This is a genomic window from Halomonas sp. 18071143 (genome assembly GCF_019211725.1).
Taxonomy (GTDB): Bacteria; Pseudomonadota; Gammaproteobacteria; order Pseudomonadales; family Halomonadaceae; genus Vreelandella; species Vreelandella stevensii.
Window position 1 is genome coordinate 57,672 of sequence record NZ_CP078120.1, and the last position, 56,805, is coordinate 114,476.

The 56,805-nt window shown below is 59.8% G+C and carries 50 protein-coding genes, 3 rRNA genes and 1 other RNA gene (2 of these 54 running past the window's edge); 29 read left to right on the forward strand and 25 right to left on the reverse strand.

What is annotated here, in order from left to right; all coding sequences use genetic code 11:
* The 3 genes from dnaN to gyrB all read left to right on the forward strand — a co-directional run.
* Window positions 1-63 carry the final stretch of a DNA polymerase III subunit beta gene (gene dnaN, locus KVY02_RS00280; protein WP_218314097.1) on the forward strand. Its footprint begins 1,041 nt before the window's first position, so only the last 63 of its 1,104 coding nucleotides appear in the window; the start codon falls outside the window, past its left edge; it ends in the stop codon at window positions 61-63.
* A 102-nt stretch (window positions 64-165) separates the two neighbouring features.
* The gene (gene recF, locus KVY02_RS00285) at window positions 166-1,269 is read left to right on the forward strand and encodes a DNA replication/repair protein RecF (RefSeq protein WP_081193805.1); all 1,104 of its coding nucleotides are present in this window, start codon (window positions 166-168) and stop codon (window positions 1,267-1,269) included.
* A 39-nt stretch (window positions 1,270-1,308) separates the two neighbouring features.
* Window positions 1,309-3,729, forward strand: a complete 2,421-nt coding sequence (gene gyrB / locus KVY02_RS00290) for a DNA topoisomerase (ATP-hydrolyzing) subunit B (protein WP_218314098.1) — start codon at window positions 1,309-1,311, stop codon at window positions 3,727-3,729.
* Window positions 3,730-3,882: 153 nt separating this feature from the next.
* On the opposite strand, the gene gmhB is transcribed toward gyrB, so the two are convergent.
* From gmhB to glyQ, 4 genes are all read right to left on the reverse strand, one after another.
* Window positions 3,883-4,476, reverse strand: a complete 594-nt coding sequence (gene gmhB, locus KVY02_RS00295; RefSeq protein ID WP_256357541.1) for a D-glycero-beta-D-manno-heptose 1,7-bisphosphate 7-phosphatase — start codon at window positions 4,474-4,476, stop codon at window positions 3,883-3,885.
* Window positions 4,477-4,483: 7 nt separating this feature from the next.
* Window positions 4,484-5,281, reverse strand: coding sequence for a hypothetical protein (locus KVY02_RS00300; protein ID WP_137094144.1), 798 nt, complete (start codon window positions 5,279-5,281; stop codon window positions 4,484-4,486).
* A 176-nt stretch (window positions 5,282-5,457) separates the two neighbouring features.
* The gene (glyS, locus tag KVY02_RS00305) at window positions 5,458-7,524 is read right to left on the reverse strand and encodes a glycine--tRNA ligase subunit beta (protein WP_218314099.1); all 2,067 of its coding nucleotides are present in this window, start codon (window positions 7,522-7,524) and stop codon (window positions 5,458-5,460) included.
* Window positions 7,524-8,483, reverse strand: a complete 960-nt coding sequence (glyQ, locus tag KVY02_RS00310) for a glycine--tRNA ligase subunit alpha (RefSeq protein ID WP_026001915.1) — start codon at window positions 8,481-8,483, stop codon at window positions 7,524-7,526. Before glyQ ends, glyS begins: the two co-directional genes overlap by 1 nt.
* A gap of 109 nt (window positions 8,484-8,592) precedes the next feature.
* Here glyQ and rfaD point away from each other — a divergent pair, with 109 nt between their 5' ends.
* Complete coding sequence (gene rfaD / locus KVY02_RS00315) at window positions 8,593-9,549, forward strand: ADP-glyceromanno-heptose 6-epimerase (protein ID WP_081138451.1); 957 nt, start codon at window positions 8,593-8,595, stop codon at window positions 9,547-9,549.
* A complete protein-coding gene (gene waaF / locus KVY02_RS00320) occupies window positions 9,542-10,561 on the forward strand; it encodes a lipopolysaccharide heptosyltransferase II (protein ID WP_081138450.1) in 1,020 nt (339 codons plus the stop codon). The genes rfaD and waaF overlap by 8 nt, the downstream gene beginning before the upstream one ends.
* A 20-nt stretch (window positions 10,562-10,581) precedes the next feature.
* Here the strand turns inward: waaF and KVY02_RS00325 are convergent, their stop codons facing one another.
* Window positions 10,582-12,234, reverse strand: a complete 1,653-nt coding sequence (locus KVY02_RS00325; protein WP_081138448.1) for a sulfatase-like hydrolase/transferase — start codon at window positions 12,232-12,234, stop codon at window positions 10,582-10,584.
* 181 nt (window positions 12,235-12,415) lie between these two features.
* Here KVY02_RS00325 and KVY02_RS00330 point away from each other — a divergent pair, with 181 nt between their 5' ends.
* Window positions 12,416-13,177, forward strand: a complete 762-nt coding sequence (locus tag KVY02_RS00330) for a glycosyltransferase family 2 protein (protein WP_193462049.1) — start codon at window positions 12,416-12,418, stop codon at window positions 13,175-13,177.
* Here KVY02_RS00330 and KVY02_RS00335 read toward each other — a convergent pair.
* Window positions 13,139-14,194, reverse strand: coding sequence for a glycosyltransferase family 9 protein (locus KVY02_RS00335; protein WP_218314100.1), 1,056 nt, complete (start codon window positions 14,192-14,194; stop codon window positions 13,139-13,141). The genes KVY02_RS00330 and KVY02_RS00335 overlap by 39 nt on opposite strands.
* 108 nt (window positions 14,195-14,302) lie before the next feature.
* On the opposite strand from KVY02_RS00335, the gene KVY02_RS00340 reads away from it, so the two are divergent.
* The 3 genes from KVY02_RS00340 (at window position 14,303) to KVY02_RS00350 (ending at window position 18,268) form a co-directional block, all read left to right on the forward strand.
* Entirely contained in the window at window positions 14,303-15,469 is a 1,167-nt protein-coding gene (locus KVY02_RS00340; protein WP_016915621.1) for a glycosyltransferase family 4 protein, read from the forward strand.
* A gap of 142 nt (window positions 15,470-15,611) precedes the next feature.
* Window positions 15,612-16,973, forward strand: coding sequence for an IS1380 family transposase (locus tag KVY02_RS00345; RefSeq protein WP_218314101.1), 1,362 nt, complete (start codon window positions 15,612-15,614; stop codon window positions 16,971-16,973).
* A 272-nt stretch (window positions 16,974-17,245) separates the two neighbouring features.
* Window positions 17,246-18,268: a glycosyltransferase family 9 protein gene (locus KVY02_RS00350; protein WP_026001919.1), complete on the forward strand. Its 1,023-nt coding sequence runs from the start codon at window positions 17,246-17,248 to the stop codon at window positions 18,266-18,268.
* Window positions 18,269-18,278: 10 nt separating this feature from the next.
* Here the strand turns inward: KVY02_RS00350 and KVY02_RS00355 are convergent, their stop codons facing one another.
* The gene (locus KVY02_RS00355; protein WP_218314102.1) at window positions 18,279-19,010 is read right to left on the reverse strand and encodes a 3-deoxy-D-manno-octulosonic acid kinase; all 732 of its coding nucleotides are present in this window, start codon (window positions 19,008-19,010) and stop codon (window positions 18,279-18,281) included.
* Here KVY02_RS00355 and KVY02_RS00360 point away from each other — a divergent pair.
* The 3 genes from KVY02_RS00360 to waaA are packed head-to-tail and all read left to right on the forward strand — an operon-like array spanning window position 19,009 to window position 22,827.
* On the forward strand, window positions 19,009-20,106 hold the full coding sequence (locus KVY02_RS00360) for a glycosyltransferase family 9 protein (protein ID WP_218314103.1): 1,098 nt from the start codon (window positions 19,009-19,011) through the stop codon (window positions 20,104-20,106). The genes KVY02_RS00355 and KVY02_RS00360 overlap by 2 nt on opposite strands.
* Window positions 20,096-21,526, forward strand: a complete 1,431-nt coding sequence (gene hldE / locus KVY02_RS00365) for a bifunctional D-glycero-beta-D-manno-heptose-7-phosphate kinase/D-glycero-beta-D-manno-heptose 1-phosphate adenylyltransferase HldE (RefSeq protein WP_016915625.1) — start codon at window positions 20,096-20,098, stop codon at window positions 21,524-21,526. The genes KVY02_RS00360 and hldE overlap by 11 nt, the downstream gene beginning before the upstream one ends.
* Entirely contained in the window at window positions 21,526-22,827 is a 1,302-nt protein-coding gene (gene waaA / locus KVY02_RS00370) for a lipid IV(A) 3-deoxy-D-manno-octulosonic acid transferase (RefSeq protein ID WP_218315021.1), read from the forward strand. Before hldE ends, waaA begins: the two co-directional genes overlap by 1 nt.
* A gap of 30 nt (window positions 22,828-22,857) precedes the next feature.
* Here the strand turns inward: waaA and rpiA are convergent, their stop codons facing one another.
* Window positions 22,858-23,532, reverse strand: coding sequence for a ribose-5-phosphate isomerase RpiA (gene rpiA / locus KVY02_RS00375; RefSeq protein WP_081138437.1), 675 nt, complete (start codon window positions 23,530-23,532; stop codon window positions 22,858-22,860).
* A 157-nt stretch (window positions 23,533-23,689) separates the two neighbouring features.
* Here rpiA and ilvA point away from each other — a divergent pair, with 157 nt between their 5' ends.
* A complete protein-coding gene (gene ilvA / locus KVY02_RS00380; RefSeq protein ID WP_218314104.1) occupies window positions 23,690-25,204 on the forward strand; it encodes a threonine ammonia-lyase, biosynthetic in 1,515 nt (504 codons plus the stop codon).
* Window positions 25,205-25,596: 392 nt separating this feature from the next.
* Here ilvA and KVY02_RS00385 read toward each other — a convergent pair whose 3' ends face one another.
* The 3 genes from KVY02_RS00385 to KVY02_RS00395 form a co-directional block, all read right to left on the reverse strand.
* On the reverse strand, window positions 25,597-26,223 hold the full coding sequence (locus tag KVY02_RS00385; protein WP_081138434.1) for a 5-formyltetrahydrofolate cyclo-ligase: 627 nt from the start codon (window positions 26,221-26,223) through the stop codon (window positions 25,597-25,599).
* Between the two features lie 20 nt (window positions 26,224-26,243).
* Window positions 26,244-26,425, reverse strand: a non-coding RNA gene (gene ssrS, locus KVY02_RS00390) — 6S RNA.
* Window positions 26,426-26,484: 59 nt separating this feature from the next.
* A complete protein-coding gene (locus KVY02_RS00395; protein WP_016915630.1) occupies window positions 26,485-26,793 on the reverse strand; it encodes a cell division protein ZapA in 309 nt (102 codons plus the stop codon).
* A gap of 168 nt (window positions 26,794-26,961) precedes the next feature.
* Between KVY02_RS00395 and KVY02_RS00400 the strand changes: the two genes are divergently transcribed.
* The 4 genes from KVY02_RS00400 to KVY02_RS00415 all read left to right on the forward strand — a co-directional run bounded on the left by KVY02_RS00400 (window position 26,962) and on the right by KVY02_RS00415 (window position 31,557).
* Window positions 26,962-27,540: a UPF0149 family protein gene (locus KVY02_RS00400; protein WP_016915631.1), complete on the forward strand. Its 579-nt coding sequence runs from the start codon at window positions 26,962-26,964 to the stop codon at window positions 27,538-27,540.
* A gap of 36 nt (window positions 27,541-27,576) precedes the next feature.
* Window positions 27,577-28,914 carry a Xaa-Pro aminopeptidase gene (pepP, locus tag KVY02_RS00405; protein WP_081193775.1) on the forward strand — a complete coding sequence of 446 codons (1,338 nt, stop codon included), beginning with the start codon at window positions 27,577-27,579 and terminating at the stop codon, window positions 28,912-28,914.
* A gap of 94 nt (window positions 28,915-29,008) precedes the next feature.
* Window positions 29,009-30,253, forward strand: coding sequence for a 2-octaprenyl-6-methoxyphenyl hydroxylase (ubiH, locus tag KVY02_RS00410; RefSeq protein ID WP_218314105.1), 1,245 nt, complete (start codon window positions 29,009-29,011; stop codon window positions 30,251-30,253).
* Between the two features lie 50 nt (window positions 30,254-30,303).
* Window positions 30,304-31,557 carry a UbiH/UbiF/VisC/COQ6 family ubiquinone biosynthesis hydroxylase gene (locus tag KVY02_RS00415; RefSeq protein ID WP_218314106.1) on the forward strand — a complete coding sequence of 418 codons (1,254 nt, stop codon included), beginning with the start codon at window positions 30,304-30,306 and terminating at the stop codon, window positions 31,555-31,557.
* On the opposite strand, the gene KVY02_RS00420 is transcribed toward KVY02_RS00415, so the two are convergent.
* The 3 genes from KVY02_RS00420 to gpmI form a co-directional block, all read right to left on the reverse strand.
* On the reverse strand, window positions 31,554-32,849 hold the full coding sequence (locus KVY02_RS00420) for a S41 family peptidase (RefSeq protein ID WP_218314107.1): 1,296 nt from the start codon (window positions 32,847-32,849) through the stop codon (window positions 31,554-31,556). The genes KVY02_RS00415 and KVY02_RS00420 overlap by 4 nt on opposite strands.
* A 99-nt stretch (window positions 32,850-32,948) precedes the next feature.
* Window positions 32,949-34,085 (reverse strand): murein hydrolase activator EnvC family protein, encoded by a 1,137-nt coding sequence (locus tag KVY02_RS00425; protein ID WP_100731095.1) that lies wholly within the window; start codon window positions 34,083-34,085, stop codon window positions 32,949-32,951.
* Entirely contained in the window at window positions 34,085-35,647 is a 1,563-nt protein-coding gene (gpmI, locus tag KVY02_RS00430) for a 2,3-bisphosphoglycerate-independent phosphoglycerate mutase (RefSeq protein ID WP_218314108.1), read from the reverse strand. Before gpmI ends, KVY02_RS00425 begins: the two co-directional genes overlap by 1 nt.
* A gap of 252 nt (window positions 35,648-35,899) precedes the next feature.
* On the opposite strand from gpmI, the gene KVY02_RS00435 reads away from it, so the two are divergent.
* The 7 genes from KVY02_RS00435 to ruvX all read left to right on the forward strand — a co-directional run bounded on the left by KVY02_RS00435 (window position 35,900) and on the right by ruvX (window position 40,614).
* Window positions 35,900-36,322, forward strand: coding sequence for a rhodanese-like domain-containing protein (locus KVY02_RS00435; RefSeq protein WP_016915639.1), 423 nt, complete (start codon window positions 35,900-35,902; stop codon window positions 36,320-36,322).
* Between the two features lie 61 nt (window positions 36,323-36,383).
* Window positions 36,384-36,893 (forward strand): protein-export chaperone SecB, encoded by a 510-nt coding sequence (gene secB, locus KVY02_RS00440; RefSeq protein WP_016915640.1) that lies wholly within the window; start codon window positions 36,384-36,386, stop codon window positions 36,891-36,893.
* A 3-nt stretch (window positions 36,894-36,896) separates the two neighbouring features.
* Window positions 36,897-37,664: a 16S rRNA (uracil(1498)-N(3))-methyltransferase gene (locus tag KVY02_RS00445; RefSeq protein WP_218314109.1), complete on the forward strand. Its 768-nt coding sequence runs from the start codon at window positions 36,897-36,899 to the stop codon at window positions 37,662-37,664.
* Between the two features lie 138 nt (window positions 37,665-37,802).
* A complete protein-coding gene (locus KVY02_RS00450; RefSeq protein ID WP_081138422.1) occupies window positions 37,803-38,507 on the forward strand; it encodes a CvfB family protein in 705 nt (234 codons plus the stop codon).
* 69 nt (window positions 38,508-38,576) lie between these two features.
* Window positions 38,577-39,542, forward strand: a complete 966-nt coding sequence (gshB, locus tag KVY02_RS00455; protein ID WP_026001921.1) for a glutathione synthase — start codon at window positions 38,577-38,579, stop codon at window positions 39,540-39,542.
* Between the two features lie 40 nt (window positions 39,543-39,582).
* Window positions 39,583-40,140 carry a YqgE/AlgH family protein gene (locus KVY02_RS00460; RefSeq protein ID WP_039179223.1) on the forward strand — a complete coding sequence of 186 codons (558 nt, stop codon included), beginning with the start codon at window positions 39,583-39,585 and terminating at the stop codon, window positions 40,138-40,140.
* Between the two features lie 18 nt (window positions 40,141-40,158).
* Complete coding sequence (ruvX, locus tag KVY02_RS00465) at window positions 40,159-40,614, forward strand: Holliday junction resolvase RuvX (protein WP_016915645.1); 456 nt, start codon at window positions 40,159-40,161, stop codon at window positions 40,612-40,614.
* 27 nt (window positions 40,615-40,641) lie between these two features.
* Here the strand turns inward: ruvX and KVY02_RS00470 are convergent, their stop codons facing one another.
* On the reverse strand, window positions 40,642-41,667 hold the full coding sequence (locus tag KVY02_RS00470) for an aspartate carbamoyltransferase (RefSeq protein ID WP_218314110.1): 1,026 nt from the start codon (window positions 41,665-41,667) through the stop codon (window positions 40,642-40,644).
* Window positions 41,668-42,263: 596 nt separating this feature from the next.
* Between KVY02_RS00470 and KVY02_RS00475 the strand changes: the two genes are divergently transcribed.
* From KVY02_RS00475 to KVY02_RS00490, 4 genes are all read left to right on the forward strand, one after another.
* Window positions 42,264-43,795: ribosomal RNA gene (locus KVY02_RS00475) — 16S ribosomal RNA — on the forward strand.
* A 294-nt stretch (window positions 43,796-44,089) separates the two neighbouring features.
* Window positions 44,090-46,983: ribosomal RNA gene (locus KVY02_RS00480) — 23S ribosomal RNA — on the forward strand.
* Window positions 46,984-47,148: 165 nt separating this feature from the next.
* Window positions 47,149-47,264: ribosomal RNA gene (gene rrf, locus KVY02_RS00485) — 5S ribosomal RNA — on the forward strand.
* The 16S, 23S and 5S rRNA genes sit together here, the layout of an rRNA operon.
* 114 nt (window positions 47,265-47,378) lie before the next feature.
* A complete protein-coding gene (locus KVY02_RS00490; protein ID WP_016915647.1) occupies window positions 47,379-48,710 on the forward strand; it encodes a deoxyguanosinetriphosphate triphosphohydrolase in 1,332 nt (443 codons plus the stop codon).
* On the opposite strand, the gene KVY02_RS00495 is transcribed toward KVY02_RS00490, so the two are convergent.
* The 3 genes from KVY02_RS00495 to KVY02_RS00505 all read right to left on the reverse strand — a co-directional run bounded on the left by KVY02_RS00495 (window position 48,707) and on the right by KVY02_RS00505 (window position 50,769).
* On the reverse strand, window positions 48,707-49,615 hold the full coding sequence (locus tag KVY02_RS00495; protein ID WP_081194866.1) for a nuclease-related domain-containing protein: 909 nt from the start codon (window positions 49,613-49,615) through the stop codon (window positions 48,707-48,709). The two genes, KVY02_RS00490 and KVY02_RS00495, sit on opposite strands and share 4 nt — an antisense overlap.
* 61 nt (window positions 49,616-49,676) lie before the next feature.
* Complete coding sequence (locus KVY02_RS00500) at window positions 49,677-50,051, reverse strand: translation initiation factor Sui1 (protein ID WP_016915649.1); 375 nt, start codon at window positions 50,049-50,051, stop codon at window positions 49,677-49,679.
* Window positions 50,052-50,070: 19 nt separating this feature from the next.
* Entirely contained in the window at window positions 50,071-50,769 is a 699-nt protein-coding gene (locus tag KVY02_RS00505) for an HAD family hydrolase (protein ID WP_218314111.1), read from the reverse strand.
* Between the two features lie 225 nt (window positions 50,770-50,994).
* On the opposite strand from KVY02_RS00505, the gene KVY02_RS00510 reads away from it, so the two are divergent.
* Window positions 50,995-51,312: a hypothetical protein gene (locus KVY02_RS00510; protein ID WP_016915651.1), complete on the forward strand. Its 318-nt coding sequence runs from the start codon at window positions 50,995-50,997 to the stop codon at window positions 51,310-51,312.
* 11 nt (window positions 51,313-51,323) lie between these two features.
* Here KVY02_RS00510 and KVY02_RS00515 read toward each other — a convergent pair whose 3' ends face one another.
* From KVY02_RS00515 to tkt, 7 genes are all read right to left on the reverse strand, one after another.
* Window positions 51,324-51,668: a hypothetical protein gene (locus KVY02_RS00515; RefSeq protein WP_016915652.1), complete on the reverse strand. Its 345-nt coding sequence runs from the start codon at window positions 51,666-51,668 to the stop codon at window positions 51,324-51,326.
* Window positions 51,669-51,784: 116 nt separating this feature from the next.
* The gene (gene fba, locus KVY02_RS00520; RefSeq protein ID WP_016915653.1) at window positions 51,785-52,849 is read right to left on the reverse strand and encodes a class II fructose-bisphosphate aldolase; all 1,065 of its coding nucleotides are present in this window, start codon (window positions 52,847-52,849) and stop codon (window positions 51,785-51,787) included.
* Window positions 52,850-52,889: 40 nt separating this feature from the next.
* Window positions 52,890-54,056, reverse strand: coding sequence for a phosphoglycerate kinase (locus KVY02_RS00525; RefSeq protein WP_218314112.1), 1,167 nt, complete (start codon window positions 54,054-54,056; stop codon window positions 52,890-52,892).
* Between the two features lie 44 nt (window positions 54,057-54,100).
* On the reverse strand, window positions 54,101-55,138 hold the full coding sequence (locus tag KVY02_RS00530; RefSeq protein ID WP_218314113.1) for a type I glyceraldehyde-3-phosphate dehydrogenase: 1,038 nt from the start codon (window positions 55,136-55,138) through the stop codon (window positions 54,101-54,103).
* A gap of 58 nt (window positions 55,139-55,196) precedes the next feature.
* The gene (locus KVY02_RS00535; RefSeq protein WP_218314114.1) at window positions 55,197-55,916 is read right to left on the reverse strand and encodes an LrgB family protein; all 720 of its coding nucleotides are present in this window, start codon (window positions 55,914-55,916) and stop codon (window positions 55,197-55,199) included.
* Window positions 55,906-56,259, reverse strand: a complete 354-nt coding sequence (locus KVY02_RS00540; RefSeq protein WP_218314115.1) for a CidA/LrgA family protein — start codon at window positions 56,257-56,259, stop codon at window positions 55,906-55,908. Before KVY02_RS00540 ends, KVY02_RS00535 begins: the two co-directional genes overlap by 11 nt.
* 51 nt (window positions 56,260-56,310) lie before the next feature.
* Window positions 56,311-56,805: the 3' portion of a transketolase gene (gene tkt / locus KVY02_RS00545; RefSeq protein WP_081137897.1), read on the reverse strand. 1,497 nt of this gene lie beyond the right edge of the window; only the last 495 of its 1,992 coding nucleotides appear in the window; its start codon lies off the right edge, out of view; it ends in the stop codon at window positions 56,311-56,313.

Below are 56,805 nucleotides of genomic sequence, written 5' to 3' on the forward strand. Positions count from 1 at the left end.
GCGCTGCTGGAAGAGCCAGGTGGCGGTGATGCGCTGTACGTCGTCATGCCCATGCGTCTATAAACGGCAGCAGGACGTTATCTATGACGGCGCTTCTGGTTTCAGAAGCGCCGTTTTCACGTGTGCTGGACGGCAGTCAATGGTCTTGAAGAGTGACATCGACGCATGAGTATCAAGGAGCTTACTTTCCACGGCCTGCGTAACCTGGCCCCCACCACCGTGCAGCCATCGCCGCGCATCAATGTGCTGCACGGCGATAATGGCAGTGGCAAGACCAGCGTTCTGGAAGGTATTCATGTGCTGGGTATGGGGCGCTCCTTTCGAACCCGTCAGCTCAAGCATGCCATCCAGACGGAAGCCCCATATATGACCCTGTATGGCCGTTTGGCGGGTGACCCTGAGGTTACCCTAGGGGTCAGGCGATTACGCACTCAGCGCGAGCTGGAGCTGCGTTTGAGGGGGGAGAAGGGGGTGCGCTTGGCCGAGCTCGTGGAGGCGATGCCCCTACAGCTCATCAATCCCGATGCCTTCAGGTTGCTGGAGGGCTCTCCTGCCGGGCGTAGAGAGTTTCTCGACTGGGGTGTGTTTCACGTGAAACATCATTTTCTGGATGCCTGGCGAAGAACGCGCCGAGCAGTGAAACATCGGAATGCCCTTCTCAGGCGTGGTAGAATGGTGGCCAGTGAGCTGGTTGTTTGGGAGCAAGAGCTTGCACAGTGGGGCGAAGAGATGGATCGGCTTCGCCTTGAGTGGTTTAGCCAGTTCTTGCCCATGTTCGAAGAAACGCTGCATAAATTGCTGCCACTACCTGGCCTGACGCTTCGCTATGCCCGAGGGTGGGATAAGCAACGCTCTCTGGCGGAAGTGCTGAGAGATAGCCGCGAGACGGATCAGCAGATGGGGTTTACCCAGCAGGGCCCCCAGAGAGCAGACCTGCGTATTCGATTGAACAAGCAGCCCGCCGTTGAGGTGCTTTCCAGAGGCCAGCAGAAGTTGGTCGTCAGTGCGCTGAAGCTAGCCCAAGGGCGGCTTCTGGAAAGTACCACGCAGCGGCACTGTATCTATCTGATTGATGATTTACCTGCGGAGCTGGATGACAGGCACCGCCATCAATTTTGCCATTTACTGGAAGAAATGCAGTGTCAGGCTTTTATTACCAGCGTTGAAGCCACGGCTCTAAGGAATAGTTGGCAAGCCAGTACGGACATAAAAATGTTTCACGTGAAACATTCCCCGGCTGGATGGAGTCAATTGGAGACGGATGGCTAAACGACACGGAACGAGACAGACTTCACGACGGAGTGGTCAATGAGCGAGCAGGCTTACGATTCATCAAGCATCAAGGTGCTCAAAGGACTGGACGCAGTACGCAAGCGTCCGGGCATGTACATCGGTGATACCGACGATGGCACCGGGCTGCACCACATGGTTTTCGAGCTGGTGGATAACTCCATCGATGAAGCTCTGGCAGGCCACTGCAGTGAAATTCGCGTCGTCATCCACCCGGATGAGTCGATCACCGTGAGTGATAACGGCCGCGGTATTCCGACTGAACTGCATGAAGGCGAAGGCGTTTCGGCAGCTGAGGTCATCATGACCGTGCTGCACGCAGGCGGCAAGTTCGATGACAACTCCTACAAGGTGTCTGGCGGGCTGCACGGGGTAGGTGTCTCGGTGGTTAACGCGCTTTCAGAAGAGCTGCGTCTCACCATCTGGCGGCAAGGCGAAGTATTCGAGCAGATCTATCACCACGGCGTGCCGCAGGCTCCGCTTGGTGTGGTGGGCAAAACTGAAAAAAGCGGTACACGTGTACATTTTCGTCCGTCTCCTGCCACGTTCGCCAATATCGAGTTTCACTACGATATTCTGGCCAAGCGGCTACGTGAACTCTCTTTCCTGAACTCCGGCGTTGCAATTCGCCTGATGGATGAGCGTAGTGGCAAGGAGGAGCTTTTCCATTACGAGGGCGGCTTGAAAGCCTTTGTTGATCACCTCAACAAGAACAAGACCGTTCTCAACCCGGTTTTCCACTTCAATGCGGAGCGCGAAGACGGAGTGGAAGTCGAAGTGGCCATGCAGTGGAGTGATGCGTTTACAGAAAACATCTTCTGCTACACCAACAACATTCCCCAGCGGGATGGTGGTACTCACCTGGCAGGGTTTCGGGCAGCGCTCACGCGGACATTGAACCATTACATCGAAGCCGAAAATCTGCTCAAGAAATCGAAGGTCAATACCTCCGGTGATGACGCTCGTGAAGGTTTGACGGCCATCATTTCGGTGAAGGTACCGGACCCTAAATTCTCCTCGCAGACCAAGGACAAGCTGGTTTCTTCCGAAGTGAAAACGGCGGTAGAGCAGGAGATGGGGCGTCTGTTCGCAGAATACCTGATCGAAAAGCCCAATGAAGCCAAGTCGATCGTCAACAAGATGATCGACGCGGCGCGCGCCCGTGAAGCCGCCCGTAAAGCGCGTGACATGACGCGTCGTAAGGGGGCTCTGGACATTGCTGGCTTGCCCGGCAAGCTGGCTGATTGTCAGGAGAAAGACCCCAGCCAGTCAGAACTTTACCTGGTGGAGGGTGACTCGGCCGGCGGCAGTGCCAAGCAGGGTCGTGACCGTCGTACCCAGGCCATCCTGCCGTTGAAGGGTAAAATCCTTAACGTCGAAAAAGCGCGTTTTGACAAGATGCTCTCTTCCGCTGAGGTAGGGACGCTGATCACGGCGTTGGGGTGTGGTATTGGTCGCGAAGAGTTCAACCCTGACAAGCTGCGTTACCATTCGGTCATCATCATGACGGACGCCGACGTGGATGGTTCGCATATTCGTACGCTGCTGCTGACGTTCTTCTTCCGCCAGATGCCCGAGCTGATCGAGCGGGGCCATATCTTTATCGCGCAGCCACCGTTGTACAAGATCAAGCGTGGCAAGCAGGAGCTCTACCTGAAAGACGAGCAGGCCATGGTGGACTACCTGACCACGACGGCACTGGATGGTGCAGGGCTCCATGTGAATGCCGATGCACCGGGCATCGCAGGCTCGCAGCTCGAGGCCCTGGTGAATCAGTACCGCAATGTCATGAAGCGGATTGATCGCCTGGCACGTGTTTACCCCATTGAGGTATTGAAGCAGGCAGTACATGCCACTGCACTGCAAGGGGAAGCCAGCCTCAAAGATCGCGGTACCATGCAGAACTGGATTGCCGAGCTTCAGAAAGCCATGGATGACAAAGTGGCGTATGAGGGCGGCCCGCGTTATCAGTTCCATCTTCAGGAAGACACCGAGCGTGGCCTGCACCTTCCCGCAGTATCACTGATTGCTCATGGCGTGACGACCGATTATGTGTGGGGGCTGGATTTCTTCGAGAGTGCCGACTATCGCGCGATTTCAGGGCTTGGGCAAACGCTTAACGGGTTGTTGGAAGAGGGCGCCTATATTGCCCGTGGCGAGCGTCAAAAGCCGGTTAGTCACTTCTCTGATGTGCTGGCCTGGTTGATGCAGGAAGGCCAGCGTGGCCTGTCAGTGCAGCGCTATAAAGGGCTGGGGGAAATGAACCCGGATCAGCTCTGGGAAACCACCATGGACCCCGATAGTCGCCGCATGCTGCGCGTGACCATTGAAGACGCCGTTGCCGCCGATATGATGTTCAACACCTTGATGGGCGATGAAGTAGAGCCACGCCGTGACTTTATCGAAACCAACGCTCTGGTGGCGAATCTTGACGTATAGCGCTGTACTCCATCAGCTAGCGGTCGTTAATGAAAGATGTTTCACGTGAAACATTGAATAAGAAAAGCCGCAGTGGGCATCGCCCTCTGCGGCTTTTTTGTATGAGACTGCTGTAAGAGCCTGGAGTGTGCAGGTTTGGCGCTTAACTCACCTTCAGCCACGCCGTGGGTGAGTATCCAGTGCACCGGCTAACAACTGGTCAACGAATTCAGCAAGGTCATTGACGACCAGCGTGTGTTCCAGGCCCACACTTTTGGCTAGCGTTCTCTCACCTTTGCCTGTCTTTACCAGCACACTTTGGCAACCTACCGCCTCTCCGGCCTGCAGATCTCGCAGGCTGTCACCTACCATCCAGCTACCTCCCAGGTGATCCAGGCCAAGTGCCTGCTGTATTTGCGTCAGTAGGCCGGGCAACGGTTTTCGGCAGGTGCAGGCATCTTGCGGGCCATGGGGGCAATATGCGATGTGCGCAATCTGGCCACCTTCGGCTTCTACCAAGGTGCTCATGTGATGGTGCATGGCGGCCAGGGTGGTTTCATCGTAATAGCCCCGTGCAATGCCTGATTGGTTGGTGGCCACGGCTACCGTAAAACCGGCCTGTGAAAGCCGCGCGATGGCCGTAATGGAAGCAGGGTAGGGCACCCACTCCGCCAGGGACTTGATGTAGTCATCCGAGTCGTGATTGATGACGCCATCCCGGTCAAGAATCACGAGCCGTTCTGGCATCAGAGAAGTCATCGAAGGCATGAAAGTCCTATTTACTGCGTAGGTGCTGATTCAGTAGCGCCAAGGCATGCAGGGTATGGGCAATTTTCTTACCATCGCTGCCAAAGCGTTGGAAAGGAATTTTCTGGAGACGCTGCAGGCGCGGCAAGGTCGCCAGAAAGCGTTCGCGTACATCGTCGCGGGTGGCCTGCAGGCCGTCCATCAGGGCTGCGGTCAGGCGTTCACGATGAAGTGGTCGTTTGCTCAGCTTGCCATAGAGAGAAAATATGAAACAGTGCCAGTCGCGCACCATGCAGTCGGTGAGTTCGTGTACCTGGCCTGGGTCCGTTTCGAAATCGATGAACACGACCCCATCCTTGTTGACCAGTATGTTGCGTGCAAAGGCCTCGCTAAGATAGCAGCTGCGCTCATGCACATCATTGAGCGCTGAAATACCAAGGTTTAACAATTGGTCGATTTCGTCTGGTGTTTGCGCCTGGGTCAATTTCTCCAGCAGCGTGGCTGCGGGCTCATCCTCACTGCCCACATCGGCCAGCAACAGGGCATCGGGGGTTTCTGCCAGAATAGTCGGTACGGCGATGCCTGCGGCAGACAGCGCTTTAATACGGCTGGCTTCCAGCGCCACGCTCTCTTGGCCGCCCAGGTTGGGCACCGGCTTGAGTGCTTCGATGTTCAGCCACCGCGCCATCAAGGTCAGCGGCAGGTAAGCCAGCCGTGAGTTACGTTTGGCGGCTTTTTTCAGCCAGACCTTTCGCCCTGCCAGCTCATAGGATGCCATGTTGGACTGCTGCTGAGGCAAGGTGTCGAAAAGAAACATATCGTACATGGCCAACTCCCTTGACGGCGTAAGTGCGTGGCCGCCCGGTATATCAGACGCAGCGGCAATTGAAATGTTTCATTAATTTTATCTTGATGTTTCACGTGAAACAAAAGCTTCGTTGAACACAGTCAACAAAAAACCCGGCCACCAGGGCCGGGTTGCATGCGCTTACGAGTAGAGGCTTACTGGGGTAGCTGAGAAATATCCGCGACTTCGAGGAAAAGCGCCTGCAGGCTGGCGAGTAGAGCAAGGCGGTTGCGACGCACGGCCTCGTCATCGGCCATGACCATGACCTGATCGAAGAACGTATCGACCGGCTCACGCAGCGTTGCCAGTGTGTCCAAAGCCTGCTGGTACTCACCGGCGGCAAATAGCGGAGCTACCTGCTGCTGACAGTGGATGACGGCCTCCGCCAGTGTCTGCTCGGGGCTCTCCTGAAGCAGTGTGGTATCGACTTGTGTGCTGCCATCGTGCGCCTGCTTACTCAGGATATTGGAGACACGCTTGTTGGCAGCCGCCAGAGCGGTGGCTTCCTCACGCTGGGCAAAGGCTTTGACGGCACGTAACCGACGCGCAAAATCCAGCGGCTTGCTGACGGGACGCGCACGCACGGCCAGGTACATCTCGGCGGTAATGCCTTCGTCCTGCCCCCAGGCGCGGAAGCGGTCGAGCATGTAGGTCAGCACTTCCTCTACCAGTCCTTCGGCTTTGGGCAGTTGCTGGTGCTGGTCGACGGCGACCTGCAGCAGTTCACGCAAGTCGAGGTTCAGCTCGCCTTTTACCAGGATATTCAGCACACCAATGGACGCGCGGCGCAGGGCAAAGGGGTCCTTGGCGCCCGTGGGGCGCTGGCCGATGCCGAAGATGCCCACCAGCGTATCCAGGCGGTCTGCCAGGGCCAGTGCCTGGCCAGTCAGGCTGGCGGGGATGGCGTCGCTGGCAAAGCGCGGCAGGTACTGCTCTTCCAGTGCCTGGGCTACTTCGGCAGGCTCGCCATCCTGCTCGGCGTAGTAGCGGCCCATGATGCCTTGCAGCTCGGGGAACTCGAGTACCATCTCAGTGACCAGGTCGCATTTGGCCAGTGCCACGGCACGCTGAGCGTGGGCGACATCCCCCTGGATGCGCTCGGCGATGAAGGTAGCAATGGCCGTGCTGCGGCGTGCCTTGTCTGCCAGCGTGCCGAGCTGCTGCTGAAACACGACGCTTTCCAGCTGAGGAATGCGCGATGCCAGCGTTTTTTTGCGGTCGGTATCGTAGAAGAACGCAGCATCCGCGAGGCGAGGACGGATGACCTTCTCATTGCCGGCAATGACCTGATCAGGGTCCTGGCTTTCGATGTTGGAAATGGTGATGAACAGCGGCTTGAGCTTGCCGTGGTCATCCAGCAGGTGGAAGTATTTCTGGTTAGCCTTCATGGAGGAGATCAGGCACTCGGCGGGCACATCCAAAAAGCGCTCATCGAAGCTGCCGGTCAATGCCACGGGCCACTCGACCAAACCGCTGACCTCGACCAGCAGGTCTTCATCGATGACCGCGTTGGCTTCCTGAACTTCTGCCTCGGCCAGCACCTGTTCACGAATACGCTCGCGGCGCTGCTGACGGTCGGCCAGCACGTAGGCGTTTTCCAGTGCTGCCAGATAATCGTCGGCGTGTTCGAGCTGGATCGCATCCGGGGCGTGGAAACGATGACCGTAGGTGGTGCGGCTGGCCTGCAGGCCTAGTGCTTCTGCGGCAATCACTTCCTTGCCATACAGGGCGACCAGCCAGTGTACCGGGCGGGAGAACTCCACTCGAGACGCGCCCCAGCGCATGTTCTTGGGCACCGGCAGCGATTGAAGCGTCTTGCGAATCATCTCTGGCAGTAGCGCCTGGACACGCTCACCTTGCTGCTGCTCCTGGAAGCCCAGCCAGGTGCCTTTATCGGTTTCCAGGTGAATCAGCTCATCCACGCTGACGCCACAGGAGCGCGCAAAGCCTTCGGCGGCCTTGGTGGGCACGCCATCCTTGAACGCGGCAGCCAGCGCGGGACCGCGGCGCTCCACTTCACGATCCGGCTGCTTGTCGGCCAACCCCGATACCTGGACGGCCAGGCGACGCGGTGTTGCATAGGCAGTGACGGACTGAAACGGAACTTCTGCTTCCTGCAGACCTTTTTCAATACCCGCAGCAAACGCATCAGAGAGCGCGTCCAGGGCGGTAGGCGGCAGCTCCTCGGCACCCAGTTCCAGTAAAAGCGTATCAGCGGCCATTATGCGTCTCCCTGGTCGGCTAGCAGTTCGCGGCGCAGGGCTTCGGGCGCCATGGGGAACCCTGCTGCTTTGCGTGATTCGAAGTAGGCGGTCGCCACGTCACGGGCCATGGTGCGCACGCGCAGGATGAAGCGTTGACGTTCGGTGACCGAAATGGCATGGCGCGCATCCAACAGGTTGAAGGTGTGCGACGCCTTGAGCACTTGCTCGTAGGCGGGTAGCGGCAGACTGGCGGCCAGCAGTTTGCTGCACTCTTTCTCCTGATGGTCGAAGGCAGCAAAGAGCTGGTCGACGTCGGCGTGCTCGAAGTTGTAGGCGGACTGCTCCCGCTCGTTTTGCAGGTAAACATCGCCGTAGCTGACCTTGCTGCCGTCCGGCGCAATGGCCCAGACCAGATCGTAAACGCTATCGACGTTTTGCAGGTACATGGCGATACGCTCGAGGCCGTAGGTCAGCTCGCCGGTAACGGGGTAGCATTCGATGCCGCCCGCCTGCTGGAAGTAGGTGAACTGGGTGACTTCCATGCCGTTTAGCCATACTTCCCAGCCCAGGCCCCAGGCCCCGAGCGTGGGGGATTCCCAGTTGTCTTCCACGAAGCGAACGTCGTGAACCAGCGGGTCGAGGCCCAGGCGCTTCAATGACCCCAGGTACAGGTCCTGCAGATTGCTGGGGGAGGGCTTCATCACCACCTGAAACTGGTAGTAGTGCTGCAGGCGATTGGGATTTTCGCCGTAGCGGCCGTCGGTGGGGCGGCGGGAAGGCTGCACATAGGCAGCGTTCCAGGTTTCGGGGCCAATCGCTCGCAGGAAGGTGGCGGGGTGAAAGGTGCCCGCGCCGACTTCCATATCGAGGGGCTGGAGAATCACACAGCCCTGTTCTGCCCAGTACTGTTGCAGAGCAAGGATCAAGCCTTGAAAGGTCGACACATCGGGTGTCGATTGGTTTGTCGAGACACTCATCGCGGAAAGCACCGTTGGCCATGAATTCATAAGCCGTCAAGTATACAATTACAGGCAGATGGGTTATAGGCACGTTAGCAAAACAGCCGCTTTTGATAAGGAGAACGAGATGATCGTGGTAACAGGCGGCGCCGGGTTTATCGGCGCCAATATTGTCAAAGCGCTAAATGCTCGTGGCCGTGACGATGTGATGGTGGTCGACGACCTGCGCGATGGCACCAAATTCGTCAACCTGGCGGACTGCACGCTCGCCGACTACCTGGACAAGGATGATTTCATTGCCCGGGTGAAAGCCGCGCTGCGCGGTGAAACGGTGGACCTGCCGACCATCGATGCGATTTTCCATGAGGGTGCCTGCTCGGATACCACGGAGTGGGACGGCCACTACATGATGGAGAACAACTTCGAGTACTCCAAGGTGCTGCTCAACTACTGCGAGAAGCTGGGCATTCCGTTTCTGTACGCTTCGTCAGCGGCCACCTACGGCGGCAGCGAAGTGTTCAAGGAAGCCCCTGAGCACGAGAAACCGCTCAACGTCTATGGCTACTCCAAGCTGCTGTTCGATCAGCACGTGCGTTCGCGCTGGAACGAGCTGACTACCCAGGTAGTAGGTTTCCGCTACTTCAACGTCTACGGCCCTCGAGAGCAACACAAGGGCAAGATGGCGAGCGTGGCATACCACAACCATCTCCAGATCCGTAACGGCGAAACGCTGAAACTGTTCGGTGCCTACGGCGGCTATGAGGCGGGCATGCAGAGTCGCGACTTTGTCTACGTCGGCGATGTGGTCGACGTGAACCTTTGGTTCCTGGACAACCCCAGCGCGTCGGGCATCTTCAACCTGGGTACGGGCCGTGCCGAACCTTTCAAGGCGATTGGTGAAGCGGTGATCGATTTCTATGGTCAGGGCGAAATCGACTATATCCCGTTCCCCCAGGAGCTGAAGGGGCGCTACCAGAGCTATACCCGTGCGGACATCGGCCACCTGCGTGCAGCGGGATGTGATGTCGAGTTCAAGACGGTGGCTCAGGGGGTCAAGGCTTATCTGGAGTGGCTGAATGGCTGACTCTGCCAAGCGGCTTCTGGTGGTCGGCCCCTCCTGGGTCGGCGATATGGTCATGGCGCAAAGCCTGTTCATGACTTTGAAGGCGCGCACCCCGGGGGCCACGCTGGGCGTGGTGGCCCCGGCCTGGTCGCAGCCGATTCTCGAGCGCATGCCCGAAGTCGATGAGGTGTTGCCACTGGAGGTCGGCCATGGTGAATTTGGCCTGGCGAGTCGGCGGGAGCTGGCCGCTCGGTTGCGGGGCCGCTTTGACCGCGCCATTGTGCTGCCGCGCTCCTGGAAGGCGGCGCTGGTGCCTTTCATGGCACGGATCCCTGAGCGGGTAGGGTTCCTGGGGGAGCATCGTTACGGGCTGCTGAAAGAGCGCCGCAAGCTGGATAAACAGGTGCTGGATCAGACCGTCAAGCGCTTTGTCTCGCTGGGGCTTCCTGCCTCTGAAGCGCAAACTGGCCAGTTTGCCATTCCCAAGCCCAGGCTCACCATTGACCGTGACAACCTGGTGAATCTGCGGTTGAGCCTCGCGCTCTCTTCCCGCCCAGCAATCGGCATGATGCCAGGCGCTGAGTATGGGCCGGCCAAGCAGTGGCCGCTGGCCTACTTTCACCAGTTGGCGGCGAAGCTCACCCAGGACGGTTTCGAGGTGCGCGTGCTGGGCGGAGCAAAGGACCATGAGGCAGGGCAGGCGATCGTGAAGGGGTTGTCGCATGCGCACAATCTGTGCGGGAAAACCCAGCTGGCCGACGCCGTCGATCTGCTGGCCGATTGCTGCCAGGTAGTGACCAATGATTCTGGCCTGATGCACGTAGCGGCAGCAGTTGGGGTACGTATTCAGGCGCTGTATGGATCGTCGTCTCCTGCCTATACGCCGCCCCTCACCGAACAGGCGTCCATTCACTACCTGGGGCTCTCCTGCTCGCCATGCTTCGAACGGGTTTGCCCGTTGGGTCATACCAACTGTCTCAATGACTTGTCCGTCGAGCGCGTCTATCAGTCGATCTGCGTCGGCCTGCCGTGAGGGGGCTGCCAAGGCAGCTGTCAGTGAAGGATCTCGACTTCTTCGGCTTGATCGGCCGGGGTCTCCATGACCTGCGCCGAGGAACTCTCCTCGGTCTCTCTGCGCTGAGGAGCGAGTCCTTCCCATAGCCGGTGCTGGAGGGCCGTTTCTTCGCGCAGGCGAGCATTGAGCGTACTCAGCCCGTGGGTTTCCGCCAGGGTCGCGCGGCGGCCCAGCAGGGAGGTGCCAAGGCCTGCACGACCCTCGTGTAGCGGCAATCCCATGGCGTCCAGTATGGTGGGAAACACGTCCAGCATGGTGGCTTCGCGGCGTATCCGCTGGGGCACCACCCTGTCGCCTAGCATGATAAAGGTATTGTCGCGATCCAGCGCCGTCAGTTGGTCCCATACCGACACGCGCATGGTCAGGTGGTCGCTGAGCACCACCACCAGCGTATTCTCCAGCAGGTTTTCTGCTTCCAGGCGTTCGATCAGATCGCGGGCCAGCCAGGCCGAACACTCCACGGAGTAAAGAATGTCCTGGCCATCGAAGGCCCCTTGGCGGTCCCGGCAGCGCTGGGCGGGAAAGCCGTTGGGTGCATGGCCCGCGATGCTCAGGTTGACCACTGCCCAGGGGCCATCGTCTTCACGGTTCAAGCGACGTATTTCGTCGACGGTGAAGTCGTAGAGGGTATCGTCATAGAGGCCCCAGCTATTGAGATACTCGGGGTCGTCCATGTCCGTGATGAAATCCTCCTTGCCCTTGACCGTGTCGAACTGATGCCCTCTGTAAAAGAGACCTTTACCCGCAAACTGCGTACTGGCGCCACCCAGATAGCTGAGCCGGTAACCTTGACCCGCAAGAATATCGCCCAGGCAGTCTACGCCAGGCACGACCTGAGAAAGGGGTTCGAACTGGCTGTCATGCAACAGGCCAGCGGGCATCAGGGGCACGCCGCACTGGCTGGCGATCATCCCGGCCATGGTCCAGCCGGTGTTGTCCATTTGCTGCACGCCTTCGAAAACGACGCCACGCGCCCCCAGTGCGTCAAGGTCATCATAGGCATTGCCGAATATGTCGTGACGATAGGTACGCTCGATGCTTTCCAGGTAGAGGAGCAGCAAGTTAGGAGCACCGGGCTGGTCTTCCAGCGGCGGCTGAACGTAGCGTCGATCCAGCCAGGCCCCATCGTCGGTGACGATGGCGGCACTGCGTTGCCCCAGCCCGTATAGCAGCGGGTTTCCGGCTAACAAGGCAATGGCAAAAAAGCGTTCGGTCAGACGCCAGCGCTGGTCGTGACGGGCGATATATAGGACGGAGATCAGCATGGCGAGCACGACCAGCGTATATACCACTGCCATGACCATTTTGCCGCCACCGCCATGGTCGGCCATGCCCGCTTGCAGATGGAAAAATACCGCGCCCAGGTCCACACTGCCAAAGCTGTCGACCAGGTAGACGTAAATGCCAAACAGGCTCAGCGGTAGCAGCGACCATGGCCAGACGGGGCGGTAGCGGGCATTCAAGGGAGCACCCCAGCGCAGCTTGAGGCCTACCAGCATCCACACGGTGGCGGTGATGAAAAGCGTCCACCAGGGCAAGCGCGTCAAGACAGTAACGGCATAGCCCAGGCTCGCGCCAATCACGACCAGCGGTAGCCAGGGAGTCAGGGGGGGTGACTTGGAAGCGAGCATGCCATGTCCCTTTTCGTCGCTTGCTGAATGAGCCTGTTAGCTTACCAAATCTCGACGTTCATGGTCGTGGTAGCATGCAATGAAACTGGCCATGAAGCATGAGCGAATGGATCGCTCATCTCGTTGTTATAAATTCGTTGCTATAGATTCGTTGGTATAAATTCGCTGGGATAGGTGAACTGTGACTCTTGCTGCTGTGTTGATCGTCAAAAACGAAGCCCACCATTTGCGTGAATGCCTCGAAACGCTCACCTGGGCCGATGAAATCGTCGTGCTGGATGCGGGCAGCCAGGATGCTACCTGCGAGATTGCCCGCGCGTTCACGGACAAGGTCCATGTGAATGCCGACTGGCAGGGGTTTGGCATTCAGCGCCAGCGAGCAGAAGCCCTGGTAAGCAGTGACTGGATTTTGATGGTCGACGCCGATGAGCGCGTGTCCCCTGAATTGCGTGACAGCATTCAAGAGGCCATTCAGCAGCCTCCCGCTGCATATAGCGTCAGTCGGCTCTCCTGGTGTTTTGGCCGTTTCATTCGCCACTCGGGCTGGTACCCAGACCGGGTGCTGCGTCTCTACCCGAAAGGCCAGGCGGGCTATAATGCAGCGCTGGTGCACGAGAAGCTGATCGTCGACGCAGGCCTTGCCGAAAAGCCACTATCCGGCGACCTGCTGCACTACACCTACCGTGATCTGCGCCACTATCTGGAGAAATCCGCCCACTATGCCCAGGCCTGGGCAGAGCAGCGGGCTGCGCAGGGCAAAACGGCCACGCTATGGCAAGGCATTCGCCATGGTCTGGCCTGCTTTCTCAAGATGTACGTGCTCAAAGCCGGGTTCAAGGATGGCAAGCAGGGGCTGCTGCTGGCTCTGCTCTCTGCGCATTCCACGTTCGCCAAGTACGCCGATCTATGGGTGCGTACCCAAACCGCCGAGAAGCAGCGCTGAGATCTGGTGGGCTGCCGCGTCGAGATCGATGGCAGTCATGTCCTGTGTGTCAGCGCCTGAAGGCGGGCTAAACGCCAGGCGCTTTTCCGCCCGGTTGCAAGTTTGCCAGCGCAGCGGCGTGGCTGAGCGCTTGGCGGGATAAAAGCCTGCCGTGGCGATGTCCAGGCAGCCTGCGATATGCAGCGGGCCGGTCGAGCCGGCAATCAATAGGTCAGCTCCCGCCAGTTGGCGAGCGAAGTCGGCCACATTGGTAGTGGCAGGGAATGGCTTGGCTGTCACGCCTTCGCTCGCCAATTTTGCCTGCAATGCCTCGGCCTCGCGCTGTTCACCAGGGCCTGCACTGATTAGCCAGTGGGGTGGATGCACACTCCCCAATTGCTGCTGAATCTGTATGATCAGTGCTGAGTATTGATCCAGCGAAAGATTGGCCGCTGAACCACCACTGCCGGGGTGAATCACCACGATCTGGCTTTCGGTTGCTTGTGCGCTGTGCAGCAATAGCTGACGCTGCTGCTGGCGATCCTCGCTTTCCAGTGGCCAGAAAGGGGGCGAGGGTAACGCAGATAGCGTCAGTGATAGTCGGCCCAGCAGTTCACAGGCAAGGTCCACATTGTATTGATACTCTGGCTTGGCTGAGCGGGAACGGCGCTGGCGTACACGCTGATTATAGAAAATCTGCGCCCACTTGGTTGCTGGCGCCATGCGTAGTGGGATACCCGCCCGCCAGCCCAGCCAGCCGATACGAGGGGTTGAAAACAGTGTCAGCAGGGCATCGAATTTGGCTGCTTTGACCTCATGCAGCAGGGCCTGCTGGGCGGCTTTATCCGCATTGGGGCCGGGATCAATCATCACCTCATCTACCCACGGGCAGGCCCTGGCCAGCGGCGCTGTATAGTCAGGCACCAATACGCTGATATGCGGCGTTGGCGTTGCCTTTTTCAGGCATGCCAGTGCTGGCCAAGCCAGCATAAAATCGCCAATTTTGTCATTGCGTACGACAAGCACTTTGTGCGCCATGGTTTAGGCCCCGTTAATTGCAGCCTGTATACTACCAGAATGAGCACATGGCCTGGAAAATGTGCTGACTAGCGGCATTAACCGGCAGGGCATACAACAGGTGCAGTAATGGCAGCAAATAATTTGGCAGAGAACGACTTGGCGGAACCCTCGGTAGCAACTCGCAAGGTAGTGCAGCTATGCCTATCGGATGGCAATGGTGGTCTGGAACTATACGTCGAGCGCATCATTACAGACCTCAAGAGCGAGGGCTGGGAAGTGCTGGGACTCTGCCTTTCCAATACTCGGGTGGAAGCCAGTATGCAGCAGCATACCATTCCCTTTCGGGCCTTCAGCAGTAATATGCAGGCCGTTACCCATGTGCTGTCACTGCGACGCTGGTTGGTTGAGGAAGAGGCGGATGTTATCCACTGCCATAAATCGAGTGACTTGCGGCTAATCACCCTGCTCAAGCTAGTGATGCCAGGTTTAAGAGTTCTTTATACCGACCATATGGGGGGGCGACGCCCCAAGAAAAGCCCCTATCATCGTTTGGCTTATGGCTCTGTTGAACGTGTTTTGTCAATTAGTCAGGCAACCTGGCAACGTAATGTCAGGAATTTGCCGCTGCCGAAAGAGCGGGTGGTGTGTTTACCTCACGGTGTTGATACTCGGCACTACCAGCCCTGCAACGATCTGGCGGCGATCCATGCCAAGCGTCGCGAGTTGGGGGTGCCTGTGGATGCGGTAGTGATCGGGTTGCCGGGGCGAGTCACTCCAGGCAAGGGACAGGAGGTATGGGTAAAGGCTCTGCTCGAACTGGACCAGTCACTCCTCTTTTATGCCCTGTCGATTGGCGGAACCGACTATGCCTCGGGCGGTATTGAAAGCTTTTATACTCAATTGCAGCAACTTATCGCAGGCACTCCATTGGAGAGCAGGATCAGTTTTTTAGGTCATCGCAGTGATTTGACTGAAATCCTGCCTGTGCTCGATATCGTTTGCATTCCCTCGGAAAATGAAGCCTTTGGCTTGACCATTATCGAGTCGATGGCGTGTGGTATGCCGATTATTGGCTCAAACACCGGCTCACTGCCGGAACTGGTGGACAGCGCTTCAGGCGTACTGGTCGGGCCGTTTGATGTGCCCGCCTGGCGCGATGCCATGACAACTCTGATTGCTGATGCGCCACGTCGCCAGGAGATGGGAGCCGCCGCCAGGCTGCGCGTTGAGCAGCATTTCAGTAATCAGCAGCATGTAAGGCGTTTGATCGAATATTACATGGCTGCGCCATAGCCGCCCCGGTCTTGTCGGAACAATGCAGGTCTGGAGTGGATAGATAATGACCTGAATCCGTGAGACCGGCCCTCAGAAGCACTTCTAACCCACTGACCTGCATGGCAATATAGCCATTATCGCCATTCACCCAGACAGTGCCATGCCCAACATAAAGTTCCGCGCCAGTCGCCGCACCCTCACCAGCCACGCCGGGCTGTCCATCATCGGGCAATGCTTCGAGATCGCTGGCGTCGACAGCATCGACAGCCGCTTCCCCACCACGCTGGGCATGCGCACCAGTGACGTGATCAAGAGCTACCTGGGCCTGCTGTGTCTGGGCATGAGCGACTATGACACTGTCGAGAACTTCCGCCGCGACAAGCCCTTCCAACAACTGCTGACCCTGCAGAAGGTGCCGAGCGCGGCGACGCTGCGACAGCGGCTGGAGAAACTTGCCGCCAACGACCTGCAGGCGCGCACCGCCACCTGGTCCACGACCCTGCTGTCACTGATCGAAGCACCGATCACCGCCGAGACGACGCACGTCTGCCTGGACATCGACACCTTCGTCATGGACAACAGCAACTCGAAGAAGGAAGGCGTCTCGCGGACCTACCAGAAGGTCGATGGCTACACCCCGATCGCCGCCTATCTGGGCAACGAAGGGTGGTGCCTGGGTCTGGAACTGCGGCCTGGCAAGCAGCACACCATGAAGGAGAGCAACGCCTTCCTGGAGCGGGTACTGCCTCGCGCCCAATGCCTGACCAGGCAACCGATCCTGTTACGCGAGGACAGCGGCTTCGACAGCCAGGCGCACCTGGCGCTTCTCGAACAGCAACGCCAGGTCTTTGCCGACGAGGGGCGCCGGCTCGACTATGTCGTCAAATGGAACCCGCGCGGCTCGGCCACGGCTGATCGAGATACCTGGCTGGCGGTGGCGGCGGACTACTGGGAAGAGCTGCGTCCTGGCAAGCGCCAGGCGCTGTGGCCGCAGACCGTCTCGATCCACGACGACAACAAGACCGAATACGTCGTCCAACGCGTGATGCGCCTGGTAGAGCGCACCGCCGATCGCGATGGCCAGTTGCTGCTCGAACCGGACTATGAGTTGGAAGGCTGGTGGACCAGCCTGGACGAGGCGCCGGAGGCGGTGATCAAGCGCTACCAGGCGCATGCCACCCATGAGCAGTTTCACAGCGAGATCAAGACCGATCTCGACCTGGAGCGCTTGCCGTCCGGCAAGTTCGCCACCAACGATCTGATCCTGCATCTCGCCCAGTTGGCCTACAACATCCTGCGCCTGATGGGACAGCTGGGCATGACCGGCGAGCTGAGCCCGGTTCGCCACCCGGCCAAGCGGCGCCGGCTGCGCACCGTGCTACAAGAGCTGGTGCACCGTGCGGCTCTCGTGATTCACAAGGCACGGCAGATCATCCTCGACGTCGGGCAGGATATCGGGCGCATGACGGTGCTCAAGACGCTGCGGAGCCGACTGCGTTATCCACGAGGAACGCCATGCTGACCGTCAATCGGCGACACTCTATCCACAAGCAGTTCCAAGCGACACGCGATCGCCAGATATGTCGTGCCTGGCGGGTGGAAAGGCATGACAAAACGGGCCGTCAGCACCGATCAGCACGGTGGGTTTTGGCAATAACGGGCTTGCGAAAGCCAACTTGCACGGGGCGAATGATCAAAAAGTGCTCGCTGGCGGTGATAGGGAAAGTGTCGGCGCCGGCTTCACGGATTCAGGAATGAGTGAAACCTCTCAAGGCGCTATACGAGGAGTCATAAGTGAGAGCCTGGATTGATAAGTGTGCCTACGTGAGTAAGCGCGGACGACGCTGGCTGGAGAGTTCAGCAGTGAACGAGGTGCCGCGTATCCTGGTGATTCGGCAGTGTGCCTTCGGTGATTACATGGCCGCTCGGCCTTTTTTGGTGGAGCTGCGGCGCCTGTTTCCCAAGGCGCACATTATCCTGGCAACGGTACCCGCCTACCGCTATGCCGTGCCGGAAGATCTTGTCGATGAGGTGTTTGTCCAGGAAGGGCGTGGTAGTCTGGCAGCACAGTGGCGTTCACTGCGCTCGGTGGGCAAGGTGGATATGCTGTTTGATCTAGCGGATACCTCACGCTCGAGGTTACTGAGCCTGATGACACCGGCGGCCATCAAACTTGGCTTTCCCTACCGCAGCCTGTCCAATACGCTGCTCTATGATGTCGGACTGCGGCGCTCCAACTATCACTATGAGGCCGAAGTACTGCTGGATTTCCTCAAGGTATTGGGCCACAAGCCACGCTATCCGCTCGATTTTGCCCTGCCCTGGCACCGGGGAGAGGAAGCAGCAGCGACCATTGTGTATTTCCCGTTTGCCTCGGTAGCGAGCAAGTCGTTGACATTAGAGGCGTGGAGCAGGTTGATCGAGCAGGCTGCACAGGCATTGCCACAATATCAGCATGTACTGCTGGAGGGGCACAAAGCCGAGGAGTCGGGGGACTTTCTCGCTGAGGTCGTAGCTCGGCACCCCAATGTCTCGGTTCAGCCACGTATGGGCCTTGATGAACTAAGTCACTGGATGGCGGAAGTCTCGGTACTGGTATGCGGTGATACCGGCGTGCGCAATCTGGCACTGGCAACGCATACGCCTACCCTGGGTATCTTCTTCAGTACGCTGCCTTACCGCTACTGGCCCCGTTATGAACCCTGCCACGAAGCAGTGTTCCGGAGAAGCGGCGAAGTGCCAAGTGAAGAGGAGATTTTAAGTGAGCTCAAGGGGCTATTGCAGCGTTGTTACCCAGGTCGCCGTTCCAGGCAGTGATCGCTCGGCGTCAGATTACCCGGTAGCCCTGCCGAATGGCTGTCATGGCCTGGGAGGCGTCGAACTTTACCAGTGAGCGCTCAAGGCGTGCCAGATTGCGCTCCTGCCACTGGCCTGCCGAGCGCAAGCGGCAACGATCCAGGTCGATCAGCCACGGTTCTCCCTGGCGATCCACCAGAATATTGCGCGCATTCAGATCCACATGATCGAGCCCTGCCTGGTGAAAACGTTTAATCATTGCCCCTACGCGCGTTAACAGTGCCTCATCAGCCTCGCCAGCACTCAGTAATGAGGCCAGCGCCCGAGCGCCGGGGATGCGCACGGTCAGCAGTGCCGCTTCGTAAGTCAGGCCAAAGCGTGTGACACAGCAGGCCACCGGGCGGGGCACAGGTAGCCCTTGCTCATACAGCGCGGCGGTCAAGCGCACTTCACGAAACGCCCGTGTGCGCTCTGCCCCCAGCCAGACATAGCGCTGCTTGCTGACCTTGGCGATGAGCCCGCCGCGCTGGTAAGGGCGCAGCACCCACTGCTCATGGTCGCGTGCTTGCAGGAACAGGCTGCTGCCACGGCCGGGTGCTTCGCCGACTACCAGGCCTCGCGATTGCCAGTAATCTGCCTCGAACAGCGCTGTGCTCAGTGGGTGAGTAGGGGAGGACAGTTGGTGTGATGCGCAGGCGTCACTTAAACTGTCTGCATCATGTAAAATCAGCCCATTTTTCTGCTGGAGTGCCGCTAAGCGCATGAAGCCCTCTCTGCCTGCTCAACCAAACCATATTGCCATTTTGCGCCTCTCCGCGTTGGGAGACGTGTGCAATCTCGTGCCCACGGTGCGAGCGTTGCAGCGCCAGTGGCCGCATGCGCGCATTACCTGGATTATCGGCAAGGGGGAGCACAGTTTACTGGCCGGGCTTTCCGGGGTCGAGTTCGTCGTGTACGACAAAGCGACCGGCCTTTCCGGCATGCGCGCCATCTGGCGTGAGCTGGCCGATACCCGCTTCGACGTGCTGCTGCATATGCAGCAGGCCATTCGTGCCAGCGTGCTCTCCCTTGGGCTCAAAGCAAATGTGCGGGTGGGGTACGACAAAGCCCGTGCCAAGGACGCCCAGCACTGGTTCACCCAGCACCAGCTAGCCCCCCACGAGAACGCCCATGTGCTGGAGTCGTTCATGGATTTTGCGCGTCTGCTGGGCGTCGAAGACGAGCGTTTAGAGTGGAATCTCGCGGTGCCTGCCGTTGCCTACGAGGAAGCGAGGGCGATCAGTGGCGACACGCCTTATTTGGTGATCAACCCCTGTAGCAATGCGCGCTTGCGCAATTTTCGCAACTGGTCCGTGGAAGGGTATGCCAGCGTGATTGAACACGCCTGGGTACAGCATGGTCTCAAGAGCGTGCTCACGGGGGGCGGCAGCCCCCTGGAGCGTGAAATGGGCGACCATATCGAGGCGCTCTGCCAGCCGGGGAGCGTCATCAATGCCATCGGCGGCACCTCGCTGAAGGGCGTGCTGGCGCTGATCGATAATGCTCGCGCGGTGATTGCCCCGGATACGGGCCCTGCGCATATGGGTAACGCCATGGGCACGCCGACGCTTGGCCTCTATGCCACCACCAACCCTCAGCGGGCTGCCCCCTATCTGTGGCGCGATTTTGCCGTCAATGCGTACCCCGATGCGGTACGCACCTATCTGCATAAATCGGTGGACGAAGTGAGCTGGGGGCAGCGGGTGCGGCATGCCGATGCCATGGACCTGATCAAGGCGGACGACGTCATTGCCAAGTTAGACGCGCTGCTGGCGCATAGCGCAGCGCACACCACAACAGGACTCTCGGATGAAAGTTGATCTAACCGCCCTGGAACATGCCCGCGTACTGGTGGTCGGGGATGTCATGCTCGACCGCTACTGGCATGGCGGCACCTCGCGTATCTCACCGGAAGCCCCGGTGCCCGTGGTACGCGTGGAAGATGCCGATGACCGCCCCGGCGGCGCGGCTAATGTGGCGCTCAACGTGGCGTCATTGGGTGGGCACGCCGCGCTAGCGGGCCTGGTGGGAGAGGATGACAATGCCGAGCTGCTCACCAAGCGCTTGGCGGCAGCCAATGTAAGCACTTACTTCCAGCGCAGCCCTGATGTCCCAACGATTACCAAGCTGCGTGTGATGAGCCGTAACCAGCAGCTGCTGCGGCTGGATTTCGAGCAGCGCCTCGATAGCGTGGACACCAGCGCCCTGCTGGCGCAAGTGGAGCAGGCGCTGCCCGAATGCGACGTGGTGATCCTGTCGGATTATGGCAAGGGCACGTTGAATCAGGTCGAGCGGCTGATCGAGATGGCTCGCCAGCACGGCAAGCGGGTACTGATCGACCCCAAGGGTCAGGATTTCACCAGGTACCGGGGAGCCAGCCTGATCACTCCCAACCTGGCCGAGTTCGAGGCCGTGGCGGGCCCCTGCGCCACCGACGCTATCCTGGCCGAGCGTGGCGAAGCGCTGCGTGCCGAGCTGGCACTGGAAGCGCTGCTGATTACCCGCAGCGAGAAGGGCATGACGCTGATCCGTGAAGGCCATGCACCGCTGCACCTGCCCACCCGAGCCCAGGAAGTGTTCGATGTCACGGGGGCCGGCGATACCGTGATTGGCCTGATGGGCCTGGCCCTGGCCGCTAACCATGCGCTGCCGGAAGCCATGATGCTGGCCAATCTGGGCGCGGGCCTGGTGGTGGCCAAGCCGGGTACCGCCACGCTCTCCATTGCCGAGCTTTACACCGCGCTGCATGGCGACAAGCTGGCCGAGTTCGGCGTGATCGAGCCAGCGCCTCTGATCGATGCCGTTCGCGCTGCGCAGCTGCGCGGTGAGCGGGTGGTGATGACCAATGGCTGCTTCGATATTCTCCACGCAGGCCATGTGGCCTACCTGGAACAGGCCAAGCGCCTGGGTGACCGGCTGGTCGTGGCGGTGAACGATGATGCGTCCATTGGCCGGTTGAAAGGGCCGAAGCGCCCCATCAACCCGTTGAACCGACGGATGCAGGTGCTGGCGGGGCTCGGCGCGGTGGATTGGGTGGTGCCGTTCAGTGACGACACGCCTGCCGCCCTGATCGAGCAAGTATTGCCGGATATTCTGGTCAAAGGCGGCGACTACCGCCCCGAAGACATTGCTGGCGGCAGCGCCGTAATTGCCAACGGTGGCGAAGTCAAGGTGCTGGGCTTCGAGGATGGTGTTTCCACCACGGCAATGATCAGCTCGATTCTGGATCGCGAAAGTTGATAACGGCCCCCCGCTGGCCACGGCTGGCCTATTCGGCTGTGCTGTATGGGCTGGCGCCCTTGATTGGCTGGCGCATCTGGCGTGAGCAAGTCCCCACGTACTCACGACTCCAGCGGCTGGGACTGCGCCTTGAACCACTGCCGCCCGCGCCGCGACTTTGGCTGCACTGTGCTTCCGTGGGGGAAGTGCGCGCCGCACGCCCGCTGATCGAAGGGCTGCTGGCGCGCTTTCCTCACCACAGCCTGCTGCTGACCACCATGACGGCTACCGGCGCCAGACAGGCACAGGCGTTGATATCAGAACAGGACACTGCCGACCAGACGCGCCTTGCCCACCGTTTTTTGCCGCTGGATTTTCCCGGCGCGGCCAGGCGTTTTGTGGCTCGCGTACAGCCGGACCTTGCCATCCTGTTTGAAACCGAGCTGTGGCCGAACCTGCTTCACGCCTGCCATCGGCAGGCGGTGCCCGTTGCCGTAGTGAACGGCCGACTATCGCCCCGCGCGTTTGGCCGCTACCAGCGTTTGCGCCCGCTGATGCAGGGGGCCTTGGCCAACGTGACGTGGCTGGCTGCCAAGTCGCCAGAGGACGCCGAGCGTTTTCACTCGCTGGGCTGTGCGGCTTCATCTACCACCGTGGTGGGGTCACTGAAGTTCGAACAAGCCTTTCCTGAAAGGCTATTGGAAGAGAGTGAGTACTTACTTAATGCGTGGGGTCAGCGTCCGGTGTGGGTCGCGGGCTCTACCCGAGATGGGGAAGAAGCGCTGCTGCTGGCTGCCCATCGTCAATTGCTCACGCGCTTCCCCGCGGCGCTGTTAGTGCTGGTGCCCAGGCATCCACAGCGGTTTGATGAAGTGGCGGCCCAGTGTGAGCGTGAAGGGTTCAAGGTCAGTCGTCGAAGCCAGCAACAGCCCGTCACGCCCGCCACCCAGGTCTACCTGGGGGATACGCTGGGCGAGCTGGCGACGCTGTACGCTGCGGGCAGCGTCGCCTATGTGGGGGGGAGTCTGGTGCCACTGGGCGGGCACAATGTGTTGGAACCTGCTGCGCTGGGTAAGCCCGTGCTGTGTGGTCCGTCACTGGAAAACTTCAGCGATGTTGCCGAGCCGCTCTTGGCGGCCAAGGCACTGACGGTGGTTGACACACCAGACGTGCTGGCGAGCGTTCTGGTAGAACACATCACCAACCCTGAGTGTGCCAGGCAGCGCGGGCTGGCTGGGCAAGCGGCAATCACAGCCCAGCGTGGGGCGCTTTGGCGCACGTTGGATGGGCTTGGCCGGTGCCTGGCCTTGGCCCGGGATTAGTCCTGGCCAGTGCCTGGCTTTGGCGAGTGCTCAGCGTAAGGCCGTGCGCTCTACGCCATCCGCTTTACCCAGCAGCAATACATCGGCACCGCGTGCAGCAAACAGGCCGTTGGTGACTACGCCGACGATGCCATTGATACGCGCCTCCATGGCTACCGGGTCGTCGATCATGAAGTTGAAGCAGTCGATGATCTGGTTGCCGTTGTCGGTGATGACGCCCTGACGGTAAACGGGTTCGGCACCGAGTTTGACCAGCTCGCGGGCCACATAAGAGCGCGCCATGGGAATCACTTCTACCGGCAGGGGAAAGTTGCCGAGCTGGGCGACGTATTTCGAGCCATCGGCAATACAGATGAAGCGCTCGGCGCAGGCGGCGACGATCTTTTCACGCGTTAGTGCGGCACCCCCACCTTTGATCATATGAAAGTGAGCATTCACTTCGTCGGCACCGTCGATGTAAAAGGGGACGTTGCCAACGTGATTGAGTTCGAAGACCTCGATACCCTGTGCTTTCAAGCGCTCTGCGCTGGCCTCAGAGCTGGCCACAGCGCCTTTGAAGCGGTCGCGTAACGCGCCCAAACGATCAATGAACAGGTTGGCGGTGGAGCCGGTGCCAATGCCCAGCACGGTGCTTTTTTCGAGATATGGCTCGATTTCATCGAGCGCGGCATCGGCGACAGCGGCTTTTAGTTCGTCTTGTGTCATGATGGAGTCCAATCAGGGTGGGCAGTCGTCCTTAGTATAACGGCCTGAACGCCCGCTGCCGATGGCAACGCCGCTAGACGTTGGCGGTTGTCATCTGCTACCAATAGAGGTTTTGTTCGCACCCGCCAGGGTCACGCCATTTTTCCGGGATATCAGCATGCTCGAAGCAACCGTCAAAAAGATTCTCCAGGCCCGTGTCTACGAAGCGGCCTGCGAGACGCCTATTTCCCCCGCTCCCTTTTTGTCGCGTCGTTTCAACAACCAGATTTTGATCAAACGCGAAGACTTGCAGCCGGTGTTTTCGTTCAAGATCCGTGGGGCCTACAACAAGATGGCCCAGCTCACGGAAGAACAGAAAGCCAAGGGGGTGATTGCTGCCTCGGCGGGCAACCATGCACAGGGCTTGGCCATGGCGGCCAAACTGATGGGCGTGAAGGCCGTCATCGTGATGCCTCGCATCACGCCGGATATCAAAGTGCAGGCGGTACGTGCGCGGGGGGCAAAAGTGGTGCTGAAGGGCGACGCCTTTGCCGCCGCCGCCGAGCATGCGCAGGAGCTGATCAAGGAGCATGGCTACACCTATATTCCACCGTTTGACGATATCGACGTCGTGGCGGGCCAGGGCACCATCGGGGTCGAGATTCTGCGCCAGCACAGCGGGCGGCTGGATGCGATTTTCATCCCGGTAGGCGGTGGTGGGCTGATCGCCGGGGTGGCGGCCTACGTGAAATACCTGCGTCCTGATATCAAGATCATTGGCGTCGAGGCCGAGGATAGCGCCTGCCTGAAAGCGGCTCTGGAGGCCGGGGAGCGCGTCGTGCTGGAGCAGGTGGGCGTGTTTGCAGAAGGCGTGGCCGTGGCGCAAATTGGCGAAGTGCCGTTCTCTCTGGTACGTGACCTGATCGACGATGTCATTACCGTGAACACCGATGAGATGTGCGCGGCGGTCAAGGACATTTTTGAAGATACCCGTGCCGTGGCGGAAACGTCTGGAGCGCTGTCGTTGGCCGGCCTGAAGAAATACGTGCAGCAGACCGGTGCCGAGGGGGAAACCCTGCTGTGCATCAATTCGGGAGCCAACACCAACTTTGACCGCCTACAGCATATTGCCGAGCGGACGGAGCTGGGCGAGCAGCGCGAAGCCATTCTGGCCGTCACCATTGCCGAAAAGCCTGGCAGCTTCAAGAAGTTCTGCCGAACGCTGGGCAAACGTATGGTGACCGAATTCAGCTATCGTTATGCCGATGATAACGAAGCTCATATCTTTGTGGGCGTGCAGGTCAAGCCAGGTGGCGAAGACCGCCTGGCGGTGATCGACAAGCTGCGCGAAGGCGGGTATCAGGTCGAAGACTTGACCGATAACGAACTGGCGAAGCTGCACATTCGCCATCTCAGCGGCGGTCGGCCCCGGGAGCACTTCGAGGAGGAGCTTTACCGTTTCGAATTTCCGGAACGCCCAGGGGCTTTGATGAACTTCCTCACCCAACTGCCCCATGACTGGAATATTTCATTGTTCCACTACCGTAATCACGGCGCCGCTTACGGCCGTGTGCTGGTGGGCATGCAGGTGCCCAGTGAGGACCGAACCCACGTGACCGAGTACCTGGATGCCATTGGTTACCGCTATTGGCAGGAGAGCGACAATCCCGCCTATCGGCTTTTCATGGCGTAAATGAATGTAAGTGTTTGCTAACTTCGCAGATAAGGACTGCCCGCCAGGTTCACAAGACTAAAACGTTTAATTAAGGGGTGAAAATAGTGCCAATAGCGGTTGTCACTACCCCCCTTATAGCCCTATAGTCATCGCCACAAATAATGAGGTGTGTCATCTTTCCAAAGGCAACTCCTTGGTGACGCACCCAGGGCTACCGGCACTTGGAAAGACGTTGGAGATTTGGCATGCGGCGAAGAAAACCTGATATGGTCATGGCGCTAACCGTGGTGTTTTTGCTTGGGGTTTTGGCGACTGGCTATGCCCAGGCAATATCGGGAAGTTGATCAATGGTAGCAGGGTAGAGCGGTATCGACGTCGCGAGCCTGCAAAAGGTCAAACAAGAGGGCTGATCATGGATCAGCCCTTTTTATGGGGCGTACCGTGGCTTGATCGGTGACCACGGCCGTGAGCGGAATATCCCAGGGCTCCAACGGCAGCTGGTCGACCTGTTGGCAAGCGTGCGCCACCCCAATCAAGGCGGGAGCCGGGCCAGGTCTGCGCATGAAGGCCAGGCTGCGGTCGTAAAACCCTCCCCCCATGCCCATGCGGTTGGCCTGCTGGTCGAACCCGACCAGCGGTACGATCAGCGTATCCAGTGCCCAGGCGGGTAGCCGATGGCCACGGTGGGCAGCAAACCTTGGGCAGGGTTCGGCAATGCCGAAACGATTCTTGACCATGGGGGTATGCTGGTCGTAACGCACGAACCATAGGCTATTGGCGCTGAAAGGGCGTAGCACAGGAAGGTAAATCGTGGTGCGTCGCTGGCGAAGCCATGCGATCAGGGGTGTCGGGTCGATTTCGCCATTGACCGGCAGGTAGAGACTGATGCGTTTGGCGCGTCTGATTTCGGGCTGATGCCTCAGGCGCTGGCAGAGTGAGTGGGCCGCCTGCTGTTGCTGTTTGGCGGTCAGCGCCTTGCGTCTGCGCTTGAGTTCACGGCGCAGGGCCTGCTTTTCATCGGGCGTCGTATGCGTCATCTCTATCAGGCCATGTTGAAGTGTTCCCCAGAATGCCGCTGTCGTTCTGGCCCTGAACCTATGGGTTCAGGTGGGTGGCCGCAGCCAGACCGTCAGGCTTTCCGACGCACGGACATGCGCACGGGTCTGGCTAGCATTTGGCCCCCTGGTACTGCGTATAGGCTCGAGGGACTATAACGACTGGCGCGCATTCCAGAGAACATCCCTATCCTAACAGAGGCGCTGCCAATGCCAAAGCATCCATGCCCCGAACGGCTCTCTTTACGCGTCCGTTGGCTTGCGAGTACCTGCCAACGCTCGTTCGAGGCGCTCATTGAGGCGGCTCAGGTTAGCCTCACCCGCACGGTGCTCGTCCAGCGCTTCCAGCAATTCATGGGTAATGTTCAAGGCGGCCATGATGGCAATGCGCTCGTTGCCCAACACGCTGCTCTGGGCGTGAATACCGTGCATGGCTCTGTCCAGGTAGCGAGCTGCGCGCTCCAGCTGCACCTCCTGACCGTTATCGCAGGCAATGACATAGCTGCGCCCCAATAGGGTGATCTCTTTCGTTGGCCGCTTGGCGGTACTCATCATTGACTCCAGCACGGGCCAGTCAGGGCCCCAATGCGTTAACATCACATAAATAGGATGGATAGACGATATTCACTATAAGAGAGCCGCTCGTACGGGGTCAACGCACGTACCGGCCGCGCTCTGCGCAGAATCTTACTCTGACTTTTGCTAAAGCGAGCACAAAACATGTCATTGATTGACGAGCGCCAGGACTTTTCTGACGTGGCGGATGTATTTTTATTGCACGGGAGCATGCAGTCTCCCGCTTTTCTGGATGGGCGCCTATGTGGCCTGCTGGCGCTGCGTGATGTGAGTGCCGAAGGGTGGCTGGAAGAGGTTTGCCTGGGCCTCGGTGTCGAACAGCCTCGGGACCAGGCAAGTGCAGAGCGACTGTTGGGCTGGCGACGTCAGACGCTGGAAGCCTTGAGTGCCAGCGACTTGAATTACGCGCCGCTGCTGCCGGATGAGCTGTTTTCGCTTGCCGAACAGGCCCAAGGGCTCAAGGAGTGGACGCTGGGCTTCATGGAAGTCGTCGAAGAGGTGGCCGATGACACGCTGCGAGAGCGCTGGTCGCAGACCCTGCGTGAGGCCATCGAAGATCTGGCGGGGCTGAGTCAGATCGAAACCGATATCGATGATAGCCCGGACAACGAGAACGACCTGTTTGCATTGACCGAGCACGCGCGCATGGCGGCCATGCTGCTGTATACCGAGCAGCACCCGGGCCAGCCCCAGGTCGAGCAGGTCGACGCCCCCGTCCACTGATATCTGACTGTTCTTCAGAATACGCAAGGAGCCACTATGTTGCCTGAGCGATTGCCGCGTCCCGCGCCCATTGGGCCTGACGAGTACCGCCAGCGGCGTGAGGCGCTGATGGCCCAGCTGCCGCCGAACGCGGCCATGCTGATACCGGGAGCATCGTTAGTGACACGCTCCCACGATAGCGAATATCGCTTCCGTCAGCAGAGCGACTTTTACTACCTCACGGGCCTGCAAGAGCCCGACGGCCTGCTGGTGCTGCTGCCTGGGCGTGTCGAAGGCAGCAGTGTGGTGTTCTGCCAGGACCGGGACCCCACGCTGGAGGCCTGGACGGGCCGTCGGTTGGGTGCAGGCGGGGTGGAGCAGCAGCTGGGGGTCGACCAGGCCTTCGAGAACGCCCAGCGCGATGTGCAACTGGCAAGGCTGCTCGATGGCCGCGAACTGCTCTACGCGCCGCTGGACAATCCCGAAGCGATCAGCCTGCTGGAAGAGGCGCTAGCCCAGGCCCAGGCGAGCGTGCGCCGTGGTAAGCCCGCCTTGAAAGGCTGGCTGGATTGCCGCCCACTCATCCATGAGATGCGGCTGATCAAGAGTCCGGGGGAAATCGCCCTGCTGCGCCATGCGGCGGCCATTTCTGCTCAGGCCCATGTGCGTGCCATGCGCACCTGCCGGGCAGGGCTGCATGAGTATCAGCTTCAGGCCGAGCTGGAGCATGCGTTCATGTGGCAAGGGGCCAGTGGTCCCGCTTATAGCACCATCGTGGGCGGCGGCGCCAACGCCTGTGTGCTGCACTATATTGAAAACAGCGATTTGCTGGAGGCAGGGGCGCTGGTGCTGATCGATGCGGGCGCCGAGTTCGATCTCTACGCTGGCGACATCACCCGCACTTTCCCGGTCTCCGGTCACTTCAGCGATGCCCAGCGAGCGCTCTACCAGGTGGTGCTGGAGGCTCAGGAGCGTGCTGTGAACGCCGTCGCTCCGGGCGCTACCCTGGCCGATATTCATCAAGGGGTCGTGCACGATTTGACCAAGGGCCTCATCGACCTGGGGCTTTTGGAAGGCGAGGTGCAGGCACGTATCGATGACGAAAGTTATCGACGCTTTTATCTGCACTCCACGTCGCACTGGCTGGGTCTGGACGTCCACGATGTGGGGACCTATCGACTCGATGAAAACACGCCCAGGCCGCTGGCGCCGGGCATGGTACTAACCATTGAGCCGGGCCTGTATATCCCTTGTGATGACGATATTCCTACGGCTTACCGTGGGATCGGTATTCGTATCGAAGACAACGTTGTGGTTACTGCGCTTGGGGGAGAGGTGATCACCGATGGAGTTCCCAAGCAGGTCGAGGCCATCGAGCAATTGATGGCTAAATAGTGACCAGTCGACAAAGCTGAAGAAGTCGTTATGTAAATTACGTTATGGGTTACGATGATTCGCATGGGCTGAACAACCAAGCCAGGAGAGGTGAATGCAGGTGTCCGCAGCGGTAACAGAAGCTTCCAGTGAGCGGCCTGCCACTCACGATATCGTGATCGTGGGTGGTGGCTTGGTAGGCGCCAGCCTGGGGTGCGCCCTCGCACCTCTGATAGAGCGTTTTGGTTGGCGCGTGGCCATGATCGAGGCCAAGGCACTGCCCGACACGAGTGACCAGGCCACCTGGCAGCCCAGCTTCGATGCGCGTGCCAGCGCCATTGCCGAGGGTTCCGCCCAGCGCTTTCGCCAACTGGGCGTGTGGCAGGAGATGCAGGCTGAGGCCTCGCCCATCCAGCGCATTCATATCAGCGAGCGCGGACGTTTGGGGGCGACACGCCTGAGCGCGGAAGAGCTAGGCGTCGAGGCGCTGGGGCATGTGATTCCCAACGCCTGGATGGGGCAGGTGCTGCACCGTCGATTGCAGCAACTCCCCATCGAATGGCACTGCCCTGCCTCGGTCACGACGCTGACCCCGCAGGCTGGGGGGCAGCATCATCTTCGCCTGTCGAATGGCAGTGAGCTGACCGCCACGCTGACGTTACTGGCCGACGGAGGCCGCTCGGGCTTGAAAGAGCAGCTGGGTATTCAGAGCCGTTGTCACTCTTATGAACAAAGCGCCGTGATTGCCCATGTGGGGGTCAGTCAGCCCCACCACGGGGTCGCCTACGAGCGCTTCACCGCAGAAGGCCCCATTGCGCTGTTGCCCTTGCCCGGTCAGGCCATGGAGCTGGTCTGGACACACCCCAGCGGGGGTGAGCAGGCGCGCATGGCGCTGTCTGAGCAGGCTTTTTTGAGCCAGCTGCAGCAAGCGTTCGGCGACCGGGTAGGCCGATTCAATCGGCTGGGGCAGCGTTATTGCTATCCGCTTTCGCTGGTGACAGCTGAAGAACCGGTAAGGCCGGGGCTAGCGGTGCTTGGCAATGCTGCGCACGCGCTGCACCCCGTGGCCGGGCAGGGCTTCAATCTTGCGCTGCGCTCCGTGATGGATCTGGTCGAGGCGCTGGCCCAGGCTGCCCAACACCAGCAGCCCTTGGGCAGTCTGGCAACCCTGGCGGCTTTCGAGCGCCGCCGTGCCGATGACCGTGCCAACGTCATCCGTTTCAGCGATGGCCTGGTGCGGCTGTTCGGTGCTTCGCTGCCACTGCTGCCCCATGCCCGTGGTGCCGGATTGATCGGCCTGAACCTGGTGGGACCGCTGCGCCGGGGGTTGGCACGCCGAGCCATGGGGCTAGAACGATAGCGCTGGAACAATAGCGCGCACCATTGGCGCTGACACCATAAGGATTGGCTATGACGATTCAAGCAGAACAGGGAGCCACGGTCACGCGTTTCGATGCGGTGGTGGTGGGGGCCGGCATGGTCGGGGCCAGCGTGGCAGGGTTGCTGGCCAAGGCCGGTATGCAGGTCGCGCTGGTCGAGGCCCGTGAGAAGCCTCTGCAGTTGGAAGAGGTGGCCCAGGCGCTACCGGCGCCCCGTGTCAGCGCCCTGACGCCGGTGTCACAGCGGCTGTTGAACCATCTGGGTGCCTGGCCTGCCATGGCGGCGACGCGTATCACACCTTACCGTTACATGCAGGTATGGGATGCCGAGGGCAGTGGCAACATCCACTTTTCGGCGGACGAGGCGGGCACCGCCGTGCTGGGGCATATCGTCGAGAACGACGTGACCCTGGCCGCACTCAATGCACAGCTGGCCAACCTGCCGACGTTGACCCGGCTGAATGGCGTGCGCGTCTCCGCGCTACAGACCAGTTCCAAAGGGCGCTGGCTGGTGTTGGAGGATGGCCGCCAGCTGGAAACCCCGCTGCTGGTGGCGGCCGATGGTGCGCGCTCTGTGCTGCGCGAACTGGCGGGCATCGAGGTGGCAGAGGAGTCCATGGGCCAGGAAGCGGTGGTCACCACCGTGCGCTGTGAGTACGCCCATGGAGCGACGGCCCGTCAGGCCTTCGTAAGCGGCAGCCCGCTGGCTTACCTGCCGTTGACCGTGGACGGCGATGATCGGCTGTGCTCGATTGTGTGGTCCGTGCCACCCGAGCAGGCGGCCCGGCTTGAGTCGCTGGCACCGCAAGCGCTGGGAGAGGACTTGGGGCGTGCCTTCGATCACCGTTTGGGGGCTGTCACGGTGCTCGATCGAGCCTATCGCTTTGCGCTGGTACAACGCCACGCCCGCAGCTATGTGCAGGAGCACTTTGCCCTGGTGGGGGATGCGGCGCACAGCATTCACCCCTTGGCGGGGCAAGGGGTGAACCTTGGGCTGATGGATGCGGCGGTGTTGGCGGAAGAAGTGGTTGCTGCCTGGCGGCGTGGCTCGCCCTGGGGCAGCCTGGCCATCCTGTCGCGCTACGAACGCCGCCGTCGCCTCGACAATACGGCCATGCTGGCCCTGATGAAGGGCTTCAAGGGGCTGTTTGGCAGTCAGCAGCCGGGCCTGACCCTGCTGCGTAATGTCGGCATGAGTGGCATGAACCAGTGGGTGCCACTCAAGCGGCTCATCATGCGGCAGGCCACCGGTGAAAGAGGTCGCCTGCCGAGCACGTGCCGTTAGCGACGCCGGTCGACGACATTGAGCGCTTTCAACAGGTTGAGCGCTTCGCTGAGCTGATAGTCGTCGCGCAGCCGCTGCGACATGGCTGCGCGCTCGCGAGGCTGGTTCTGACTGCCCAGATGCCCTTCCAGGTCGGCTTCGCGCAGTTCACGGCGGCTTTCGGCCACTTCCAGGCGGCCACGCACCACTTCCACGTCCGGCTCGATGCCCTGCGCCTGGATGGAGCGGCCATTGGGCGTGTAGTACAACGCCGTGGTCAGCTTCAGACCTTCGCCGTTGCCTAGCGGCATGATCTGCTGCACCGACCCTTTGCCAAAGCTTTCGGTGCCCATGATGACCCCGCGACGCTGGTCCTGAAGCGCGCCTGCCACGATCTCTGCGGCGGAGGCGCTGCCGCTGTTGATCAGCACCACGAGCGGTACATCACGCGCAGGCGTATCGGGCGATGCCGAAAAGGACATCTCGGTATCCGACAGGCGGCCTTCGGTATACACGATCAGCCCGATATCCAGAAAGAGGTCGGCCACGCCCACCGCCGCCTGCAGTACTCCGCCAGGGTTGTTACGTAAATCCAGAATCAGGCCTTCGAGCGGCTGTTCGCGTGCCATGCGCTCGAGGGCGCGGCGTGCCTGTTCCGGCGTGCGTGATTGGAACTGGCTGATACGTAAATAGCCGTAGCCAGGCTCCAGGGTTTCATGGCGCACACTTTCGCTACGGATGATTTCCCGGGTCAGCGTAAGGTCTCGTGGGCTATCTTCGCCCGCGCGCAGAATGGACAGCCGCAGCTGGCTGCCCGGCTCGCCCCGCATCAGGTTGACGGCTTCCTGCAAGGAGAGGTTATCGGTGGGTGTGCCATCGATGGCGATGATGATGTCCCGCGACAGCAGGCCCGCGCGGGAGGCCGGTGTATCGTCGATGGGAGTGATCACCATGAGTTGACCATTCTCGGTGCCGACTTCGATGCCGATGCCGCCGAACTCGCCCTGGGTGGACTCGCGAAGGCTCTGGTACTCGTTGGCATCCAGATAGGCCGAGTGAGGGTCCAGCTCGCTGAGCATGCCACGCATGGCATTGCGCAGCAGCGTACGATCATCCACTTCCTCGACATAGGCCCGTTTGATGCGTTCGAACACCTCGGCGAAGGTCTGGATCTCTTCCAGCGGAAGGTCGTCGGCGACGCTATTGGCCGTTTGAGCCGCTAGGGGTAAGGGTGCTGCCAGCAGCGCGAGCGGAAGCAGGGTCGCCAAGAAACGCTTGGCAGGGGCCGATACCTCGGTTACAGATAGCGTCATGCGTACTCCGCTAGGCGAAAGGCAGCGCCGCTGGGCGCCGCATGGGTTAGACGGTCGGCGCGACACCTTCAAGGGTGCCGCTGCTATCAGCTTATCCCGTCAACGTCGTGCAATCCAACGTTGCGGGTTAATGGGGGCGCCACCTCGCCGCACTTCGAAATAGAGCGCGGATGAAGGCTGCCCTCCGCTGTTGCCCACTCGGCCGATGCGGTCGCCCCGGTTTACTTGCTGGCCCGGGCGGGCATCGAACTGCTGAAGGTGGGCATACAGGGTCATGATCTGATCACCATGATCGATGATCATCAGGTTGCCAAACCCCCGCATCCAGTCCGCAAAGACCACGCGCCCAGAGTGGACGGCCGTGACCGCCGTGCCGGCGCCCGCTTGAATCACGATACCGTTGTAATGCACGCCCTGACGGCGCTGGTAGCTGGCCGTGATGGCGCCCTGTACTGGCCAGGGCAGGTCGCCCTGGGTGCGGGTGATGTTGGTGGAGGGCGTCGGCTCGGCCAGTCGGGCAAGCTCGGCCTGGATGGCGCGTAGCTGCTGTTCGGCCTGCTCGCGGCTCTGGCTGAGGTCGGCCAGACGGTCGGCTTCGCTCTCGTAACGATCATCCAGCGTGGTCACGACGCTGCGCCGTTCCTCGGTACGGCGGGCCAGCAGCGCACTCTGCGCTTCCAGTTCGTCCGCCAGGGTATCCAGCCGGGTCTGGCGCTCGGCCAGCGCCTGCTCGGTATCCACCAGCGCGGTATCCAGGCGGGCAATGTCGCCCAGGCGACGTTGCCGTGCCTGCGTCAAGCGGTTCAGGTAGGCCTGCATGCGGTCCAGCTCTGCGGGGTTGCTTTGGTTCAACAGCAGCTTGAGCTGCGGGGTGGGGCCCAGCCGGTAGAGGGCCGCCAGTTGCTGGCCCAGCGCTGCGTATTGCGCCGCTCTTTCCTGCTCGAGCCGCTCACGGTGCTGGCGCAATTGCTCGCTCTCTTCGTTCAGTTGGCGGCGTTCCCCCTGCAGCTGGTCCAGACGCTGGTGCGTTTGGGCCAGCTCCGTCTCGACGGCACGCAGGGCCTGCTGGGCGCTGTCACGGGCCTGGTCCGTCACGCCCAACTGCTGGGTCATGGCATCGATTTGCTGGCCTAGCGCATCCAGCTGCTGCTGGGCGGCACGCTCATCCTGCGCGACGGCAGCGGGCGTGCCCAGCATCAGCAGCGCCAGCAAGGGCAGCCGTTGCCACGATGGCATTAGGCGAAGCGCAGCAGTGACTGGCCCGTCATCGCGTCTGGCTGTGGCTGATGCATCATCGCCAGCAGCGTGGGTGCCAAATCGCACAGACGGCCGTCCGACAGCTGAGCCTCGCGCTCACCGACGTAGATCAGCGGTACCACAAAGGTGGTGTGAGCGGTTTGTGGCTCGCCGGTCACCGGGTGCACCATCTGTTCGGCATTGCCGTGGTCGGCGGTGATCAGGCAGGCGCCACCGGCCCGCTCGATGGCCTCCACGACCCTCCCAACGCAGGTGTCGACGGTTTCAATGGCCTTGACGGCGGCGGCAAAATCCCCCGTGTGACCGACCATGTCGCCGTTGGCGTAGTTGCACACCATCAGGTCGAAGCGGCCGCTGTCGATGGCGTCCACCAGCTTGTCGGTGATGTCGAACGCGCTCATTTCCGGCTTTTCGTCGTAGGTTTTCACATCCCGAGGCGACGGCACCAGGATACGTTCTTCGCCGTCATACTCGGCTTCGTTACCCCCCGAGAAAAAGAACGTCACATGAGGGTACTTCTCGGTTTCGGCGATGCGCAGCTGGGTAAGGCCGCGCTTGGACACTACTTCGCCCAGCGTATCGGTGAGGTCGGTGGGGGGGAACGCCGCCGGAGCGGCAATGTCGGCGGCGTACTGGGTCATCATTACCAGGCCGTCACCCGCCAGGGCAGGCCGGGTCTGGCGCTGGAAACCGGTAAAATCTGCATCGGTGAAGGCGCGGGTCAGTTCGCGGGCCCGGTCAGAGCGGAAGTTCAGAAAGATCGCCGCGTCGCCATCTTGTAACGTCATGGCGCTACCGTTGACGGGAACGCTGGTGGCCGCCACGAACTCGTCGGTTTCACCACGCGCGTAGGCATCCCGCAGGCCGCTTTCAGCGCTGGTGGCGGTATGCTCGGCATGACCCTCGGTGAGCAGGCGGTAGGCCTGCTCGACCCGCTCCCAGCGGTTGTCTCTGTCCATGGCGAAGAAGCGGCCAATGATGGAGGCCACGAAGCCGTTGTCGGCACCGACCAGTTCGGCAAGCCGGGCATTGGCGCGCTCGATGGAGGCCAGCGCGCTTTGCGGGGGCATGTCGCGGCCATCCAGGAAGGCATGCACGTAGATTCGCTGAGCGCCGCGCCGTGCCGCCAGCTCGGCCATGGCGATAAAGTGGTCTTCGTGGCTGTGGACACCGCCTGGAGAGAGCAGGCCCAGCAGATGCACGGCACGGCCATTGGCGACTGCTGCGTCGATGGGCTTGGTGAGCACCTCGTTGGTATCCAGGTCGCCATCTTCAATGGCTTTGGTGATGCGCGTGAAGTCCTGGTACACGATGCGCCCAGCCCCCAGGTTCATGTGGCCCACTTCCGAGTTGCCCATCTGCCCATCGGGCAGCCCCACATGGCGGCCATCGGTGTGTACGAAGGCGTGGGGGCGTTTGGCCCACAGAGCATCCATGTTCGGGGTATGGGCGGCAGCCACGGCGTTATGTGCGCTATCGGGGTTGTGGCCATAGCCGTCCAGGATGATCAGGGCGACGGGGCGGGGTGCAGATGATGCCATGAGAAACCTCGTTATATGGGTCAGCCAAGCAACGAAAAGAGCTGTTTGAAACGCTGGCAATGGCCATTCAGCCAGTTTTCAGACAGTACCTGAGAAACAGGGTCGCGGCGGGCGCGTGCTTGGGGCATCATAACGCAGGCAGCCGCTGGGCGTCATGGCCTGCGCGGTATGCCCTGTGACGTGTATACTTGTCGCGTTTCTGATGGCGGCCAGGCCGCTTTTTTCTGCATAGACCAAGAGATTGTGTTCGCGATGATCGATCAGCTGTTCGAATTCGTAATGAACCACCCCCTGTTGGTGGGGGCATTTTTGCTGGTGCTCACGGCGTGGATTGTCTACGAAACGCGTAGCGCTGCCTCGAATGCCGTGTCCTCTAGCCAGGCCACCCAGCTCATCAACCGCGAAGATGCGGTGGTGGTGGACATTCGTGAAAGCAAAGACTTCAAGGCGGGGCATATCGCCGGTGCACGCAACATTCCCCAGAGCAGCCTCGATAGCCGCATGAACGAGCTGGAGAAAGTCAAAAGCCAGCCGATCATCGTGGTGTGCAAGCATGGCCAAAGCTCGGGTGCCGCACAAGCCAAGCTGGTCAAGGCGGGCTTCGAGCGGGCCACGAAGTTGCGTGGTGGCATGATGCAGTGGCAGGCCGATGGCCTTCCCGTAGTGAAGAAGTAAACGACGAAAGCGGCCTCTGGGCCGCACGCTTTTTTATTGAATGAATAACGAGGAGTCTCCCATGGCGGAAGATAACAACACCCCGCAGGCCGGTGCCGCTGAAGGCGAAAAGCCGCAGCTGAAATTCTCTTTGCAGCGTATTTACGTGAAAGACATTTCCTTCGAAGCGCCGAACTCTCCTTCCGTGTTCAAGCAGGCGTTCAAGCCCAAGGTCAATCTGGACCTGAACACTACCAGCCAGAAAGTGGCTGACGACCAGTACGAAGTCGTGGTCAAGGTCACCGCCCAGGTGAATGACAGCGAGTCCGGCACCACGTCGTTCCTGGCCGAAGTCGAGCAGGCTGGCCTGTTCCGTATTTCCGGCATCGAAGGTGCGCAGCTGGAGCAGACGTTAGGCGCCTTCTGTCCTAACCTGCTGTTTCCTTACGCCCGTGAGTGTATCGACAACCTGGTCAACCGTGGCGGCTTCCCTGCGCTGATGCTGGCGCCGGTCAACTTCGAAGCCATGTACGCCCAGCGCAAGCAGCGTGAAGCGCAGCAGGCAAGCCAGGCTGCCGAGAACACCCACTAAGCTATGCTCGAAGCGCATTCGGCAGCACACTGGCTCGCCACGCACGGCAAGATGCCGCGCCTTCATGTGCCCACCGAGCTACGTGTCGGGGCGACCGTCACGCTGCCGGAAGGCCCTGCCAAGCACGTTACCCGCGTGCTGCGCATGGGGGAGGGCGCGGCACTGATCCTGTTCGACGGGGCAGGCCAGGAGGCAGGCGTTCGGCTGGCGGAGGTGGGGCGAAAACAGACCACCGCAACCGTCGAGTCGGTATGGCCAGGCAGCGCGGAGTCTCCGCTAGCGGTGCATCTGGGCCAGGCGATTTCCAAGGGAGACCGCATGGACTATGCCATTCAGAAAGCCGTGGAGCTGGGCGTCGCTGCCATCACCCCACTCTATACCGAGCGGGGGGATGTTCGCCTGAAAGGCGACCGAGAAGAGAAGAAGCTGGCCCATTGGCAGGCGGTGGCTGCCAGCGCCTGCGAGCAAAGTGGGCGTGCAGTGGTGCCTCCCGTATACCCGCCGCAGGGGCTGGAGGAGTGGCTGGCCGAACGGCAAGAGCCGCTGCGCCTGATGCTTCATCTGGCCACGGGCAATGGCTTTGCACAGTCGTCTCGGCCCGCTTCGGCAGCGTTGCTGATTGGCCCCGAAGGAGGGCTCAGCGAGACCGATATCGCTGCGGCCACCGCCAGCGGCTTTACGCCGCTGACATTAGGGCCCCGTGTACTGCGTACGGAAACCGCACCGGTCGTCGCGCTGACCCTCCTGCAGCATCATTTCGGCGATTTGTAAGCGCTTACTGTCAGCCGCTGCCGCATTCTATGTGGCAGCGGCTTTTGTATAGCAGGCTGTCAGGCCGAATACGGCCTCGCTTTGGCTAGCGTTAGCAAGGTACGCTACCGATTCTCAACCCTTCGCAAGGACACCTCCATGGCCCGTGAGTCCCATGCCTCCCCCCGTTCTGCCAGCGATGCGACTGCCCAGCTGGGAGAAGTCGCTTACTTGACCGTGACGGCAGTGAACAGTACGGGCGCCTTTCTGCGTTGGGGCCAGCCCAAGGACGTGCTGCTGCCCTATAGCGAACAGCGGTTTCGCCCGGATCCCGGCAAGCGCGTTCTGGTCATGCTGTATAGCGATGACCAGGGGCGTCCCGTGGCATCCATGCGCTTGGACCGCTTTCTGAGCGACGACGCCTGGGTGCTGTCGCAGGGGGATGAGGTCACGGTAGTGGTGGCCGATCGCACGGACCTGGGCATGAAAGTGGTGGTCGAGCACCGTTATTGGGGATTGATCTATCAGGACGACATGACCCAGCCGCTGCGCCGAGGGCAGACGCTGAAAGGCTATGTAAAACAGCGTCGCGAGGATGGCCGAGTCGATATCTCGCTGCTGCCGCCGGGGGCGGCACGCCTCGATGTGGTAGGTGACAAGATACTGCAAGCGCTACGTGAAAGCGGCGGCTACTTGCCGCTGGGCGATAAAAGCGATGCCCACGCCATCAAGGCGCGCCTGGGGGTGAGCAAGAGCGCCTACAAACAAGCGATTGGGCGGCTTTACAAGCAACAGCTGATCACCCTGACCCCTGATGCCATTCGCCTGGTGCCCGGCGCGCTCTCCGAAACCGCAGACAAATAGCCGCGGTTGGAGCCGTGCCTGCAGTACGGCATACTGAATAATGATTGTTTCTGCATGGACGGTATTTCGATGAGCCACTCAACGTTGCATCTCGGTGTCGTGATGGACCCGATCAGTGACATCGCCTACAAGAAAGACACCACCCTGGCGATGCTGTGGGCTGCCCAGGAGCGCGGCTATACCTTGCACTACATGGAGCAGGACGATCTGTTCTTGAACGCAGGGCAGGCCTACGCACGCATGCGTCCATTGACCGTGCATCGTGATCCTGCACATTGGTACGACCTTGGCGAAGCAGCTCAGCGGCCACTGGCAGAACTGGACGTCGTGCTGATGCGCAAGGACCCGCCGGTAGATGCCGAGTTCATTAATGCGGTGCACCTGCTGGGCTTTGCCGAGCGCGAGGGAGTGCTGGTGGTGAACCCCACCGCCGCCTTGCTGCAGTGTAACGAGAAGCTCTTTGCCCAGCAGTTTCCTCAGTGCTGCGCGCCAACGGTCGTGGCTAGCCGTGATGATGTGCTGCGTGCCTTCCACGCCGAGCATGGCGACGTGATCTTCAAGCCACTCGACGGTATGGGGGGCACGGGCATTTTTCATATCGGCCCTGATGGCCGCAACATTGGCGCCGTCATCGAGCAGCTGACGCTGCGCGGCCAGCGTCAGATCATGGCACAGCGCTACCTGCCGGAAATCAAACACGGCGATACTCGTATTCTGCTGGTCGATGGCGAGCCTGTGCCCTTCGGGCTGGCGCGCATCCCCTCGGCGGGAGAGACCCGCGGCAACCTGGCCGCCGGTGGGCGTGGCGTGAGTCGCGAGCTGACCGAGCGTGATCACTGGCTGATCCAGCAGGTACAGCCGCTGATCCGTGAGAAAGGGCTGATGTTCGTGGGTCTGGATGTCATCGGTGACTACATCACCGAGATCAACGTGACCAGCCCCACCTGCGTGCGGGAAATCGACGATCAGCGTGGCACCGACATCGCCGGCATGCTGCTGGACGCCATCGAGCGTCGCCTTGCTTCCGCCCAATAACGCCCGACTTGCTGATTCAGCGGCAAGCCATAGGAGACGCATGCAAAGCTTAAAACACCATTTTTTAATGGCCATGCCGCATCTGGACGACCCCAACTTTGCGGGCAGCCTGGTGTACTTGTGTGACCATGACCACAATGGTTGCATGGGGGTGATTACCAACCGCCCCCTGGAGATCACCCTGGATGCGCTGTTTGAACAGCTCTCCCTGGGGGGCGATGAGAGCCCGCACCGCAATGCGCCTGTCTATTACGGTGGCCCCACCCATAAAGACCGTGGCTTTATCCTTCACGAAGGGGATAGCCAGGCGTGGGATTCCAGCGTCCAGGTAGAAGATGGCATTGCCCTCACCACGTCCATGGATATTCTTCAGGCGCTGGCGGATGGCACGGGGCCAGAGCACTTCCTCGTGTGCCTGGGGTGCGCGGGCTGGGAAGTAGGGCAGCTGGAGGATGAGCTCAAGGACAACGCCTGGTTGACGGTGGAAGGCCAGCCAAGCGTGCTGTTCGACACCCCTCCCGCCGAGCGCTTGGCCGCTGCCGCTGGCCTGCTGGGCGTCGATCTCAACCTGATGACCCGTGACGCCGGTCACGCATGACGAAGGGGCAGTAACGCGATGGCCGACAGTGGGGAACGCCTGATCCTGGCATTCGATTATGGAACGCGGCGCATCGGTGTGGCGGTAGGCAATGAGCTGCTCAACAGCGCCCGCGAGCTGACGCCTCTCCCTGCACGGGATGGCATTCCTGACTGGAACGTGGTGTCTCGTCTGGTTCAGGAGTGGCAGCCCGACCTGTTTGTGGTCGGGCTACCGTTGAACATGGATGGCAGCGAATCGCCCATGAGTACCCGTGCGCGCAAGTTTGGCAACCGCCTGCATGGGCGTTATGGCAAGCCGTGCGAAATGGTCGATGAGCGTGGCTCTACCCGTGAAGCCAAGCAGATCGCCCACGCATCGGGACATCGCGGCAACTATCGTCAGCAGAGCGTGGACGGCATCGCTGCCGTACTGATTCTGGAAGGCTGGTTCGCCCACCGAGAAGGCCTCCCCGGTGGGCGAACCGCGCACTAAGCGTTTAGCTGCTCAGCCGTCTGCTCCTCAGCGGTCCAGCGTGCCAATTTGCGGCGGTACGAACCAGCGCACTGGCCGCATGTCCTGCTCGATCAGCTCGTCCACTTTCAATAGCGTGGCAAAAATGGCCATCCGCATGGGGATGCCGTTATCTGTCTGGCGGAAGATCGCCAGGCGCGGATCGCCATTCAAATCGACGTTCAAATCATTGGCGCCTGGACGGCTATCGCGCGGTAGCGGGTGCATCACGATCGTGCTTTGGCTGCAGCGGTGATCCAGAAAATCGCGATTGACCATGAAGTCATCGGAAAGCCCCTGGAAGCTCTCGTTCATTTCGTCCGTGAAGCGCTCCTTCTGGATGCGTGTCGTATAGACGACGTCCAGATCCGAGAAGTCGCTGGTCAGGGAGTCGCGCTGCTCGATCCGATGGCCCCGCGATGCCACCAGATCCACCAGATAAGACGGCATTTCCAGGCCGGGTGGGGAGACCAGCGTTATCCGCAGCGGATCATAAAGCGATAGCAGCTTGATCAGCGAATGCACCGTGCGCCCGTATTTCAAATCCCCGGTCAGTAGAATGTGGGCACCACTCAGGCGCTTGCCCAACCGCTGGAACTCCTTGTCGATGGTATAAAGGTCCAGCAGCGCCTGGCTTGGGTGCTCGCCTGGACCATCACCACCGTTGATGACCGGCACATGCGTTGCGGCGGCAAACTCGGCAACCGACCCTTGATCCGGGTGGCGCATGACGATGGCATCACAGTAGCCGCTCATTACCCTGCTGGTGTCGTACAAGGATTCGCCCTTGGCCATGGACGAGAAGGTAAAGCCCGTGGTGTCACAGACACTGCCTCCCAGACGGCAGAAAGCCGCATTGAAACTCACCCGCGTCCGCGTACTGGCTTCGAAGAACAGGTTGCCCAGTACCGCACCTTCCAGCACTCGCGTGACCTGACGGCGACTGGCAATCGGCTCCATGCGTGCGGCCACCCGTAACAGGTGATCAACGCTTTCGCGATTTAATGAATCGACGGTTAACAAGTGCTGGCTCATCGAAGACCTCATATCCGTAGGTGCAATAGATGTGGCGAATGTTGCGGAGTGCCAAGTGTAACCGCCAAACAGTAAGCGCCGAAGTGCTTTCCACGGGTTGTGTGATCGCGTGGGCGACTTTTTTTGACTATTTGGTAAATACTCCTTGCCAACCCGGCAGCGAATCCGTAAAGTACGCATCCGCTGCCGGGGACGCCAAGCGTTACCAGCGGTGAAGAAGGTTGAAAAACCTTCGGTTTGTCAGGAAGTTAGCATCATCTGTTGGTTGGATTGATCGCTCGCTTCACACGCAGAAAACAGCCCTTGACAAACACCACGGAATGCGTAGAATACGCCTTCCTCGCTGAGGCAACACGGTTCAGGTCACCGAGCCCGTCGCAGCGAACTCAAGAAAGTTGCTCTTTAACAATTTGATCAGGTAATTCATGTGGGCGCTTGCCGATGAGGGTGAATCATCACCTAATATCAAGGCAAGCGAACACCAGGATACTCTTCGGAGTATCACAGTGAATTCGTTTGAACCTTGAGCCAAGTTTGATCCGCTTTTGTTGTCTTCGGCTAGTCCTGAGATGGCGAGTAAGGATCGCATTGATCTTAAACTGAAGAGTTTGATCATGGCTCAGATTGAACGCTGGCGGCAGGCCTAACACATGCAAGTCGAGCGGTAACAGGGGGTGCTTGCACCCCGCTGACGAGCGGCGGACGGGTGAGTAATGCATAGGAATCTGCCCGATAGTGGGGGATAACCTGGGGAAACCCAGGCTAATACCGCATACGTCCTACGGGAGAAAGGGGGCTTCGGCTCCCGCTATCGGATGAGCCTATGTCGGATTAGCTGGTTGGTGAGGTAAAGGCTCACCAAGGCGACGATCCGTAGCTGGTCTGAGAGGATGATCAGCCACATCGGGACTGAGACACGGCCCGAACTCCTACGGGAGGCAGCAGTGGGGAATATTGGACAATGGGGGGAACCCTGATCCAGCCATGCCGCGTGTGTGAAGAAGGCCCTCGGGTTGTAAAGCACTTTCAGTGAGGAAGAACGCCTGGTGGTTAATACCCATCAGGAAAGACATCACTCACAGAAGAAGCACCGGCTAACTCCGTGCCAGCAGCCGCGGTAATACGGAGGGTGCGAGCGTTAATCGGAATTACTGGGCGTAAAGCGCGCGTAGGTGGCTTGATAAGCCGGTTGTGAAAGCCCCGGGCTCAACCTGGGAACGGCATCCGGAACTGTCAAGCTAGAGTGCAGGAGAGGAAGGTAGAATTCCCGGTGTAGCGGTGAAATGCGTAGAGATCGGGAGGAATACCAGTGGCGAAGGCGGCCTTCTGGACTGACACTGACACTGAGGTGCGAAAGCGTGGGTAGCAAACAGGATTAGATACCCTGGTAGTCCACGCCGTAAACGATGTCGACCAGCCGTTGGGTGCCTAGCGCACTTTGTGGCGAAGTTAACGCGATAAGTCGACCGCACGGGAGTACGGCCGCAAGGTTAAAACTCAAATGAATTGACGGGGGCCCGCACAAGCGGTGGAGCATGTGGTTTAATTCGATGCAACGCGAAGAACCTTACCTACTCTTGACATCCTGCGAATTTGGTAGAGATACCTTAGTGCCTTCGGGAACGCAGAGACAGGTGCTGCATGGCTGTCGTCAGCTCGTGTTGTGAAATGTTGGGTTAAGTCCCGTAACGAGCGCAACCCTTGTCCTTATTTGCCAGCGCGTAATGGCGGGAACTCTAAGGAGACTGCCGGTGACAAACCGGAGGAAGGTGGGGACGACGTCAAGTCATCATGGCCCTTACGAGTAGGGCTACACACGTGCTACAATGGTCGGTACAAAGGGTTGCCAACTCGCGAGAGTGAGCCAATCCCGAAAAGCCGATCTCAGTCCGGATCGGAGTCTGCAACTCGACTCCGTGAAGTCGGAATCGCTAGTAATCGTGGATCAGAATGCCACGGTGAATACGTTCCCGGGCCTTGTACACACCGCCCGTCACACCATGGGAGTGGACTGCACCAGAAGTGGTTAGCCTAACGCAAGAGGGCGATCACCACGGTGTGGTTCATGACTGGGGTGAAGTCGTAACAAGGTAGCCGTAGGGGAACCTGCGGCTGGATCACCTCCTTAAACGATGTCTTCCCCTCGCGGCAAGCGCTCACAATGAATTACCTGATCAGAATGCTGTTGATGCGCAGTGATAAACGCGCTTTCACGTTGAAAGAAAAAGAAAGACCTTCTTTTTTCTTTTAAAATGAAAGAAACAGCGTGTTTATCACTGCCTATGGCAGTCGCTCTTTAACAATGTATATCATGCTGACAGAAACGCGTTGAACGCGTTTCTACGTAAATTGTATTGTGATACGTCTCAAGCGTATCCGGCAATCGTTATCATTGCGAACCCCAGACTCCTTCGGGTTATAGGGTCAAGCAATGAAGCGCACACGGTGGATGCCTAGGCAGCCAGAGGCGATGAAAGACGTGGTAGCCTGCGATAAGGTTCGGTGAGGTGGCAAACAACCTGCGACCCGGACATCTCTGAATGGGGAAACCCACTCATCACAAGATGAGTATCTTGCGCTGAATACATAGGCGCAAGAGGCGAACCAGGGGAACTGAAACATCTAAGTACCCTGAGGAAAAGAAATCAACCGAGATTCCCCTAGTAGCGGCGAGCGAACGGGGACCAGCCCTTAAGCGTGTGACGGATTAGACGAACAGACTGGGAAGTCTGGCCATAGCGGGTGATAGCCCCGTAGTCGAAAATCTGATCACGTGAAATCGAGTAGGTCGGGGCACGAGAAACCTTGACTGAAGACGGGGGGACCATCCTCCAAGGCTAAATACTCCTGGCTGACCGATAGTGAACCAGTACCGTGAGGGAAAGGCGAAAAGAACCCCGGAGAGGGGAGTGAAATAGATCCTGAAACCGTGTGCGTACAAGCAGTAGGAGCAGACTTGTTCTGTGACTGCGTACCTTTTGTATAATGGGTCAGCGACTTATATTCAGTGGCGAGGTTAACCGTATAGGGGAGCCGTAGGGAAACCGAGTCTTAACTGGGCGACACAGTCGCTGGATATAGACCCGAAACCGAGCGATCTATCCATGAGCAGGGTGAAGGTTGAGTAACATCAACTGGAGGCCCGAACCAGGATCTGTTGAAAAAGATTTGGATGACTTGTGGATCGGAGTGAAAGGCTAATCAAGCTCGGAGATAGCTGGTTCTCCTCGAAAGCTATTTAGGTAGCGCCTCACGTATCACCTCCGGGGGTAGAGCACTGTTTCGGCTAGGGGGTCATCCCGACTTACCAACCCGAGGCAAACTCCGAATACCGGTGAGTGCCAGCGTGGGAGACACACGGCGGGTGCTAACGTCCGTCGTGAAAAGGGAAACAACCCAGACCGTCAGCTAAGGTCCCCAAATCCTGGTTAAGTGGGAAACGATGTGGGAAGGCTCAGACAGCTAGGAGGTTGGCTTAGAAGCAGCCATCCTTTAAAGAAAGCGTAATAGCTCACTAGTCGAGTCGGCCTGCGCGGAAGATGTAACGGGGCTAAACCAGGTACCGAAGCTACGGGTTCATCCTTACGGATGAGCGGTAGAGGAGCGTCGTGTAAGCCGATGAAGGTGTGTTGAGAAGCATGCTGGAGGTATCACGAGTGCGAATGCTGACATGAGTAACGATAAAGGGAGTGAAAAACTCCCTCGCCGGAAGACCAAGGGTTTCTGTTCGACGCTAATCGGAGCAGAGTGAGTCGGCCCCTAAGGCGAGGCCGAAAGGCGTAGTCGATGGGAAACGGGTCAATATTCCCGTACCGGACATGATTGCGATGGGGGGACGGAGAAGGCTAGGTGAGCCAGGCGTTGGTTGTCCTGGTGAAAGTGAGTAGGCTGGGGTCTCAGGTAAATCCGGGACCCTTCAAGGCCGAGACACGAAACGAAGACACTACGGTGTCGAAGTCATTGATGCCACGCTTCCAGGAAAAGCCTCTAAGCTTCAGATCATGTGCGACCGTACCCCAAACCGACACAGGTGGTCAGGGTGAGAATCCCAAGGCGCTTGAGAGAACTCGGGTGAAGGAACTAGGCAAAATGGTGCCGTAACTTCGGGAGAAGGCACGCCGGCGTAGGGTGACGAGACTTGCTCTCCAAGCCCGAACCGGTCGAAGATACCAGGTGGCTGCAACTGTTTAGTAAAAACACAGCACTCTGCCAACTCGCAAGAGGACGTATAGGGTGTGACGCCTGCCCGGTGCCGGAAGGTTAAGTGATGGTGTTAGGATTCGTCCGAAGCTCTTGATCGAAGCCCCGGTAAACGGCGGCCGTAACTATAACGGTCCTAAGGTAGCGAAATTCCTTGTCGGGTAAGTTCCGACCTGCACGAATGGCGTAATGATGGCCACGCTGTCTCCACCCGAGACTCAGTGAAATTGAAATCGCCGTGAAGATGCGGTGTACCCGCGGCTAGACGGAAAGACCCCGTGAACCTTTACTATAGCTTCACACTGGACGCTGATGTTGCCTGTGTAGGATAGCTGGGAGGCTTTGAACCTCGGACGCCAGTTCGAGGGGAGCCAACCTTGAAATACCAGCCTGGCATCATTGGCGTTCTCACTCAGGTCCGTAATCCGGATCGAGGACAGTGTGTGGTGGGTAGTTTGACTGGGGCGGTCTCCTCCCAAAGCGTAACGGAGGAGCACGAAGGTACCCTCAGCACGGTCGGACATCGTGCAATGAGTGCAAGAGCATAAGGGTGCTTGACTGCGAGACAGACACGTCGAGCAGGTGCGAAAGCAGGTTCTAGTGATCCGGTGGTTCTGTATGGAAGGGCCATCGCTCAACGGATAAAAGGTACTCCGGGGATAACAGGCTGATACCGCCCAAGAGTTCACATCGACGGCGGTGTTTGGCACCTCGATGTCGGCTCATCACATCCTGGGGCTGAAGTCGGTCCCAAGGGTATGGCTGTTCGCCATTTAAAGTGGTACGCGAGCTGGGTTTAGAACGTCGTGAGACAGTTCGGTCCCTATCTGCCGTGGGCGTTGGATGTTTGAGAAGAGCTGCTCCTAGTACGAGAGGACCGGAGTGGACGACCCTCTGGTGTTCCGGTTGTCACGCCAGTGGCATTGCCGGGTAGCTATGGTCGGACGGGATAACCGCTGAAAGCATCTAAGCGGGAAGCCCCCTTCAAGATGAGACATCCCTGAGGCCTAGAGCCTCCTGAAGGGCCCAGCGAGACCAGCTGGTTGATAGGCACGGTGTGGAAGCGCTGCAAGGCGTTGAGCTAACGTGTACTAATGGCCCGTGAGGCTTGACCCTATAACACCCAAGGGGTCTGGTCGTAGTGATAACGAAGGAGTGCGAACGCACTCGCAACACCGGATACGCGGCAGTGAGCCCAAGTGCTTGCTGACAAGAGACGCACACAATACACGTCAAAAATACGTCAAGAACACCTCAGCATGATATGCATTACCTGTTACGCCTGACGACCATAGCACGCGTGAACCACCTGATCCCATGCCGAACTCAGAAGTGAAACCGCTTAGCGCCGATGGTAGTGTGGGGTCTCCCCATGTGAGAGTAGGTCATCGTCAGGCACTTATCCCGTAGAAAGCCCCGAGCACACTGTGTTCGGGGCTTTTTGCTGTGCGTTAAATTTGTCTACACTTGGTGCTTTTATGTCAGAATGAAGGCTCCAAGGAGGAGTGCCGATGACACAAATGCAATGGGATCAGTTACTTTCCCCTCAGCGCTTACATGACAAGCGCCCCGGCAGTAACCGCGAAATAGGGCGCACTCCTTTCCACAAGGACCATGACCGCATCGTTTTCTCAGGCTCCTTTCGTCGCTTGGGGCGCAAGACGCAGGTGCATCCCCTTACCGAAAATGACCATATCCATACGCGGTTGACCCACTCCTTGGAAGTCGGCTGTGTGGGCCGCTCGTTGGGCATGATCGTCGGCGAGTTGCTGCGTGATCGGCTGCCGGAGTGGATCACCCCAGCTGACCTGGGCGTCATCGTGCAAACGGCCTGTCTCGGGCACGACATCGGTAACCCCCCCTTTGGCCATGCCGGTGAATATGCCATTCGTGACTGGTTTCGCCGTGCCGAGGGGAGTGGCTTGCTGGAGGGGCTCGCCGAACAGGAGCGCCAGGATCTGCTGACCTATGAGGGGAATGCTCAGGGATTTCGTGTCATTACGCAGATCGAGTACAACCAGTTCAACGGCGGCATGCGGTTGTCTGCAGCAACCCTGGGGACTCTGTTGAAATATCCCTGGACCGTTCGCTATGGTGGCCGCGCTGGCAAGTTTGGCTGTTATCAGTCCGAGCAGGCGTTGCTCAAGGAAGTCGCTGACGCCGTGGGTCTGATTCCTCAGGGCGAGCAGCGCTGGTGCCGTCATCCACTGGCGTGGCTGGTCGAAGCGGCGGATGACATCTGTTATGCGCTGCTGGATCTGGAAGATGGCCTCGAAATGGGGATTCTGCGTTACGAAGAAGTCGTCGAAATACTGCGTCAGATTGCTGGCGAATTTCCCCCTGAGTATGAAGAGATGCAGCGCAAGAGTGTCTCGCAGCGCCGCCGTATCGCGCTACTGCGGGGGGCAGCCATGGAGCGTGCGGTCAATGATGTGGCGGCCGTGTTTGTACAGCATGAGCAGGCGCTGCTGAGCGGTACCTTGAGCGATGACCTGCTGGAGCTTTGCCATCCGGATCTGGGCTGGGGCGTGCAGTCTGCCAAGCAGTTGGCTCGAGAACGCATTTTCCAGAACGAGCGCAAGGCCAAGCTGGAAATCGGTGCCTACACCACGCTGGGGATTCTGCTGGAGGCGTTCATTGGTGCTGCCCATGAGCTACATCATACCGGGCAAAGCTCTTTCAAGCATCAGCGCGTGCTGGCACTGATCGGTGAAAACACGCCGCTGCCCTCCTGGACGCTCTACGACAGCTACCGTCGTATGCTGGATTTCATTGGTGGCATGACCGACCACTACGCCGTGGACCTTGCCCAGGAGATGGGCGGGCGGCTGCGCGGGGATTAAACCGACGGGTGGCGCAAATGTTTTAGCTCCATCAGCCGTACCCGTTCCAGTAAGGTATGGATGACCTTGTCATGGATGGCGTCGCTCATATGGCCCGGTTTAAGCTCGCTCAACTGGCGTGACAACCGCTCTCCGCTGACCACCAGAATGTCCGAAGCTGCCTCGCTGGTATCGATTTGCCAGCCTGGCAGCACCAGCACGCCTCGAACGGGAACAGGCACCCCACAGCGTCGCTCCAGCCACTGGGTGAGCCAATTGACCCCCTGACGCGTCTTGTGCAGTGGGCGACGCTCCTGCCAATGGGGAAAGCGCAGCCGTTCGCGTTCGACGGCCACGCTATTGAGCTCGCGGCCATCCGAACCTATCGCCAGCGCTCTGGCGCGGGTTTCGACGACAAAGACGCCATGGGGCGTCACGACCACGTGGTCGATGGTGAAGCTGTCGGTAGGTACGTCGTGAAACACATAGTAAGGGTGTGCCTCCGGACGGATGAGTCGCTCCAGCTCCTGGCCAACGGCCAGCTCGCAGGCCAAGCCCAGCTTCAGGCGACGGATACGCTGGTAATCGCGTACCAGCAGCAGTGAAAACGCCAGTACCAGCAGCGTGCTGAGCAGCCCGTACAGTGCCCACTCCACCCAGTCCTGCTGCTCCACGAACAGCATGCGGCCCATGCCGTAGACCAAGGGCGCCAGACTCACCAAAGGCCCTAGCGTACCGTTTAGAAATAGGCTCGAGAATGCTTGATCCAGCCGGTAACGCAGTGCCTGCCCAGGCTCGTGAAGCGGGGCATCGAAAGGAGACTGCACGCGAGCATCATGCAGACTGCGCAGCGCCAGCACGATACCGCCCATTGCCGCCATCGGAAACAGGAAAATGAGAGGTAGCAGGTATTCCAACCAAACCATTGCGATGCCTTGCCCTTGAGCCGTTTACCAGAAGTAGAGCGATTGGTGCTACATCAATACTTCAACCGCCTGCCAATTTTACCTGATACCCCATGGAGGTTAGCGCGTCACGCAGGGTTTCGCGATGATCTCCCTGGATTTCGATCACGCCCTGCTTGACGGCGCCACCGGTGCCACAGCGCTGCTTCAGGGTCTTGGCCAGTGCTTTCAGCTCCGCGTGGGCCAGCGGTATACCGCTGATGGTGGTCACACCCTTGCCTTTGCGGCCACTGGTCTCTCGTCGAATTCGCACGATGCCATCCAACGTAGCCAATCGTGCCTGTTCGCTGGCGTCTTCGCAGTGGCAGTCGTCAATCGCGGCACGGCACTGGGGGCATGTCTTGCCATGCTCGGTGGAATACACCAGACCACCCAGTTGGTCACGTAATGAAGCCATGTCTTGTCTCTGCTGAGGGTTATTTCGCTGTCGAGTGATGCGGCATTGCCGTGTGCCATCGCTCGCGGGTCAAACGCTCCACAACGGCAGGCAACTGATACATGTTACTGATCATGATAGCGCCTTCCGGGGTATTTTCGGCATCTGGAAAGCGGTTTAAATGAATCACCGTCATGCCCGCTTGAAGTGCTGCCCTGACGCCGACCAGCGCATCGTCGATGGCAATGCACTGTGCGGCAGCAAACCCCATGATGCTGGCCGCATGTAAGTGCAGGCACGGCTCGGGTTTCCAACAGTTGGCGGTATAGCCGCTGAACAGGCGGTTATCGAAGTAATGGGTCAGGCCCGTGGCTTTCAGCGCCGCGCGTATCTTCGTTTCCGGGCCGTTGGAAACCACCGCGCTGGGGTAGTGCGACAAGGCTTCCAGTGCTTCCAGTGCGCCTGGAATGGTGGTGAGTTCGCTGGTGAGCCGCGTGGCTAATTTGGCGCGCATGTCGCGTTCCATGCGCTCGAGTTGTTCGACGTCTACATGGCCGTGGCGGTCCTGCAGTTCGGCGACGATCCTGCGAAAGCGAGCACCGCGAAATTCGCCCATATAGTCGGAAGCAGCGAAGGGAAGCCCCACCGTATTGAGGCCGCGTGCCATTTCTTCGGCAAGCAGGGGTTCGCTATCGACGAGCGTGCCATCACAGTCAAACAACAAAAGTGGAAGCGGCATGTCAGTTCCTTGCAGTACCTGAAGCACTACGCATGTTGGGGTAAGCCGACCATCTTGCTATTGAACGGGATTTTAGCTCCTTTGTGAACACTGTTTGATAATTTTTTACGTTTTCGTCGATGGCGGAGTCGCTGCACGTCGGGAAAGCCCCTGGCAGGTGCTTATCCCGCGGAGCGGCTATAGTGAACAGGTGCAACGACATGCATCATGAAAAAGGAGATTGATATGCGAGTATCCCCTTGGCTATTACCTTGGGTTTTGAGTGCATCCTTGTGTGTAGTCGCGGCCAGCGCGTGGGCAGACACCGCGGCTGAGAATGGACAGCACGAAGCGTTGGATGATGCGGCGCTGGAAGAGACGTACGGTATCAAGGCGGGGGCCGTCCGACGCGACGAACAGCCCGCCTCACAAGCGCAGGAAGATGCTGGCGACGATGATGAAGAGCATGCCGAAGGCGGCACTGGGGGCACCGGCAGTGCCGATGACGCCATGTTGCAAGGTGAAGACGAACAGAGCAGTGAAGAGCAAAGCAGCGATCAGTAATGCGATGCCGCTTAACGCGACAAGCGTCGTGAGTTGGCACTGCTGCGCCGATGGTAAGGCTTCATGGCTTGTTGACTGGTTGTCCACCATGGCGCGTACTGACCGCGCATGGCGCTGAACAAGACTTTTTGCATGATGAGGCCAGCTTCCACGCTGGCCTCGATCTTTTCAGTCACCATGCGCTGGTTTTCACGCATCATGGCAGGACTGAAAAAGGGCTGCGTTTGCCATAGTTGCTGACGCATGGAAATCGTGGAGAGCGAAGAGCTCCATAGCTCCATGCCCATGATGCCTGCTTTCCACAGGTCAAGGAACATCAGGGGCGGTGTCAGCATTGGCAGAGGGGTGTGCTTCATGGAGAAGGCTACCTGGTGAAGAAATGGGCGGAGTTGTTTAGTAATAGCTCATTATTGCTGCATTGCAATAAAAAAGGCGACCCGAAGGCCGCCTTGATGTCGTCGCGAGGCGCTGCTTATTTGATCTTGGGCGCCAGCTCACCACGCTCGTAGCGCTGGAACATGGCTTCCAGGCTGATCGGCTTGATCTTGCTCGCGTTGCCTGCGGTGCCAAAGGCTTCATAGCGGGCAATACACAGATCGCGCATGGCTGTGACGGTTTCTTTCAGGAACTTGCGCGGATCGAACTCTGATGGGTTCTCGGCCATGAAACGACGCACGGCGCCGGTCGAGGCCAGACGCAGGTCGGTATCGATGTTGACCTTGCGCACTCCGTGCTTGATGCCCTCGATGATCTCTTCCACCGGTACACCGTAGGTTTCCGGGATCTGACCACCGTAGCGGTTGATCACTTCCAGCCACTCCTGGGGCACCGAGGAGGAGCCGTGCATGACCAGGTGGGTATCCGGAATACGAGCGTGGATCTCTTTGATACGCTGGATCGAGAGCGTATCGCCCGTGGGCGGCTTGGTGAACTTGTAAGCGCCGTGGCTGGTGCCGATGGCAATGGCCAGGGCGTCCACATGGGTCGCCTTGACGAACTCGGCAGCCTCTTCCGGGTCGGTGAGCATCTGCTCCATATCCAGCTTGCCTTCGGCGCCAATGCCGTCTTCTTCACCGGCCATGCCGGTTTCCAGGCTGCCCAGACAGCCCAGTTCGCCTTCTACAGAGACGCCACAGGCATGGGCCATTTCAACGGCACGACGGGTCACGTCGACGTTGTAGTCGTAATCCATCGGCGTTTTACCGTCTTCGCCCAGGGAGCCATCCATCATCACGGAGGAGAAGCCGAGCTGAATGGAGCGCTGGCAGACAGCCGGGCTGGTGCCGTGATCCTGGTGCATGACGACCGGAATGTGCGGGAACTCTTCCACCGCCGCCAGAATCAGGTGGCGCAGGAAGGGGGCGCCAGCGTATTTGCGTGCGCCAGCAGATGCCTGCACGATCACCGGGGAGTCAGTCGCGTCAGCGGCTTCCATGATGGCCCGCATCTGTTCCAGGTTGTTCACGTTGAACGCGGGAATGCCGTAGCCGTATTCGGCGGCGTGGTCGAGCATCTGGCGCATGCTAATCAAAGCCATGGGGTCACCTTATTGGGTTGTATGTTCAGAGTTCTAAGTATTAGCGCTGAGCAGCGGCTTCCAGCGCGGCAACGGCCGGCAGCTGCTTGCCTTCCACGTATTCGAGAAATGCTCCGCCGCCGGTCGAGATATAGGAGACTCGGTCAGCGATCGCGTACTTGTCGATGGCCGCCAGGGTGTCTCCACCTCCAGCAATAGAGAACGCGGCACTGTCGGCAATGGCGCGGGAAATGACCTCGGTCCCCTTGCCGAACTGGTCGATTTCAAACACGCCCACGGGTCCGTTCCACAGGATCGTGCCAGCATCCTTGAGCAGGCTGGCCAAGTGGGCGGCCGTGTCGGGGCCAATGTCCAGAATCATTTCGTTGTCTGCCACCTGATCGACGGGCTTGACCACCGCCTCTGCTGCTTCGGAAAACTCGGTGGCCACCACTACGTCGGTAGGCAGCGGAATCTTCACCTTGGCCATCAGCGCCTTGGCCTGGTCGAGCAGGTCTGCTTCGTAGAGCGATTTGCCCACATTATAGCCTGCTGCCGCAATAAAGGTGTTGGCGATACCACCACCGACGATCAATTGATCGCATTTTTCCGACAGTGCGTTCAGCACGTCCAGCTTGGTGGAGACCTTCGAACCGCCGACGATGGCCGCCATGGGGCGTGCGGTATTGGCCAGCGCTTTCTCCAGGGCATCGAGCTCCTGGGCAAGCAGGGGGCCAGCACATGCCTGGGGAGCAAAGCGCGCGACGCCATGGGTAGAGGCCTGGGCACGGTGAGCGGTTCCAAAGGCGTCCATCACGAAGATGTCGCACAGTGCGGCATACTGCCTGGCAAGCTGTTCGTCGTCTTTCTTCTCGCCACGATTGAAGCGCACGTTCTCCAGCAACACCACGTCACCGTTCTGCAGCGTCGGGGCGGTGTCGAGGTAGTCGTTGACCAGTTTGACGGGGCTGCCGAGCAGTTCGCCCAGGTGCTCGGCGACAGGGGCCAGCGAGAACTCGTCAGCGGGTTCACCTTCCGTGGGGCGGCCCAGGTGGCTCATGAGCAGTACTTTGGCGCCCGCCTTGGCGGCAGCTTGTATGGTCGGCAGCGCAGCACGCAGGCGAGCATCGCTGGAAACACGGCCGTTCTTGATCGGCACATTCAGGTCTTCACGAATCAGTACGCGCTGCCCTTCCAGTGGCAGGTCGGTCATCTTTTGCACGTTCATGTGAGCGGTTTCCTCGTGTTCAAGCGAATGAAAGGTCGTGGCGGTCATGCCCGCTGGCGTAGCGTTGCCAGCCGCTGGCTGATATCCAGCATACGGTTGGCAAACCCCCACTCGTTGTCAAACCAGCACAGCAGCTTGAGCAGGCGCTTGCCTGCCACTCTGGTTTGCGTGGCGTCCAGAATGCCAGAGCGAGGGTCGTGATTGAAATCGATGGAGGCCATGGGGGCCTCGGTATAGCCCAGCACGCCCGCCAGCCGCTGTTGGCTGGCCTCGCGCAGCAGTGCATTGACCTGCTGGGCATCGGTGTCGCGGCGTACGGTAAGCGAGACATCCATGGCCGAGACGTTGATCGTGGGAACGCGCACGTGCAGACACTCGAAGCGGCCTGCCAGCGCTGGCATCAAACGGCTGATGCCCACCGCCAACCCGGTATCGACCGGGACGATGGACTGCATCGCCGAGCGGGTAAGGCGCAGGTCGGTCTGGTGGTAGGCGTCGATGACCGGCTGGTCGTTCATGGCCGAGTGAATCGTGGTGGTGACACCGTGCTCCAGCCCCAGCGCTTCACCCAGTACCGTCAGCAAGGGCACCAGGCAGTTCGTGGTGCAGGACGCCGCCGAGAGGATGCGCTGTTCACCGCTGAGCTCATGCTCGTTGATCCCCCACACGATGGTGGCATCCACGTCGTTTTCTGCCGGTTGGGAAAACAGCAGCTGCCGTGCACCGGCCTTCAGGTGCCGCTCCGCCGTGGCGCGATCCTTGAAGCTTCCTGAGCACTCCAGTACCAGATCGATATCCAGGGCTTTCCAGGGAAGCGCATCGGGGTCACGCTCACATAGCACCTGAATGCGCTGGCCGTTGATCACCAAGGCATCACCCTCGTTCTCGACCTCGCCAGGAAAACGCCCGTGGGTGGTGTCGTAGCGGGTGAGATAGGTGATGGTGGCCAGGTCGGAAAGTTCGTTGATGGCGACCACTTCCAGATCGGGATGGCCACGCTCCACCAGTGCACGCAGTACGCACTGGCCGATACGCCCATACCCATTGATTGCAATGCGAAACTTAGCGGTTGCGTTAGCCATGTCGCGAAGCGGCCCCAAAAAAAGTGGCTAGATGATAACGTACTTCAGCGCTCGTTGCTCAGCTGCCAGCTCCCACCAGGCCCCAGGCGAATGGCAGCAGCAACGCGGTGAAAATGCCCGTCAAACTCATCCCGAGGGAGGCAAAGGCACCGGCAGTGGGGCTCATCTCAAAGGCCCTGACAGTGCCAATGGCATGGCCGTTGAGCCCCAGGGCGAAGCCGAGCAGGCGTTCGTCAGTAATGCCCAGCCACTTGGCGGCGAGGCTCACCATCGGGATGGTGGCGACGCCGGTGACCAGCAGCGCGCCCATCAACAGGGCAACGCTGCCACCCAACTGTTCGGTGATCCCGATGGCAATCGGGGCCGTGACGGACTTGGCCGCGATGGAGGCGAGTACTTCTGGGCTGGCGCCGAGCAGCCAGGCAATCCCCAGGGAATAGCAGGCGGCCAGAGACGCTGCCACGGGCAGGCAGGCGGCCAGGGGGCGCCATAGTTCACGAATACGCGGTAGCTGTTGATAGAGGGGCATGCCGAGGGCCACGGTGGCAGGCCCCAGCAGTACGGTCAGCCAGGTCGCCCCCTGTTGGTAAGTGGGGTAAGGCAAACCCAGCACGGCAAGCGTGGCCGCCAGCAGCAGAGCGGCAATCAGAATGGCGGGTAGCCAGGCCGGGTTGCCCAGCCGCCGGAACAGTGCGGTGCCCAAGAGGTAGGCCGCCAGCGTCAGGCCCACGGCAAACAAGGGCGTCGTGGTCAGTATGGTGAGTGTGTCACTGGCCATGTGCACGACCCATCAGACGCTTGAGCAACCATAGCGTGGTCAAGACGCTGAGCAGCGTGCCCAGGAGCAGCGCCGCCAGGATGGCCAGCCACTGTCCGGCCAGTTGATCGAGAATGAAAAAGACCCCGACCACGCCGGGCATGATCAGCATGGCCAGTAGCGCAATCAGGGGCTGGGCGGCGGCGGCAAGGCTGGTGGGCACACGGCCGATAAGGGCCAGAGTGACGCACAGCAGCAACATGCCGACCACGCCAGAAGAAATGGGCAGGCCGGAGAAGTGAACCACGGCTTCTCCAACCTGCCAGTAGCCGATCAGCCAAAGCAGGCCATTCAGCGCGGGCATCTATAGGCCCGCGCTGCCTGTGCCGGCGTGATCAGGCAAACTGAGATAAGCTCAGCCGAGCAGCTCATTGGCCTGCTTGACGATATTCTCGACGGTAAAGCCAAAGTGCTTGAACAGCTCGCCTGCCGGGGCCGACTCACCGTAGGTGGTCATGCCAATGACGCGCCCTTCCAGACCAACGTACTTGTACCAGTAGTCGGCGTGGCCCGCTTCGATGGCAATGCGCTTGGTCACGGCTTTGGGCAGCACGCTCTCGCGGTAGTCGGCGTCCTGACCGTTGAAGCGGTAAGTAGATGGCATGGACACCACGCGCACGGCCTGGCCCTGCTGCTCGAGCGTGGCCGCGGCTTCCATGGCCAGCGCCACTTCGGAGCCGGTGGCAATCAGGATCAGCGCGGGCGTGCCGTCGCAATCCTTCAGCACATAACCGCCGCGCTGGATGGCGGCTAACTGGGCCTTGGTGCGCGGCTGGTGCGGCAGGTTTTGACGCGACAGTACCAGCGCAGTGGGGCCGGAGTGGCGTTTGATGGCCGCATCCCAGGACGC

Coding starts and splice junctions, on each gene's coding strand:
- gyrB (WP_218314098.1), top strand. CDS start 1,309: ATGAGCGAGCAGGCTTACGATTCATCAAGCATCAAGGTGCTCAAAGGA.
- KVY02_RS00535 (WP_218314114.1), bottom strand. CDS start 55,916: ATGGCCAGTGACACACTCACCATACTGACCACGACGCCCTTGTTTGCC.
- KVY02_RS00510 (WP_016915651.1), top strand. CDS start 50,995: ATGCGAGTATCCCCTTGGCTATTACCTTGGGTTTTGAGTGCATCCTTG.
- KVY02_RS00450 (WP_081138422.1), top strand. CDS start 37,803: ATGGCCCGTGAGTCCCATGCCTCCCCCCGTTCTGCCAGCGATGCGACT.
- KVY02_RS00495 (WP_081194866.1), bottom strand. CDS start 49,615: ATGGTTTGGTTGGAATACCTGCTACCTCTCATTTTCCTGTTTCCGATG.
- KVY02_RS00460 (WP_039179223.1), top strand. CDS start 39,583: ATGCAAAGCTTAAAACACCATTTTTTAATGGCCATGCCGCATCTGGAC.
- glyQ (WP_026001915.1), bottom strand. CDS start 8,483: ATGAGTGTCTCGACAAACCAATCGACACCCGATGTGTCGACCTTTCAA.
- KVY02_RS00300 (WP_137094144.1), bottom strand. CDS start 5,281: ATGTACGATATGTTTCTTTTCGACACCTTGCCTCAGCAGCAGTCCAAC.
- KVY02_RS00345 (WP_218314101.1), top strand. CDS start 15,612: ATGCCCAACATAAAGTTCCGCGCCAGTCGCCGCACCCTCACCAGCCAC.
- KVY02_RS00355 (WP_218314102.1), bottom strand. CDS start 19,010: ATGCGCTTAGCGGCACTCCAGCAGAAAAATGGGCTGATTTTACATGAT.
- KVY02_RS00415 (WP_218314106.1), top strand. CDS start 30,304: ATGACGATTCAAGCAGAACAGGGAGCCACGGTCACGCGTTTCGATGCG.
- ruvX (WP_016915645.1), top strand. CDS start 40,159: ATGGCCGACAGTGGGGAACGCCTGATCCTGGCATTCGATTATGGAACG.
- ilvA (WP_218314104.1), top strand. CDS start 23,690: ATGCTCGAAGCAACCGTCAAAAAGATTCTCCAGGCCCGTGTCTACGAA.
- ubiH (WP_218314105.1), top strand. CDS start 29,009: ATGCAGGTGTCCGCAGCGGTAACAGAAGCTTCCAGTGAGCGGCCTGCC.
- KVY02_RS00400 (WP_016915631.1), top strand. CDS start 26,962: ATGTCATTGATTGACGAGCGCCAGGACTTTTCTGACGTGGCGGATGTA.
- secB (WP_016915640.1), top strand. CDS start 36,384: ATGGCGGAAGATAACAACACCCCGCAGGCCGGTGCCGCTGAAGGCGAA.
- KVY02_RS00325 (WP_081138448.1), bottom strand. CDS start 12,234: ATGCTCGCTTCCAAGTCACCCCCCCTGACTCCCTGGCTACCGCTGGTC.
- KVY02_RS00395 (WP_016915630.1), bottom strand. CDS start 26,793: ATGAGTACCGCCAAGCGGCCAACGAAAGAGATCACCCTATTGGGGCGC.
- KVY02_RS00335 (WP_218314100.1), bottom strand. CDS start 14,194: ATGGCGCACAAAGTGCTTGTCGTACGCAATGACAAAATTGGCGATTTT.
- glyS (WP_218314099.1), bottom strand. CDS start 7,524: ATGGCCGCTGATACGCTTTTACTGGAACTGGGTGCCGAGGAGCTGCCG.
- KVY02_RS00445 (WP_218314109.1), top strand. CDS start 36,897: ATGCTCGAAGCGCATTCGGCAGCACACTGGCTCGCCACGCACGGCAAG.
- KVY02_RS00425 (WP_100731095.1), bottom strand. CDS start 34,085: ATGCCATCGTGGCAACGGCTGCCCTTGCTGGCGCTGCTGATGCTGGGC.
- KVY02_RS00500 (WP_016915649.1), bottom strand. CDS start 50,051: ATGGCTTCATTACGTGACCAACTGGGTGGTCTGGTGTATTCCACCGAG.
- KVY02_RS00505 (WP_218314111.1), bottom strand. CDS start 50,769: ATGCCGCTTCCACTTTTGTTGTTTGACTGTGATGGCACGCTCGTCGAT.
- gpmI (WP_218314108.1), bottom strand. CDS start 35,647: ATGGCATCATCTGCACCCCGCCCCGTCGCCCTGATCATCCTGGACGGC.
- recF (WP_081193805.1), top strand. CDS start 166: ATGAGTATCAAGGAGCTTACTTTCCACGGCCTGCGTAACCTGGCCCCC.
- KVY02_RS00525 (WP_218314112.1), bottom strand. CDS start 54,056: ATGAACGTGCAAAAGATGACCGACCTGCCACTGGAAGGGCAGCGCGTA.
- KVY02_RS00360 (WP_218314103.1), top strand. CDS start 19,009: ATGAAGCCCTCTCTGCCTGCTCAACCAAACCATATTGCCATTTTGCGC.
- gmhB (WP_256357541.1), bottom strand. CDS start 4,476: ATGCCTTCGATGACTTCTCTGATGCCAGAACGGCTCGTGATTCTTGAC.
- KVY02_RS00470 (WP_218314110.1), bottom strand. CDS start 41,667: ATGAGCCAGCACTTGTTAACCGTCGATTCATTAAATCGCGAAAGCGTT.
- waaF (WP_081138450.1), top strand. CDS start 9,542: ATGGCTGACTCTGCCAAGCGGCTTCTGGTGGTCGGCCCCTCCTGGGTC.
- pepP (WP_081193775.1), top strand. CDS start 27,577: ATGTTGCCTGAGCGATTGCCGCGTCCCGCGCCCATTGGGCCTGACGAG.
- KVY02_RS00540 (WP_218314115.1), bottom strand. CDS start 56,259: ATGCCCGCGCTGAATGGCCTGCTTTGGCTGATCGGCTACTGGCAGGTT.
- KVY02_RS00490 (WP_016915647.1), top strand. CDS start 47,379: ATGACACAAATGCAATGGGATCAGTTACTTTCCCCTCAGCGCTTACAT.
- KVY02_RS00530 (WP_218314113.1), bottom strand. CDS start 55,138: ATGGCTAACGCAACCGCTAAGTTTCGCATTGCAATCAATGGGTATGGG.
- gshB (WP_026001921.1), top strand. CDS start 38,577: ATGAGCCACTCAACGTTGCATCTCGGTGTCGTGATGGACCCGATCAGT.
- KVY02_RS00420 (WP_218314107.1), bottom strand. CDS start 32,849: ATGACGCTATCTGTAACCGAGGTATCGGCCCCTGCCAAGCGTTTCTTG.
- KVY02_RS00515 (WP_016915652.1), bottom strand. CDS start 51,668: ATGAAGCACACCCCTCTGCCAATGCTGACACCGCCCCTGATGTTCCTT.
- hldE (WP_016915625.1), top strand. CDS start 20,096: ATGAAAGTTGATCTAACCGCCCTGGAACATGCCCGCGTACTGGTGGTC.
- KVY02_RS00385 (WP_081138434.1), bottom strand. CDS start 26,223: ATGACGCATACGACGCCCGATGAAAAGCAGGCCCTGCGCCGTGAACTC.
- fba (WP_016915653.1), bottom strand. CDS start 52,849: ATGGCTTTGATTAGCATGCGCCAGATGCTCGACCACGCCGCCGAATAC.
- KVY02_RS00435 (WP_016915639.1), top strand. CDS start 35,900: ATGATCGATCAGCTGTTCGAATTCGTAATGAACCACCCCCTGTTGGTG.
- rfaD (WP_081138451.1), top strand. CDS start 8,593: ATGATCGTGGTAACAGGCGGCGCCGGGTTTATCGGCGCCAATATTGTC.
- KVY02_RS00340 (WP_016915621.1), top strand. CDS start 14,303: ATGGCAGCAAATAATTTGGCAGAGAACGACTTGGCGGAACCCTCGGTA.
- rpiA (WP_081138437.1), bottom strand. CDS start 23,532: ATGACACAAGACGAACTAAAAGCCGCTGTCGCCGATGCCGCGCTCGAT.